This window comes from Kutzneria sp. CA-103260 (assembly GCF_018263855.1).
Lineage (GTDB): Bacteria > Actinomycetota > Actinomycetes > Mycobacteriales > Pseudonocardiaceae > Kutzneria.
The window spans coordinates 10,929,850-10,986,897 of record NZ_CP073318.1 but is presented as its reverse complement, the minus strand read 5'-3'; the positions used below and the strand labels follow the sequence as shown (position 1 = coordinate 10,986,897).

The 57,048-nt window shown below is 70.7% G+C and carries 50 protein-coding genes (2 of these 50 cut by a window edge); 21 read left to right on the top strand and 29 right to left on the bottom strand.

The window, feature by feature from the left end; all coding sequences use genetic code 11:
• Positions 1-156, bottom strand: partial view of a shikimate dehydrogenase gene (locus JJ691_RS49360; protein ID WP_211766263.1) — the beginning only. The gene continues 693 nt to the left of window position 1, outside the view; the window shows 156 of its 849 coding nt (coding positions 1-156); the start codon lies at positions 154-156; its stop codon lies beyond the left edge, outside the window.
• A 125-nt stretch (positions 157-281) separates the two neighbouring features.
• Here JJ691_RS49360 and JJ691_RS49355 point away from each other — a divergent pair, with 125 nt between their 5' ends.
• From JJ691_RS49355 to JJ691_RS49345, 3 genes are all read left to right on the top strand, one after another.
• Complete coding sequence (locus JJ691_RS49355) at positions 282-923, top strand: TetR/AcrR family transcriptional regulator (protein WP_211766262.1); 642 nt, start codon at positions 282-284, stop codon at positions 921-923.
• A gap of 113 nt (positions 924-1,036) precedes the next feature.
• Positions 1,037-2,356, top strand: coding sequence for an MFS transporter (locus JJ691_RS49350; protein WP_211766261.1), 1,320 nt, complete (start codon positions 1,037-1,039; stop codon positions 2,354-2,356).
• Positions 2,357-2,518: 162 nt separating this feature from the next.
• Positions 2,519-3,778: a glycoside hydrolase family 27 protein gene (locus JJ691_RS49345; RefSeq protein ID WP_211766260.1), complete on the top strand. Its 1,260-nt coding sequence runs from the start codon at positions 2,519-2,521 to the stop codon at positions 3,776-3,778.
• Here JJ691_RS49345 and JJ691_RS49340 read toward each other — a convergent pair.
• The 4 genes from JJ691_RS49340 to JJ691_RS49325 form a co-directional block, all read right to left on the bottom strand.
• A complete protein-coding gene (locus JJ691_RS49340) occupies positions 3,718-5,019 on the bottom strand; it encodes an MFS transporter (protein ID WP_249227530.1) in 1,302 nt (433 codons plus the stop codon). The genes JJ691_RS49345 and JJ691_RS49340 overlap by 61 nt on opposite strands.
• Before the next feature lie 43 nt (positions 5,020-5,062).
• Entirely contained in the window at positions 5,063-6,853 is a 1,791-nt protein-coding gene (locus JJ691_RS49335) for an Hsp70 family protein (protein WP_211766258.1), read from the bottom strand.
• A 126-nt stretch (positions 6,854-6,979) separates the two neighbouring features.
• Positions 6,980-7,561 (bottom strand): sigma-70 family RNA polymerase sigma factor, encoded by a 582-nt coding sequence (locus JJ691_RS49330; protein WP_249228368.1) that lies wholly within the window; start codon positions 7,559-7,561, stop codon positions 6,980-6,982.
• A gap of 814 nt (positions 7,562-8,375) precedes the next feature.
• Complete coding sequence (locus JJ691_RS49325; protein WP_211766256.1) at positions 8,376-10,052, bottom strand: chitinase; 1,677 nt, start codon at positions 10,050-10,052, stop codon at positions 8,376-8,378.
• Between the two features lie 167 nt (positions 10,053-10,219).
• Here JJ691_RS49325 and JJ691_RS49320 point away from each other — a divergent pair, with 167 nt between their 5' ends.
• Together JJ691_RS49320 and JJ691_RS49315 are read left to right on the top strand one after the other, a co-directional pair.
• Positions 10,220-14,758, top strand: a complete 4,539-nt coding sequence (locus tag JJ691_RS49320; protein WP_211766255.1) for an ATP-dependent helicase — start codon at positions 10,220-10,222, stop codon at positions 14,756-14,758.
• Between the two features lie 164 nt (positions 14,759-14,922).
• Positions 14,923-16,089, top strand: coding sequence for a type I restriction endonuclease (locus tag JJ691_RS49315; RefSeq protein WP_211766254.1), 1,167 nt, complete (start codon positions 14,923-14,925; stop codon positions 16,087-16,089).
• A gap of 55 nt (positions 16,090-16,144) precedes the next feature.
• On the opposite strand, the gene JJ691_RS49310 is transcribed toward JJ691_RS49315, so the two are convergent.
• Positions 16,145-17,131 carry a 1-aminocyclopropane-1-carboxylate deaminase gene (locus tag JJ691_RS49310; protein WP_211766253.1) on the bottom strand — a complete coding sequence of 329 codons (987 nt, stop codon included), beginning with the start codon at positions 17,129-17,131 and terminating at the stop codon, positions 16,145-16,147.
• Between the two features lie 67 nt (positions 17,132-17,198).
• A complete protein-coding gene (locus tag JJ691_RS49305) occupies positions 17,199-17,876 on the bottom strand; it encodes a GntR family transcriptional regulator (RefSeq protein ID WP_211766252.1) in 678 nt (225 codons plus the stop codon).
• 52 nt (positions 17,877-17,928) lie between these two features.
• Between JJ691_RS49305 and JJ691_RS49300 the strand changes: the two genes are divergently transcribed.
• Complete coding sequence (locus tag JJ691_RS49300; RefSeq protein WP_249227529.1) at positions 17,929-18,249, top strand: ribosomal protein L7/L12; 321 nt, start codon at positions 17,929-17,931, stop codon at positions 18,247-18,249.
• 150 nt (positions 18,250-18,399) lie between these two features.
• Here JJ691_RS49300 and JJ691_RS49295 read toward each other — a convergent pair whose 3' ends face one another.
• Positions 18,400-19,164, bottom strand: a complete 765-nt coding sequence (locus JJ691_RS49295; RefSeq protein ID WP_249227528.1) for a maleylpyruvate isomerase N-terminal domain-containing protein — start codon at positions 19,162-19,164, stop codon at positions 18,400-18,402.
• Positions 19,161-19,619 (bottom strand): SAV_6107 family HEPN domain-containing protein, encoded by a 459-nt coding sequence (locus JJ691_RS49290; RefSeq protein ID WP_211766251.1) that lies wholly within the window; start codon positions 19,617-19,619, stop codon positions 19,161-19,163. The genes JJ691_RS49295 and JJ691_RS49290 overlap by 4 nt, the downstream gene beginning before the upstream one ends.
• Before the next feature lie 170 nt (positions 19,620-19,789).
• Here JJ691_RS49290 and JJ691_RS49285 point away from each other — a divergent pair, with 170 nt between their 5' ends.
• Positions 19,790-20,287, top strand: a complete 498-nt coding sequence (locus JJ691_RS49285) for a YbaK/EbsC family protein (RefSeq protein ID WP_211766250.1) — start codon at positions 19,790-19,792, stop codon at positions 20,285-20,287.
• A complete protein-coding gene (locus tag JJ691_RS49280) occupies positions 20,284-20,853 on the top strand; it encodes a GNAT family N-acetyltransferase (RefSeq protein WP_211766249.1) in 570 nt (189 codons plus the stop codon). The genes JJ691_RS49285 and JJ691_RS49280 overlap by 4 nt, the downstream gene beginning before the upstream one ends.
• 86 nt (positions 20,854-20,939) lie before the next feature.
• Here JJ691_RS49280 and JJ691_RS49275 read toward each other — a convergent pair whose 3' ends face one another.
• Complete coding sequence (locus JJ691_RS49275; RefSeq protein WP_211766248.1) at positions 20,940-22,622, bottom strand: DUF885 domain-containing protein; 1,683 nt, start codon at positions 22,620-22,622, stop codon at positions 20,940-20,942.
• Positions 22,623-22,713: 91 nt separating this feature from the next.
• Between JJ691_RS49275 and JJ691_RS49270 the strand changes: the two genes are divergently transcribed.
• The gene (locus tag JJ691_RS49270) at positions 22,714-23,394 is read left to right on the top strand and encodes a DUF3153 domain-containing protein (RefSeq protein WP_211766247.1); all 681 of its coding nucleotides are present in this window, start codon (positions 22,714-22,716) and stop codon (positions 23,392-23,394) included.
• Between the two features lie 193 nt (positions 23,395-23,587).
• Here the strand turns inward: JJ691_RS49270 and JJ691_RS49265 are convergent, their stop codons facing one another.
• Together JJ691_RS49265 and JJ691_RS49260 are read right to left on the bottom strand one after the other, a co-directional pair.
• Positions 23,588-23,923: a hypothetical protein gene (locus JJ691_RS49265; protein WP_211766246.1), complete on the bottom strand. Its 336-nt coding sequence runs from the start codon at positions 23,921-23,923 to the stop codon at positions 23,588-23,590.
• A gap of 241 nt (positions 23,924-24,164) precedes the next feature.
• Complete coding sequence (locus JJ691_RS49260; protein ID WP_211766245.1) at positions 24,165-25,049, bottom strand: methylenetetrahydrofolate reductase; 885 nt, start codon at positions 25,047-25,049, stop codon at positions 24,165-24,167.
• A 96-nt stretch (positions 25,050-25,145) separates the two neighbouring features.
• On the opposite strand from JJ691_RS49260, the gene JJ691_RS49255 reads away from it, so the two are divergent.
• From JJ691_RS49255 to JJ691_RS49245, 3 genes are read left to right on the top strand one after another with little or no spacing between them, the layout of a single operon-like run.
• The gene (locus tag JJ691_RS49255) at positions 25,146-26,294 is read left to right on the top strand and encodes a polyprenyl synthetase family protein (protein ID WP_211766244.1); all 1,149 of its coding nucleotides are present in this window, start codon (positions 25,146-25,148) and stop codon (positions 26,292-26,294) included.
• Position 26,295: 1 nt separating this feature from the next.
• Positions 26,296-27,822, top strand: coding sequence for a phytoene desaturase family protein (gene crtI, locus JJ691_RS49250; RefSeq protein ID WP_211766243.1), 1,527 nt, complete (start codon positions 26,296-26,298; stop codon positions 27,820-27,822).
• Positions 27,822-28,559 carry a lysophospholipid acyltransferase family protein gene (locus JJ691_RS49245; RefSeq protein WP_211772222.1) on the top strand — a complete coding sequence of 246 codons (738 nt, stop codon included), beginning with the start codon at positions 27,822-27,824 and terminating at the stop codon, positions 28,557-28,559. The genes crtI and JJ691_RS49245 overlap by 1 nt, the downstream gene beginning before the upstream one ends.
• On the opposite strand, the gene JJ691_RS49240 is transcribed toward JJ691_RS49245, so the two are convergent.
• Complete coding sequence (locus tag JJ691_RS49240) at positions 28,507-29,655, bottom strand: sensor histidine kinase (RefSeq protein WP_211766242.1); 1,149 nt, start codon at positions 29,653-29,655, stop codon at positions 28,507-28,509. The genes JJ691_RS49245 and JJ691_RS49240 overlap by 53 nt on opposite strands.
• Positions 29,652-30,311 (bottom strand): response regulator transcription factor, encoded by a 660-nt coding sequence (locus JJ691_RS49235; protein ID WP_211766241.1) that lies wholly within the window; start codon positions 30,309-30,311, stop codon positions 29,652-29,654. Before JJ691_RS49235 ends, JJ691_RS49240 begins: the two co-directional genes overlap by 4 nt.
• A 154-nt stretch (positions 30,312-30,465) precedes the next feature.
• On the opposite strand from JJ691_RS49235, the gene JJ691_RS49230 reads away from it, so the two are divergent.
• Positions 30,466-30,726, top strand: a complete 261-nt coding sequence (locus tag JJ691_RS49230; RefSeq protein WP_211766240.1) for a hypothetical protein — start codon at positions 30,466-30,468, stop codon at positions 30,724-30,726.
• Between the two features lie 30 nt (positions 30,727-30,756).
• Here the strand turns inward: JJ691_RS49230 and JJ691_RS49225 are convergent, their stop codons facing one another.
• Together JJ691_RS49225 and JJ691_RS49220 are read right to left on the bottom strand one after the other, a co-directional pair.
• Positions 30,757-33,195: an FUSC family protein gene (locus JJ691_RS49225; RefSeq protein ID WP_211766239.1), complete on the bottom strand. Its 2,439-nt coding sequence runs from the start codon at positions 33,193-33,195 to the stop codon at positions 30,757-30,759.
• Positions 33,196-33,244: 49 nt separating this feature from the next.
• A complete protein-coding gene (locus tag JJ691_RS49220; protein ID WP_211766238.1) occupies positions 33,245-34,243 on the bottom strand; it encodes a LacI family DNA-binding transcriptional regulator in 999 nt (332 codons plus the stop codon).
• A 120-nt stretch (positions 34,244-34,363) separates the two neighbouring features.
• Here JJ691_RS49220 and pgm point away from each other — a divergent pair, with 120 nt between their 5' ends.
• Together pgm and JJ691_RS49210 are read left to right on the top strand one after the other, a co-directional pair.
• A complete protein-coding gene (gene pgm / locus JJ691_RS49215) occupies positions 34,364-36,004 on the top strand; it encodes a phosphoglucomutase (alpha-D-glucose-1,6-bisphosphate-dependent) (protein WP_211766237.1) in 1,641 nt (546 codons plus the stop codon).
• A 57-nt stretch (positions 36,005-36,061) separates the two neighbouring features.
• A complete protein-coding gene (locus JJ691_RS49210; RefSeq protein ID WP_211766236.1) occupies positions 36,062-36,472 on the top strand; it encodes a PPOX class F420-dependent oxidoreductase in 411 nt (136 codons plus the stop codon).
• 67 nt (positions 36,473-36,539) lie between these two features.
• Here the strand turns inward: JJ691_RS49210 and JJ691_RS49205 are convergent, their stop codons facing one another.
• The 4 genes from JJ691_RS49205 to JJ691_RS49190 are packed head-to-tail and all read right to left on the bottom strand — an operon-like array spanning position 36,540 to position 40,119.
• Positions 36,540-37,364: a crotonase/enoyl-CoA hydratase family protein gene (locus JJ691_RS49205; protein WP_211766235.1), complete on the bottom strand. Its 825-nt coding sequence runs from the start codon at positions 37,362-37,364 to the stop codon at positions 36,540-36,542.
• A 1-nt stretch (position 37,365) separates the two neighbouring features.
• Positions 37,366-38,691: a flavin-containing monooxygenase gene (locus JJ691_RS49200; protein ID WP_211766234.1), complete on the bottom strand. Its 1,326-nt coding sequence runs from the start codon at positions 38,689-38,691 to the stop codon at positions 37,366-37,368.
• Between the two features lie 53 nt (positions 38,692-38,744).
• Entirely contained in the window at positions 38,745-39,311 is a 567-nt protein-coding gene (locus JJ691_RS49195; RefSeq protein ID WP_211766233.1) for a TetR/AcrR family transcriptional regulator, read from the bottom strand.
• Positions 39,301-40,119 carry an oxygenase MpaB family protein gene (locus JJ691_RS49190; protein WP_211766232.1) on the bottom strand — a complete coding sequence of 273 codons (819 nt, stop codon included), beginning with the start codon at positions 40,117-40,119 and terminating at the stop codon, positions 39,301-39,303. Before JJ691_RS49190 ends, JJ691_RS49195 begins: the two co-directional genes overlap by 11 nt.
• 151 nt (positions 40,120-40,270) lie before the next feature.
• Here JJ691_RS49190 and JJ691_RS49185 point away from each other — a divergent pair, with 151 nt between their 5' ends.
• Positions 40,271-42,019, top strand: a complete 1,749-nt coding sequence (locus tag JJ691_RS49185; protein WP_211766231.1) for an AMP-dependent synthetase/ligase — start codon at positions 40,271-40,273, stop codon at positions 42,017-42,019.
• Here JJ691_RS49185 and JJ691_RS49180 read toward each other — a convergent pair.
• The gene (locus tag JJ691_RS49180) at positions 42,007-42,894 is read right to left on the bottom strand and encodes a LysR family transcriptional regulator (protein ID WP_211766230.1); all 888 of its coding nucleotides are present in this window, start codon (positions 42,892-42,894) and stop codon (positions 42,007-42,009) included. The two genes, JJ691_RS49185 and JJ691_RS49180, sit on opposite strands and share 13 nt — an antisense overlap.
• Positions 42,895-42,954: 60 nt before the next feature.
• Between JJ691_RS49180 and JJ691_RS49175 the strand changes: the two genes are divergently transcribed.
• The gene (locus tag JJ691_RS49175; protein ID WP_211766229.1) at positions 42,955-43,719 is read left to right on the top strand and encodes an SDR family oxidoreductase; all 765 of its coding nucleotides are present in this window, start codon (positions 42,955-42,957) and stop codon (positions 43,717-43,719) included.
• A 94-nt stretch (positions 43,720-43,813) separates the two neighbouring features.
• Here the strand turns inward: JJ691_RS49175 and JJ691_RS49170 are convergent, their stop codons facing one another.
• The 4 genes from JJ691_RS49170 to JJ691_RS49155 all read right to left on the bottom strand — a co-directional run bounded on the left by JJ691_RS49170 (position 43,814) and on the right by JJ691_RS49155 (position 49,981).
• The gene (locus JJ691_RS49170) at positions 43,814-46,816 is read right to left on the bottom strand and encodes an alpha-mannosidase (protein WP_211766228.1); all 3,003 of its coding nucleotides are present in this window, start codon (positions 46,814-46,816) and stop codon (positions 43,814-43,816) included.
• 27 nt (positions 46,817-46,843) lie between these two features.
• Positions 46,844-47,659, bottom strand: a complete 816-nt coding sequence (locus JJ691_RS49165) for a carbohydrate ABC transporter permease (RefSeq protein WP_211766227.1) — start codon at positions 47,657-47,659, stop codon at positions 46,844-46,846.
• Between the two features lie 73 nt (positions 47,660-47,732).
• Positions 47,733-48,614: a carbohydrate ABC transporter permease gene (locus tag JJ691_RS49160; RefSeq protein ID WP_211766226.1), complete on the bottom strand. Its 882-nt coding sequence runs from the start codon at positions 48,612-48,614 to the stop codon at positions 47,733-47,735.
• A gap of 59 nt (positions 48,615-48,673) precedes the next feature.
• Complete coding sequence (locus tag JJ691_RS49155) at positions 48,674-49,981, bottom strand: ABC transporter substrate-binding protein (protein ID WP_211766225.1); 1,308 nt, start codon at positions 49,979-49,981, stop codon at positions 48,674-48,676.
• 203 nt (positions 49,982-50,184) lie between these two features.
• Between JJ691_RS49155 and JJ691_RS49150 the strand changes: the two genes are divergently transcribed.
• The gene (locus tag JJ691_RS49150) at positions 50,185-51,207 is read left to right on the top strand and encodes a LacI family DNA-binding transcriptional regulator (protein ID WP_249227527.1); all 1,023 of its coding nucleotides are present in this window, start codon (positions 50,185-50,187) and stop codon (positions 51,205-51,207) included.
• Positions 51,208-51,212: 5 nt separating this feature from the next.
• On the opposite strand, the gene JJ691_RS49145 is transcribed toward JJ691_RS49150, so the two are convergent.
• Entirely contained in the window at positions 51,213-51,605 is a 393-nt protein-coding gene (locus JJ691_RS49145) for a DoxX family protein (protein WP_442912577.1), read from the bottom strand.
• Between the two features lie 460 nt (positions 51,606-52,065).
• On the opposite strand from JJ691_RS49145, the gene JJ691_RS49140 reads away from it, so the two are divergent.
• Positions 52,066-52,614 carry an HdeD family acid-resistance protein gene (locus JJ691_RS49140; protein ID WP_211766223.1) on the top strand — a complete coding sequence of 183 codons (549 nt, stop codon included), beginning with the start codon at positions 52,066-52,068 and terminating at the stop codon, positions 52,612-52,614.
• Here JJ691_RS49140 and JJ691_RS49135 read toward each other — a convergent pair.
• Positions 52,573-53,865: a glycosyltransferase 87 family protein gene (locus JJ691_RS49135; RefSeq protein WP_211766222.1), complete on the bottom strand. Its 1,293-nt coding sequence runs from the start codon at positions 53,863-53,865 to the stop codon at positions 52,573-52,575. The two genes, JJ691_RS49140 and JJ691_RS49135, sit on opposite strands and share 42 nt — an antisense overlap.
• A 161-nt stretch (positions 53,866-54,026) precedes the next feature.
• On the opposite strand from JJ691_RS49135, the gene JJ691_RS49130 reads away from it, so the two are divergent.
• Both JJ691_RS49130 and JJ691_RS49125 read left to right on the top strand, forming a co-directional pair.
• The gene (locus JJ691_RS49130) at positions 54,027-54,611 is read left to right on the top strand and encodes a DNA-binding protein (protein WP_211766221.1); all 585 of its coding nucleotides are present in this window, start codon (positions 54,027-54,029) and stop codon (positions 54,609-54,611) included.
• A 104-nt stretch (positions 54,612-54,715) separates the two neighbouring features.
• Positions 54,716-55,363, top strand: coding sequence for an RES family NAD+ phosphorylase (locus JJ691_RS49125; protein WP_211766220.1), 648 nt, complete (start codon positions 54,716-54,718; stop codon positions 55,361-55,363).
• Between the two features lie 3 nt (positions 55,364-55,366).
• Here JJ691_RS49125 and JJ691_RS49120 read toward each other — a convergent pair whose 3' ends face one another.
• Together JJ691_RS49120 and JJ691_RS49115 are read right to left on the bottom strand one after the other, a co-directional pair.
• On the bottom strand, positions 55,367-55,948 hold the full coding sequence (locus JJ691_RS49120) for a GNAT family N-acetyltransferase (protein ID WP_211766219.1): 582 nt from the start codon (positions 55,946-55,948) through the stop codon (positions 55,367-55,369).
• Positions 55,949-55,965: 17 nt separating this feature from the next.
• Positions 55,966-57,048 carry the 3' portion of a S9 family peptidase gene (locus tag JJ691_RS49115; RefSeq protein WP_211766218.1) on the bottom strand. The gene runs 840 nt beyond the window's last position, so 1,083 of the gene's 1,923 nt are visible here — the last part of the coding sequence; its start codon lies beyond the right edge, outside the window; it ends in the stop codon at positions 55,966-55,968.

Here is a 57,048-nt window from a genome sequence, read left to right as displayed (position 1 = left end):
AGCCAGCACGTCGGCGACCGGGCGGCGCAGTACGTCGAGGTCCAGCCGGCGGTAGACGTAGCGCAGGCCGAGTTGATCGGCCTCGCGCTCGTGCAACGCCGGGCTGGCCGACGGCCCGATGCCCGAGCCGATGAGTCCGATGAGGTAGCTGGCCACGAGCGATGCCTTCCCGCACGGCAACAAGCTGCAATGTACGAACTAGTGAGTTCACTGTACGCGAAGGGCGACCGCCGCGAAAGGGCTGCGTTACAGTGAGTCATCCAGCAGCGGGAAGGAGCCCGGTGGCCGCACCATCGCCGGAGGCCGAGCGCCAGCGCGACAAGGAACGCACGCGCGCCGACATCCTCCAGGTGGCCACACGGGTGTTCGCCGACAAGGGCTACACCGGCGCCCGTGTCGACGAGATCGCCGACCTCACCAGCACGACCAAGCGCATGATCTACTACTACTTCGGCGGCAAGGAGCAGCTCTACATCGCCGTCCTGGAGCGCTCGTACCAGGCCATCCGCGCCCTCGAAGCCCAACTCGACGTCGAGCACCTCGAGCCGGAGGACGCGATCCGCCGCCTCGCCGAGCTGACCTTCGAACACCATGAGGCCAACCCGGACTTCATCCGGCTGGTCAGCATCGAGAACATCCACCGTGCGCAGCACATCGCCCGCTCGGAGATCCTGGCCGGACTGGCGAACCCAGCCCTGGACGGGCTGGCCCGAATCCTCGAACGCGGGCGTGCCGCCGGCCGGTTCCGCACCGACGTGGACCCGCTCGACATCCACATGGTGATCAGCTCGTTCTGCGTGTTCCGGCTGGCGAACCGCCACACCTTCCAGGCGATCTTCGGCCGCGACATGCTCGACCCGACCCGGCGCGAGCACTACCGCGCGATGCTTGGCGACCTGCTGGTGGACTACCTCACGGACTGAAAACGTCCCCCTTGACACCAGGGTTCGCGTCTATGAACCTCTATTAACTAACTAGGCCGTACATTGCCTGGCTGAGTCCCCGCACCGAAGCATGGACGTCAGGAGCGCATCCCATGACCGGACCGATGCCCCGCAAGGCGGCGCTGGCCGCCTGGATCGGCAGCGCGCTGGAGTACTACGACTTCTTCATCTACGGCACCGCCGCGGCGCTGGTGTTCAACAAGGTGTTCTTCCCCGCGTACGCCTCCGCGACCGGCACGCTGCTGGCGCTGGCCACGTTCGGCGTCGGCTACCTGGCCCGCCCGGTCGGTGCGGTCATCCTCGGCCACATCGGCGACCGCTTCGGCCGCAAGCGTGTGCTGGTCTTCACGCTGCTGCTGATGGGAATCACGACGTTCTGCGTCGGCTGCCTGCCCACCTACGGCCAAGTGGGCCTGCTCGCCCCGGTGCTGCTGGTCGTCCTGCGCCTGTTGCAAGGGCTGTCCGCCGCCGGCGAGCAGGCCGGCGCGAACTCGATGTCGCTCGAACACGCGCCGGAGCACCGCCGTGCGTTCTTCACCAGCTTCACCCTCAGCGGCACCCAGGCCGGACAGATCCTGGCCACCGCGATCTTCCTGCCGGTGGCCGCGTTGCCGCAGGAACAACTGCTGGCGTGGGGATGGCGGCTGCCGTTCTGGGGCAGCGCGCTCGTTGTGATCGTCGGTCTGGTCGTCCGCCGCACGCTCGCCGAGACGCCGGTGTTCCAACGCATCGAGGTCGCGAAGCTGCCGATAGCCGTGCTGTTCCGCGATCATTGGACGGACGTCCTGCGGGTGGTCGTCGCGGCGACGATCGCCTCGGTGAGCACGATCTTCACCGTCTACGCGCTCAGCTACGCGGTCAACACGATCGGACTGGCGAGCTCCTCGATGCTGTGGGTCGGTGTGCTCGCCAATGTCGTCGCGCTGGTGGCGATCCCGCTGCTGGCGGGACTGGCTGACCGGGTCGGCCGCAAGCCGGTGTTCGTCGCCGGCTGCGTGGGCTGCGGGGTGCTGATCTTCCCCTATCTCTGGTCGATCTCGATCGGCTCGTACCCACTGGTGTTCGCCGTCGGCATCCTGCTGTTCGGCGTCGTGTACTCGGGCGTCAACGGCGTCTGGCCGGCGCTGTACGGCGAGATGTTCAGCGCGAAGGTTCGCCTGTCGGGCATGGCGATCGGCACCCAGATCGGGTTCGCGATCGCCGGCTTCGCGCCGAGCGTGGTCGCGGCGATCGGCACGGCGAAACAGGACTGGCTGGGCGTCGCGATCTTCACCGCGGGTGTGTGCCTGGTGGCGGCCGCTGCCGCGGCGAGCGCGCCGGAAACCCACCGCGTCCCGACCTCTGAGCTCGGCTTTCGGCGCCGCACCGAGCCGATGACCGGTTCCCCGCAGTCCTCGGTCGCCCGTCCATGAGGGAGCTAGCCCCAGGCACCTTCCAGCACTTACACTGCAAACGTTTCCATGACGTTGCAAGGCGCCGCCGCCGCACGACTTGGGTAGGAGGACCCCGTGCGCCGGTACGCGTTACCGCTCGCCCTGCTAGCGGCGCTAGCAGTTGTAGCGACGACAACCCCTGTGGCCAACGCCGAGAACAACGGTCTGGCGGCCAAGCCGCCGATGGGCTGGAGCAGCTGGAGCTTCATCCGGAAGGCGCCGACGGCCGCGAAGATCGAGGCCCAGGCGGACGCGATCAAGAGCTCGGGCCTGAGCCAGCACGGGTTCGAGTACGTCAACCTCGACGACTTCTGGATGAAGTGCGACGGCAACGGCCCGGTGGTGGACGGCAACGGGCGCTGGGTGGTGGACACGAGCAAGTTCCCGGACGGGATGAAGGCCGTGGCCGACCACGTGCACGCCGACGGGCTGAAGTTCGGGCTCTACGTCACGCCGGGCATCGCGGAGAACGCGGTCAAGGCCAACTCCCCCATCGCCGGCACGAGTTACCACGCGAAGGACATCGCGGTGACCTCGGCGCAGGAGAAGAACTACAACTGCAAGCACATGTACGGCATCGACTACAGCAAGCCCGGGGCGCAGTCCTTCGTGGACTCGTGGGCCAAGCAGTTCGCCGACTGGGGCGTGGACTACCTCAAGATCGACGGCGTCGGCAGCCCGGACATCCCTGATGTGAAGGCCTGGTCGGCGGCGTTGAAGAACTCGGGCCGGCCGATCCACTTCGAGCTGTCCAACAACCTGGCCATCGCCGACGCGAAGACGTGGCAGCAGTACGCGAACGGCTGGCGCACCCAGGGCGACGTGGAGTGCTACTGCGGCGCCAACGGCGCCAGCTTCCCGCTCACCGACTGGAAGCACGTGTCGGCCCGGTTCGACACGGCCTCGTCGTGGCAGCAGTACGCGGGCCCGGGCGGCTGGAACGACCTGGACTCGCTGGAGATCGGCAACGGCGACAACACCGGCCTGACCAGCGACCAGCGCCGCAGCCACCTGACGCTGTGGGCGATGGCGGCGGCCCCGCTGCTGCTGGGCACCGACCTGACCCAGCTGGACGCCACCGACAAGGCGATGCTGACCAACGACTCGGTGCTGGGCGTGGACCAGGACGCCATCGCGGCCAAGCGGATCACCAAGAGCGGCAACAACCAGGTGTGGGCCAAGAAGGAGCCCTCCGGCGCGTACGTCGTCGCCCTGTTCAACACCGGCACCAGCGGCAACGCCACGATCACGGTGAACTGGTCGCAGGTCGGCATCACCACCGGCAGCGCCGCGGTGACGGACCTGTGGGCGCAGAAGGCCAAGGGCTCGGTCAGCGGCAGCTACAGCGCGACGCTGCGGCCCGGCGAGACGCGGCTCATCCGGGCGGTTCCGACGTCCTGAGGATCGGTCGGCGCCACCGGGCGCAGCGTGGTGCCCATGCACGCCATCAGCAGCGGCAGGGCGGCGAAGCCGACGACGAGGCCGAGCACGGTGAACGACGACGTGCTCATGATGACGCCGGCGAGCAGGCCACCGAGCACGCCGCCGGCGTTGAGGACCAGGTCGGCGAGGCCCTGCGTGGAGGGACGCAGGGCCGCCGGCACGGACTCGGTGAGCAGGGCCGAGCCGGCGACGACGCCGGCCGACCAGCCGCCGCCGAGCATGGTCATGCCGATGGCCATCTGCGGGGCGTCGTGGGCGGAGGCCATGCCACACACGCCGGCTCCGGCGACCACCAGGGCGGCGCCGAGGGCGAGCACGGGCATCCGGCCGATGCGGTCGGCGAGCACGCCGAACAGCGGGCTCGCGGCGTACATGCCGGCGACGTGCACGCTGACGACGAGGCCGACGACGGTCAGAGTCGAGCCGCCGCCGGTCATCTGCACCGGCATCATCGACATCATCCCGGTCATCGCCGTGTTGCACAGGGCGACCCCTAGCAGCGCCAGCCGCACGTTGGGGCCCAAAGCAAGCCACACCTCGGCCCGGGTGTGCCGGCGTGGCAGCTCGGAAGCCCCGACGCCGCAACAACTGTCGCCGACGACCACAGCGACTCGCCCGGCCAGCAACGGATCCGGTCGCAGGCCGAGCAGAATTCCGCCGCCGGCCAGGGCAAAGGTGCAAGTCGAGAGCAGGAACGGTCCGCCGGCGCCGAAGGCGGCGGTCGCTGGCGCGGCCAGGTTCGGCGCGGCGATGACGCCGATCGTGGTCGCCCACACGACCGTGGACATCGCGCCGGCCCGTCGTCCGGGGTTGGCCAGGTCCGCGGCCGCGTACCGGGCGGCCAGGGTGGCCGCCGTGCCGCCGCCGAAAGCCGTCAACGCGAGCAGAAGCAGTTGCCACGAACCGAAAGCCGCGGCCGCGGCACATCCGACGCCGCCCAGCGCACCGACGCCGTACGCCGCTGCCAGTGCACGCCGTCGTCCACAACGACGGGCGAGCGCGGCGACGGGCACCGCCAGCAGCGCGGCGCCGACGGCGATCGCGGTCGCTCCCAACCCACCGACCACCACCGACCCGGACAGCGTCGTCGCGGTCAGCGCGGCCAGCGTGATGCCGGTGCCGACGCCGACGGAGCCAACGGCCTGGGTGCCGACGAGAAATCCGAGCACCCGGCGCTGCGCGGGATGGCGGCGGTCCACCTTTTGATCGTCACACGCGGTGGCCATGGTCGTTGACGACCAATCAGGTGCCGGGCTGCACCGAACGTTCGAACGCGCCGGCCGCTCTGGCTGCCGTGAGTGAGCTCGGGGCCGAGGTGGCGGGCGCGGTGAGCACGCCGACGAGCGGTCGGTCCGACACCGTGAACACGACGATGCCCACGCCGCTCGGCGCGAGCGCCTCGTACCCGCCGGACAGCCCGTTGCCCCGCCACTGCGCCTTCACCTTGGCGCTGCTGGGGTAAGCGTCCATCATCGCGGCCACCTTCCGGTTCACCTCGTCGAGCGACGTTGCCTGGATATAGACAACGGTCTGCCCGCTGGTGTGACAGGTGACGGAGCTGCCGGCCAGTCCCGGCACGGTGAGGCCGCTGCCGTCGTAGCCGCCGTGGCAGTCGCCCTGGTCGGCCACCGGCCCGGCGAGCTGGCGGGTGCAGCTGGTGAACCCCTTGTCGTCCGGCGATCCGGGCTGGCCGGCGCAGTCCGCCGCGCTGGGAAAGCTCCGCTGGCCGAACACCAGGAAGCCGCCGAGCACGAGGAGGGCCACGACCACGATCGCGCCCAACGCCACGTAGGTCGCCTTCGATGCGCCCTTGCGGACGGGGGCGGGCTGTGGTGGCAGCTGGGGGAAGTTGGCCCCGGCCATGAAGTCGCCGGTGTTGGGGAAGTTCTGGGAGGAAGGCGAGGGCTGGTTGGTCAGGGACTGCCGCGGCGACTGTTGTTGCGCGGGCGGCAGGTAACCCAGAGATTGCTGGGCTTGAGGCGGCTGGCTGGATGGCTGCTGCTGAGCCCGAAACGACACCCCGTGCCGCGGCACGAGATGCGCGCCCAAGGCGACGGCCGCCTCGGGACGGTCGGCGAGCACGGGCACGACGCGGAGCCGGTCGCCGATCAGGGTCGCGACCAAGGGCGTCCGGCTGGCCCCGCCGACCAGATACACCCCCGAGGGGCGCACGCCGCTGGCAGTGATGGTCGCCGTCAGCAGCTCGACGCTCCGCGTCAGGCCGGGGCGGACCAGGGCCTCCAGCTCGGGGCGGGTGACGAGGACGTCGGCGAACGGCTCGGGCATGGGCATCTCGGCCTGCGGCCGGCCGGACAGAGCCTCCTTGGCGGCGCGGACCTCCAAGAGCAACGCCCGGTGATCCAGCTGCTGCCACTTCGCGGCGTCCCGGTTGGAGACCTGCCGGCCGATGTACTCCAGCAGCAGCCGATCCATGTCGGCGCCGCCGAAATCGGGCAGGCCATCCTCGGCCAGGACGGTGAAGCCGGGGCCGGTCGCCTCGATCACGGCGACGTCGAAGGTGCCGCCGCCGAGGTCGTAGACGGCGACGGAGGCGCCCGGGGCGAGCCGGCAGTAGGCGGCGGCCGCGACGGAGGCGGGCACGAGCACGATGTCGCCGGTCATGCCGGCGAGCCGGGCGGCGGACAGCAGAGTGTTCTGCCGCGGCAGGCCCCAGCGGCCGGGATAGGTGAGCCGGAACTCGTCCGGCAGCGCGCCGCCAAGCTGGCGCGTGGTCTCGTCGAGCACCCGCCGCAGCACGGCGGCCAGTGCGTCGGCGACCGGGACGACGCTGGCGCCGAGCCGCAGCACGCCGTCGTCGATGTGGCGCCTCGGAGTGGCCTCGAAACGCGCGGGATCGATCCGGGCCTGCCGTTCGGCGTCCCGGCCGACGAGGATCACGCCGGCCTCGTCGGCGTAGACGGCGGACGGCATGACGGCCGCGCCGTCGACCTCGACGACGCGGGGTTCCTGACCGGGCGCCGCCAGCACCGCGACCGTGTTCGACATCCCCATGTCGACCGACAGCACCCGCACGCATGCCCCCTCAACGCTGGCTTCGCGCAGATGCTGCCACACGGCACGGTGTCCGGAGGCCCGGTTCACCAAGCCCGTCACGAGCCCGATGGGATGACACTCCCTCACCCCATCGGGTGCCCTACCTCAGAACTCCTTCGTGTTGCCGACCAGCTTGCGCAGCCTGGTCAGCGCCCGGTGCTGGGCCACCCGAACCGCTCCCGGGGTGGACCCGACCAGGTCGGCGGTCTCCTCGGCCGAGAGGCCGACGACCACCCGCAGCAGCACGATCTCGCGCTGCTTGTCGGACAGGACCGCCAGCAGCCGGTCCATGTTGCCCTTGAGCTCGTCCTGCAGCACCCGCTGCTCCGGACCCGCGACCGTCTCCGGCCGGTCCGGCACCTCGGGCACCGGCAGCGACCGGTTGCGGGCCGCCGCCCGGTGTGCGTCGGCGACCTTGTGCTGCGCGATGCCGTACACGAAGGCCAGGAACGGCTGCCCCTGGTCGCGGTAGGACGGCAACGCCGAGATCACCGACAGGCAGACTTCCTGCACCACGTCGTCCGCGGAGGCGAACGACCGGTCCAGCCGGCCGATCCGGGCCCGGCAGTACCGCAGCACGATCGGCCTGATGGACTCCAACACCCGCTGCGTGGCAACGGAATTTCCATGAACAGCGGCATCGACGAGCTGCCGGAACTGCTCGTCCTGCGGACCGTACGCTGCCACCGGCTTCGCCGGCGCGACGGCCGCCGCCACAGGCAGAACCTGTGCCAAGTTATTCATCTGTCCCCGCACGTGAAATTGGGTGGTGATCCGCCCTCGATGGAGAATCTCCGGCGAATCGGTTTTCCAACTACGGTTGTGCACCCCACGCGCCGAGTAATCAGGTCGCTCCACCGTGGCCGACGACCCGAACACCCCCGACACCCCTTGCCCCGTGCTGCCACCCGTCGGACCATTCCCAAAGCCCGTCGACGCGGCGTGTGCCCGGGATGTTGTCCCACCAACTTCCCGGGCGCACGGAAGACGCTAACGCTGCGTGGCCGCCCTCACAAGAACCCTGGGAAAGTTTCCAGAATTGGATCCGCGCTGGTGAACACCCCACTACCGACCGTGAGGAGCACGCAGTCTTCGGCCGCCCGGTCCAGGGCGGCTCGTGCAGACACACCAGGAAAAGGTGCATCACCTGGCCCGAGGACACTCCCGCCTACCAGGGAGAACACGAAACGCAACCGTGACCCGGACGTCCGGTCGTCCCGCCGGTCACAGTGCGGCAACGACCCTCAGTTGTCGTCACAACCACCGGCCAGCGTTACGCGTCCGTCCGAACACCAACGGTAGTCCGCCCTGGTGAATGCCGGAGAAAAGCTTTTCTATCGATGCTACCCGTCGGTAATCAATAAATCGGGGCATTGCCCCTCCCATACTCATTCGATCGAGTGACAGACCAGAACGAAGGGGCCCATTCCCGAACGGGAATGAGCCCCTTCGCGATACTCGACACGGATTAAGGGTTACCGCGAGTACGGTGTCGAACGTCCTACATCGAGCCCAGGTGCGGGTGCACCGTGTTGGCGAAGGCGTAGCCGTTGGAGGCGTCCCAGTTGATCGACCAGGTCATCGCGCCGCGAATCGTGGGATACGTGGCCGACGGCTTGAAGCTGCCGCAGTTGGCGCCCTTGGCCAGGCAGTCCAGCGAGGCGTTGACCACGGACGGCGCCACCGCGCCGGCGCCGGCGCTGCCCGAGGCCGGCAGGCCCAGGCCCACCTGGTCGGGGCGCAGACCGCCCTGGAGCTGGATGCAGGCCAGCGCGGTGATGAAGTTCTCCGTGCCCTGCGCGTAGACGGCCTGGTCGCAGCCGAGCATCGTGCCGGAGTTGTAGTACTGCATGTTGACGATGGTCAGGATGTCCTTGATGTTCAGCGCCAGCTGGAAGTAGGCCGCGCCGGTGGACTGCATGTCGATGGTCTGCGGGGCCAGCGTCACGATCAGGCTGGAGCCGACCTTGCTGCCCAGGCTGTGCAGCGCCTGGGCCATGTAGGTGGCGTTGACGCCGTTCTCCAGGTCGATGTCGATGCCGTCGAAGCCGTACTTCTGGATCAGCGAGTAGGCGCTGTTGGCGAAGTTGGCCGCGGCGGTCGAGTCGCCGACGCTGATGGTGCCGTTCTGGCCGCCGACCGAGAGGATCACCTTCTGGCCGCGGGAGTGCAGGGTGGCGATGTCCGCGGTGAACTGCGCGTCGGTGTAGCCGCCGACCGCGCTGGACAGCCCGGAGTCCAGCGTGAACGAGATGGCGCCGGGGGTGCTGGTGGCGTCGGCGAAGGCGACCGCGACCAGGTCGTAGCTGGTGGGCACGTCGGACAGCTTCAGGGCCTTGGCGCCGTTGACGAAGTTGTGCCAGTAGCCGGTGAGCACGTGGGTGGGCAGCGTGCCGCCGCCCGGGTTGCCGCCGCCACCCGACGAGGTGGTCGCGGTGACCTGGTTGGACTTCGGCGACTCGCCGACCGAGTTGTAGGCCGTCACCGCGTAGGTGTAGCTGGTCGAGGCGGACAGCCCGGTGGCTGTGTAGGAGGTGCCCGAGGCGGTGCCGACCTTCGTGCCGTTCTGGTACACGTTGTAGCCGCTCACGTCGCCGGACGGAGCCGTCCAGGACAGCGACACCGAGGACGACGTGGTGCCGGTGGACGTCAGGCCGGTGGGCGCGGCCGGGGCCGTCGGGTTGCCGCCACCGCCGCCGGGGCCGCTGAGCACGAAGTCGTCGGCGTAGTAGGTGGGCTGGCCGTACCAGCCGTGGATGTAGATGGTGACACTGGTGGTGCTGGCGCCGGTGGTGAAGCTGGTTGACAGCTGCGAGTAGCCGCTCGACGAGGTCCAGGTCTGCGGGTCGGTGCCGCCGGTGCCGGTGGCCCCGAGGTAGATGTAGCTGCCCTGGACGTACGCGGACAGGGTGTAGGCGGAGTTCGGCAGCACGGTGACTCTCTGGCTGCACTGCGCGTAGTCCTGGCCGGCCGGGGTGGCGGCGAGCGCGTACGAGCCGCTGTGCACCGGGCTGCCGACCGTGGTCGCCCCGCTGCATGTCCAGCTGCTGGTGTTGCCGGCCTCGAAGCCGGGGTTGGCCAGCAGGTTGCTGGCCGCGGCCGCGGTGGCGGCGGTGCCGAGCACGACCGTGGCGGCGGCGACCGCTCCGGCTAACCAGCGTGTCCACTTCCGTGACATAGCTGCTACCTCCATGCGCAGGGGTGGCGGCCTGGGCATCGAAGTGACGCGCACACGTGTCTGTGAACAATGGACTAGACCATTTCCCAGGTCAAGAGAAAGTCACGTTTCCGCAGGTCAGGACATCTTGCACGGGAAGTGTCGGACCCCCTTGTCATGATGGGGGCATGGCGGAAGCGCTGTCGGCGTTCTCCCCCGCGACCAGGGACTGGTTCACGGGGGCCTTCGTCGCGCCCACCGCGGCCCAGGAGGGCGCCTGGTCGGCGGTGTCGGCCGGCGAGCACGCGCTGGTGGTCGCGCCGACCGGCTCCGGCAAGACGCTGGCGGCGTTCCTGTGGGCGCTGGACCGGCTGGCCTCGCAGCCGCCGCCGGAGAACAAGCAGCACCGCTGCCGCGTGCTGTACGTGTCGCCGCTGAAGGCCCTCGCGGTGGACGTGGAGCGCAACCTGCGCGCCCCGCTGGCCGGCATCCGGCAGGCCACGCACCGGCTCGGGCTGCCGGAGCCGTCGATCACCGTCGGCATGCGGACCGGCGACACGCCGGCCGAGGAGCGCCGCGCCTTCAACCGCACGCCGCCGGACATCCTCGTGACGACGCCGGAGTCGCTGTTCCTGATTCTCACCTCGGCGGCGCGGGAGTCGCTGCGCGGCGTCGAGACCGTGATCGTGGACGAGGTGCACGCCGTCGCCGGGGGCAAGCGCGGCGCGCACCTGGCACTGTCGCTGGAACGGCTGGACGCGCTGCTGCCCAAGCCGGCGCAGCGAATCGGGCTGTCCGCGACGGTCCGCCCGGTCGAGGAGGTCGGGGCGTTCCTGGCCGGCGGCCGGCCGGTGCGGGTGGTGCAGCCGCCGGCCAGCAAGACCATCGAGGTCACCGTCGAGGTGCCGGTCGAGGACATGGCCACGCTGGGCGAGCCGACCGGGGAGGTCAGCGGCTCGGCGTCCGGTCCGGAGCAGCGCACGTCGATCTGGCCGTCGGTGGAGCAGCGGGTGCTGGATCTGGTGCGCCAGCACCGGTCCACGATCGTGTTCGCCAACTCGCGACGGCTGGCCGAGCGGTTGACGGCTCGTCTCAACGAGCTCGCGGGCGAGGAGTCCGCGGAGATGGAGCGATTCCCGGCAGAGGCCGTCGGTGGTTCGGGGATAACCACCGGGGCCCTGCCGGTGATCGCCAAGGCCCACCACGGGTCCATGTCCCGGGACCAGCGCACCCTGGTCGAGGAGGAGCTCAAGTCGGGGCGGCTGCCGTGCGTGGTCGCGACGTCCTCGCTGGAGCTGGGCATCGACATGGGCGCGGTGGACCTGGTGGTGCAGGTGGAGGCGCCGCCGACGGTCGCGTCCGGGCTGCAGCGGGTCGGCCGGGCCGGGCACCAGGTCGGCGCGGTGTCCAAGGGCGTGGTGTTCCCGAAGTTCCGCGGCGACCTGGTGACCTGCGCCGTGGTGGCCGAGCGGATGGCCGCCGGGGCCATCGAGTCCGTGCGCTATCCGCGCAATCCGCTGGACGTGCTGGCCCAGCACATCGTGTCCATGGTGGCGATGGAGCCGTGGTCGGTGACCGAGCTGGCGTCGGTGGTGCGGCGGGCGGCGCCGTTCGCCGGGCTGCCCGAGTCGGCGCTGAACTCGGTGCTGGACATGCTGGCCGGGCGGTATCCCAGCGAGGAGTTCGGCGAGCTGCGGCCGCGCGTGGTGTGGGACCGGATCGCCGGCGAGCTGCGCGGCCGGCCCGGGGCGCAGCGGCTGGCCGTCACCTCCGGCGGCACCATTCCGGACCGCGGGCTGTTCACCGTGATGACGCCCGGCGGCGAGGACGGCCGGCCCGGGTCGCGGGTCGGCGAGCTGGACGAGGAGATGGTGTACGAGTCGCGGGTCGGCGACAACATCCTGCTGGGCACCAGTTCCTGGCGTATCGAGGACATCACCCACGACCGGGTGGTCGTGGTGCCGGCGCCGGGCCAGCCGGCCCGGCTGCCGTTCTGGAAGGGCGACACCCCGGGCCGTCCGTTGGAACTCGGCCGCGCGCTGGGGAAATTCGTCCGCGAACTGTCCAGTATGGACGCTGAGAAGGCCCGATCGCGGGCGGTCGACGCTGGCCTTGACGAGTGGGCGTGCGACAACCTGCTGTCCTACCTGGACGAGCAGAAGTCGGCGACCCGACATGTTCCCGATGATCGAACCGTTGTGGTGGAACGGTTCCGTGACGAGCTGGGCGACTGGCGGATCGCCGTGCACTCGCCGTTCGGGGCGCAGGTGAACGCGCCGTGGGCGCTGGCCATCGGGGCTCGGCTGCGCGAACGGCGGGGGCTGGATCCCCAGGTCGCGCACTCCGACGACGGCATCGTGGTGCGGCTGCCGGAGGCGTTCGACGACAACGGGGCCGACGTGCTGCCCACGGCCGAGGACATGCTGCTGGACCCCGAGGAGGTCGAGCAGGTGGTGGTGGCCGAGGTCGGCGGGTCGGCGCTGTTCGCCGCCCGGTTCCGGGAGTGCGCCGCGCGGTCGTTGTTGTTGCCGCGGCGGGATCCCCGTCGTCGGACGCCGCTGTGGCAACAGCGCCAGCGGTCCGCGCAGCTGCTGGCCGTGGCGTCGCAGTACGAGCAGTTCCCGGTCGTGCTGGAGGCGATGCGAGAGTGCCTTCAGGACGTGTACGACCTGCCCGGCCTGCGGGAACTCATGGGCGAGGTACGGGCGCGGCGGGTTCGCGTCGTGGAGGTCGAAACGCCGCAGCCGTCGCCGTTCGCGCGCAGTCTGCTGTTCGGCTACGTCGGCATGTTCCTGTACGAGACCGACACGCCGCTGGCCGAACGCCGGGCCGCGGCGCTGTCCCTGGACACCGCGCTGCTGGCCGAACTCCTTGGCTCCGAAGCGATCCGTGAGCTGCTCGACCCCGAGGTGCTGGCCGAGATCGAGCAGCAGCTCCAGCGGTTGGCGCCCGACCGGCACGCCCGCAACGTCGAGGAGACCGCCGACCTGTTGCGGCTGCTGGGGGATCTCACCGTCGAGGAGGCCGTCGAGCGTGGGGCCGCGGCGGAGTGGCTGGAGCAGCTGGTGGCCGAGCGGCGGGCCATCCAGGTGCGGATCGCCGGTTCGGCCCGGTACCTGGCCATCGAGGACGCTGGCCGGGTGCGGGACGCCCTGGGCGCGGCGCTTCCCGTTGGCGTACCTGAGGTTTTCACCGAGCCGGTGGCCGATCCGCTCGGCGATCTGCTGACCCGGTACGCCCGGACTCGGGGCCCGTTCCCCGCCGCGCAGGCGGCCGAGCGGTTCGGTCTCGGCGTCGCCGTCGTGCACGGCGTCTTGGACCGACTCGCTGGTGCCGGCCGATTGGTGCGAGGCGAGCTGCGGCCCGGCGGTATGGGCACGGAGTACTGCGACGCCGAGGTGTTGCGACGGCTGCGCAGGGCGTCGCTGGCTCGGCTGCGGGCCGAGGTGGAGCCAGTCGAGCAGGCCGCGTACGGCCGATTTCTGCCCGGCTGGCAAGGAGTTTCCCGCCGGCTGCGGACCGCGCCGAGCGTCGACGACGTGCTGTCGGTGGTGGAGCAGCTGGCCGGCGCGCCATTGCCGGCCAGTGGTTTGGAGTCGCTGATCCTGCCGTCCCGGCTGCCCGGCTACAACCCGGCGCTGCTGGACGAGCTGACCGCGACCGGCGAGGTCAGCTGGGCCGGGTGCGGGGCCTTGGCCGGCGGTGACGGCTGGATCGCCCTGGCCCCGGCCGAGGTCGCCGACCTCGTGCTACCCGATCTTGAGGAGACCGTGCCGGAGTCGCCGCTGCACTCCGCCGTGCTGGCGGCGTTGGCGGGCGGGGCGCTGTTCTTCCGTCAGCTCACCGACCGGGTCACCGGGCAGGTCGAGGATCCCGTGGACGATCCGGCCGTGGTCGCCGCGCTGTGGGATCTCGTGTGGGCTGGGCTCGTCACCAACGACACCTTGGCCCCGCTGCGATCTCTGGTCTCCGGCCGTGGAGCGGCGCACAAGCCCCGCCGGCCGTCGCCCCGTGGCCGCTACGCCCGGCTCGGCCGGGCCCAGATGCCCAGCCGCACCGGGCCGCCGACCGTGTCCGGGCGGTGGTCGCTGGTCCCGTCGCGGGAGGCCGACCCGACCCGCCGAGCCCATGCCCGGGCCGAGGTTTTCCTTGAGCGGCATGGGGTTCTCACTCGCGGGGCGTTGGACACCGAGCGGGTGTCCGGCGGCTTCAGCGGCGTGTACCGGGTGCTTCGGGCCATGGAGGACTCCGGCCAGGTCATTCGCGGCTACGTCGTCGAGGGCCTCGGCGCCGCCCAGTTCGCCGCCCGCGGCGCCGTCGACCAACTGCGGGCCCTGTCCCGCCCCGGCGAGACCGCCCTGAACGCCTTGGTGCTCGCCGCCGCCGATCCCGCCCAGCCCTACGGCGCTGCCCTGCCCTGGCCCGACCCCGTCGGCGACGGCAAACACCGCCCCGCCCGCAAGGCCGGCGCCCTCGCCGTGCTCGTCGACGGCGTCCCCACCCTCTACGTCGAACGCGGCGGCCGCTCCCTGCTGTCCTTCACCGAGTCCGAACCCGAACTCCGCCAGGCCGCCGAAGCCCTCGCCCGCTCCGTCCGCGACGGCTGGCTCGGCCAGCTCGCCGTGCAACGCGCCGACGGCGAGGGCGCCCTGGGCTCCAAGCTGTCCGTGGTGCTCCAGGACGCCGGTTTCCGCGCGACGCCCAAGGGCCTGCGACTGAGGGCCTAGCCCGAAGCGCATTCCGATCCGTAGTCCCGAACTCCAGGTAACGCGACGACGTAGGCATTCGATGTAGCCGGCGCGACACACCATGCAACCCGAACCGATCGTCGTGTCGGCTCGATACCGCATGCCGTGTCAGCTTGTCACCGCAGCTGAGGGGGATGGCGTCCATGGAGATCGCCGAGCGCACGGGGGCGTTGGCTCTCAAGATTCGCAAGCACAAGGCGGACATCGAGACGGAGGAGGCGACCAAGAACGCCTTCGTGATGCCGTTCATCAGCACCGTCCTCGGTTACGACGTGTTCAATCCCGCGGAGGTGATTCCGGAGTTCACCGCGGACGTCGGCACCAAGAAGGGCGAAAAGATCGACTACGCGATCGCCCACAACGGGCAGGTGCAGCTGCTGGTCGAGGTCAAGAAGATCAGCGAGCCGCTGCGCGTGGAACACGCGTCCCAGCTGTACCGGTACTTCGCGGTGACCAACGCCAGGATCGCGATCCTGACCAACGGCGAGACCTACGAGTTCTACACCGACCTCGACTCGCCCAACCGGATGGACGCCAAGCCGTTCCTGGTGCTCGACCTGTCGGACATCGACGAGACTCTGCTGCCCGAGCTGGCCAAGCTCACCAAGGAGTCGTTCGACCTCGACTCGGTGATCAGCGCCGCGGGCGAACTGAAGTACATCGGCCAGATCAAGCGCATCCTGGCCGCCCAGTTCAAGGAGCCCGAAGAGGAATGGGTGCGGTTCTTCACCAGCCGTGTGTACGACCGGTCGTTCACCCAGCGCATCCGCGAGCAGTTCGTGCCCCTGGTGGAGAAGGCGGCTCGGCAGTTCCTCAACGAACAAGTCAACGACCGGCTCAAGAACGCGCTCGGCGGCCCGGACAACTATCTCGTCATGCCCAGCGACACGGCGGTTCCGGCTGAGGCGGCCGGAGCGAAAACGCGGGACAATGCGCCGGCCGAGGAGATCAAGGCGAACGAGAGCGACATCGTCACCACTGAGGAAGAGCTCGAGGGCTACCGAATCGTGCGGGCCATCGTGTGCAGCGAGGTGCCCGCCGCCCGGATCGTCTCCCGTGACACCAAAACCTACTTCGGTGTGCTGCTCGACGACAACAACCGCAAGCCGATCGCACGGCTGTGGTTCAACCGGTCGAAGAAGTACCTCGGGGTGTTCGACGAGAACAAGAACGAGACCCGTATCCCGATCGATCGGATCGAGGACATCTACCACCACGCCGACCACCTGCGGAAGGCGGTGGCCCGGTATCTGGCCGGGCCGACGACCGCCGAACCGCCGGCCGTGAGCGAACTCGGCTCCGCTTACTAGCTTCCGGCGCGGGCCCGCGCCGGCGGCGGGCCCGCGCCGAACAGGCGATGCGACTTCAGCCGATGGCGCTGTAGGCGTTCAGGGCCGGTTGGCCGCCGAGGTGGGCGTAGAGCACGGTGCTGTCGGCCGGGATCTCCTTGCGGGCCACCAGGTCGATCAGGCCGGCCATGGACTTGCCCTCGTAGACAGGGTCGGTGATCATGCCCTCGGTGCGGGCGGCCAGGCGCATGGCGTCCACAGTGGACTCGTCGGGAACGCCGTAGACGCCGGCGTGGTAGCGGTCGTCGAGGATGACGTCCAGGGGCTCGGAGCCGATCAGGTCGGCGGTGTTGCCGGCGATGCGGGTGACCTGGTCGAAGGTCTCCTTGGGCTTGGCCGAGGCGTCGATGCCGATGACCCGGCGGCGGCGGTTGCTGAAGCCGGCGAGCATGCCGGCCTGGGTGCTGCCGGTGACCGAGCAGACGATGATCGTGTCGAAGAAGACGCCCAGTTCCTCTTCCTGGCGCTCGACCTCACGGGACCAGCCGGCGAAGCCGAGGCCGCCGAGGCGGTGGTCAGAGGCGCCGGCGGGGATGGCGTAGGGCTTGCCGCCGGCCTGCTCGATCTCGGCGATGGCGTTTTGCCAGCTCTGCTTGAACTCGATGCCGAACGTCGACTGCACCAGCCGGACGTCAGCGCCCATCAGGCGGCTGAGCTGGATGTTGCCCACGCGGTCGTAGCCCGGGTCGGCGTACTCCACCCAGCTTTCCTGCACCAGCACACACTTCAGCCCGGCCCGTGCCGCCGCGCCGGCCACCTGCCGGGTGTGGTTGGACTGCACGCCACCGATCGACACCAGCGTGTCGCAACCCTGCGCGAGGGCATCGGCGACCAGGTACTCCAGCTTGCGAGTCTTGTTGCCGCCGTAGGCGATGCCGCTGTTGCAGTCCTCCCGCTTGGCCCACACCCGAGCACCGCCGAGATGGGTGGTGAGCCGTTCCAGCGGGTGCACCGGCGACGGCCCGAACGTCAGCGGATAACGGGCGAAGTCCTCGAGTCCCAAGGGAAACTCCGATCACTGGGTGGACGCGATGTCAGGGCGGAAGAGGCGGGTTGGAGCCGGCGGTGGGTCACTCAGCCGGCTTGGGCGGCTCCCCCTCGGGATGCTTTGCCAGCTCGGCGGCGAGGGTGGACCAGTTGTGTTCGGCGAGGCGGCTCGCCAGGTCGCCGTCGCCCTGTTCGCAGGCAAGGACGATCTCCTCGTGCATGGCGACGGAGTCGGCGCCGCAACTGGAGGAGAAGCGTTGGTACTCAAGGCGTCGCACGAGAGGGGTGTAGCGCTGGATGGTGGCGGCAACGGCGAAGTTGGCGCAGGCCTCGACGGGGACGCGGTGGAAGTCGTCGTCGGCGGAGAAGGCGCCGGCGATCTCGCCGGCGGTGAGGGCGGCGTGGAAGCGGCTGTTGGCGGCCCGCATGAGGGACAGGTGGTCGGCGGTGAGCAGGGGCACGGCCAGCCGTAGGGCGAGGCCGTGCATGGCCTGGACGACCTGGAGTGCGTCCCGCACGGCGACGGGGTCGATGGGAGTGACCCGGGTGTAGCTGTGTGGCTTGGACTCGACCAAGCCTTCCTCGGCGAGGTGGCTGAGCGCCTCCCGGACGGGGGTGCGGGACAGGCCCAGGCGCTCGGCCAGGTCCAGGTCGCGGATCGCCTCGCCGGGCACCAGGTCGCCGGAGACGATGGCCTGCCGGATGGTGGCCAGCGCCCGATCCCGCAGGAGCGGCCGGTCCAGACGACTAATATATTGCATTTCAGTAGCGTGACCGGCGGAGACGCTGCCGTCAAGTGGCTACCGTGCTGGGGTGGACCCGACCCTCAACGTGATCCTGCTGACCGTGGCCGTGCTGGCGCTGCCGATCGTCCTCGCCGGCCGCGGCGCGGCGACGCGGCAGCTCGAACGCCGGCTCGACCGGGTGGAACGCAAGCTCGACCTGCTGCTGCGCCACCTGGAGGTGCCTCAGCCGGGCCCGGACTTCGTCGCCTTCGGCCCGGGCATCGCGATCGACCAGGACGTCCTCGCGCTGGCCCGGGCCGGGCGCAAGATCGAGGCGATCAAGCGCTACCGGGAGATCACCGGCGTGGGACTGAAGGAAGCCAAGGACGCGGTGGAGCGGATGCACTGAAAGCCGGCGAGGCGCGCGGAAGGGCACGCCTCGCCGGCATGAGGACCGGCCAGGTCGGGAGCCGGCCGGTCCCGGCCCGCGAAAATCAGCCGTCGGAACCCGGCCCGACGAAACGCGGCCCGACGAAACGCGGGCCGCGAGAACCGGACATCAGTGCGTGGCCAGGCGAAGCAGGGCCCACAGCGCGGCGACGGCGTCCACGTCGCCGGTGATCCGGACCGCGGTGAACGGCAAACGGCCCCACAGCCACAGGTACACGGTCATGGGCTCGCCGGTGACCGTCGCCTGCACGGACTCGGCGTCGGCGGGGGCGGCCCGCCAGGCGGCCTTGTTGTCCCGGTGGGAAGACACCAGCCAGGCCTGGCCGCCGGCTCGGACGGCGACCTTGAACTCGGAGCTGCCGGACACTCCTATGACCGACAGCCGGTGGGCGAACCACAGGGTGAGGGCTTCGTCGACCCCGTCCACGGCGACGTCGTCGTCGACGGCGAGCAACTGGGCCCGGGTGGCCGACTGGACGTCGACCCGGTGCATGGTGGCCTCGTGGGCCATCCGACGGCGCCAGAAGCCGTAGGTCTGGTCCAGCGGCCACCAGGTGTTGCAGACGGCGTCGGCGGGGTGCGCCGACAACTCATCGACCAGCTCGCGCAGGCCGCCCCGCAGGAACTCGACGAGCGCGCCGCCGGGTGGCGGCGTGCTCTCCCAGCGCACCGGCCCGTTGCCGCCCCGCAGCCGGGCGGCGACCATCCGGAACACGCCGCCGACATGGCGGACGGTGTCCGCCAGCGTGCTGGTCGGCTTGCTGGGAATGGGCAGGTCCGCCGGGGCGCTGTCGGCCGTGGCGGCCATCAGCTCCCCTTCGGCGACAAGAACGTCGAGCAGGCGGTCGTGGTCGATGAGGGCCCGCCCGGTCACCGCCCCGCCCCGTGCACGGCACGGTCGACGAGGTCCACGAACTGGCCGGCCTGCCGCACCAGGTCGTCGGCGCTGCGGGCGGACACGAGCCGGGTGATGCCGGACTCGACGGCGTGCCGGGTGGACGCGCAGGACTGGAAGAACGAGGCCCACTCGGCGAACTCGGGGGCGACCTTGGCCAGCAGCACCCAGGCGCTCATGGGCTTGGTGCGGGTGCGGTGCGGCCGCCCGCGCAGGGCGAGCACGGCCGCGGCGGCCCGCAGCGCGGCCAGGTGCGCCCGCACGAAGCGCTCGGCGGCGTCGGGCTCCTGCTCGGCCTGCAGCAGACCCTGCCGGGCCTGGGCGAGCAGCGTCCGCGCCGACGGGGACGCGCCGGGCGAGGGAACCGCGCGAAGTCGGGACCTGGGCGGGGTGGGCACCAGGAACGACTCGGGAAGACGAACGGGCACAGACATCAGCGGCCTCCTCGCGGCGTCGTGGGCTCGACGTCTCCGCCGTGGGGAAGCCGGCGGCTCGTATCGAACATTTGTTCGATACAACGAGGATAGCGCGTCCTCGGCAGCGGATTCAACCCTGTCGGGGGCCACTTCCCCTCGGACGGCCCAGCCGTGGTGTCATTGGCTTCGTGAGCGATCAGGAGCACCCAGGGGTGACCACGGTCCGCAGCGCACTCGTCGAGAGGGGCGCGACCGGGGCAGCCGCGGGGATTCGAGTGCTCGACGACGCGGTCCGCACGGCCGCGGCCGCCGCCGAAGCCGTCGAGGTGCCGGTGGGCGCGATCGCCAACAGCCTGTTCTTCCTCGCCGACGGCGCGCCGCTGCTGGTGCTGACCTCGGGCGCGCACCGCGCCGACACCAAGCGCCTGGCCGAACTGGCCGGGGTGGGCAAGGTGCAGCGGGCCGACCCGGATTCGGTGCGGACGCACACCGGCCAGGTGATCGGCGGCGTCTCACCCGTCGGCCACCCCGCGCCGATCCGTACCCTGGTGGACGTGCACCTCGCCGAGTACGACGTCGTCTGGGCCGCCGCCGGGCATCCCAACGCCGTCTACCCGACGACCTTCGACGAGTTGGTCGCCGTCACCGGCGGCACCCCTGCGACCGTGGCCGGAGACCAGCGATGACAGCGTCGCCCCAGACCGAGCGGCTGGTCGAGTTCAGCGCCGAGACGCTGCGGGCCCGCCTGCCCGAGGCGCTCAACCTGTACGTCACGGCGATGCGCTACCCCAGCGGCACCGCCCAGCAGCGCGCGCCCATGTGGCTGGCGCACATGATCCGGGCGGGCTGGCGCTGCGTCGGCGCGCTCGACCAGGACGGCGCGCTGGTCGGCATCTGCTACGGCTATCGCGGCGCGGCCGGTCAGTGGTGGCACGAACAGGTGCGCCGCGGCCTGACCGCGGTGTCCACGCCGACCGTGGTCGACCAGTGGATGCACGACTACTTCGAGCTGACCGAACTGCACGTGCTGCCGGAGACCCAGGGCCGGGGCATCGGCGAGCGGCTGTTGCGAGGACTGCTCGACGGCGTCAGCTCGGACCGGGTGCTGCTGTCCACTCCGGAGGGTCCGTCCCGCGCGTGGCGGCTGTACCGGCGCATGGGCTTCCAGGATGTGTTGCGGCACTACCAGTTCGCCGGCGACCCGCGCCCGTTCGCGGTGCTGGGCCGCCCCCTCCCGCTCGAACCGGCGTGACGCTCGGACACTCCTGATGCCTGGAAGGCGGCTTTCCTGGCGTTGAACGCTAGGAAAGCCCCCTTCCCAGCAAAAAAGCGGGGTGTTCAGATCTGGGCGAGGCGCTCGCGGAGGGTGTCCAGGCCCATGGAACCCATGTCCAGGGCCTGCTTGTGGAACGCCTTCAGGTCGAAGGCGTCGCCGTGGCGGGTCCGGGCCTCGTCCCGCGCGGCCAGCCACAGCCGCTCACCGAGCTTGTACGACGGCGCCTGGCCGGGCCAGCCCAGGTAGCGGTCGATCTCGTCGCGCACGTGGGCCGGGTCGGTGATGGTCCGGGTGAGCATGAACTCCAGGCCCAGGTCCGGTGTCCAGCGCTCGCCCTCGTGGAACCCGGTGCCGGCGGGGATCTCCAGCTCCAGGTGCATGCCGAGGTCGACGATCACGCGGGCGGCCCGGAACAGGTGGCCGTCGAGCATGCCCAGCAGGTCGCCGTCGTCGTCGAGGTAGCCGAGCTCGCGCACCAGCCGCTCGGCGTACAGGGCCCAGCCCTCGCCGTGGCCGGACACCCAGCACATCAGCCGCTGGAACCGGTTGAGCTGGTCGGCCCGGTGCACCGCGGTGGCGATCTGCAGGTGATGGCCGGGCACGCCCTCGTGGTAGACGGTGGTGGTCTCCCGCCAGGTGGAGAACTCCTCCCGGTCCGCGGGCACCGACCACCACATCGCACCGGGCCGGCTGAAGTCGTCGGTCGGGCCGATGTAGTACGCGCCGACGCCGCCGCCGGGCGGCGCGATCCGGCAGTCCAGCGCCATCAGCGGGTCGGGGATGTCGAAGTGCACGCCCCGCATGTCGGCCAGGGCCTTGTCGGACAGCCGCTGCATCCAGTCCCGCAGCTCGTCCTGGCCGTTGAGCCGGTAGCGCGGGTCGGCGTCCAGCGCCGCGGCGGCCTCGGCCAGCGTCGCCCCCGGCTTGATCCGGTTGGCGACCTCCTTCATCTCGGCCTCGATGCGGGCGAACTCCGCCCAGCCCCACTCGTAGGCCTCCTGGAGGTCCAGGCGGGCGCCGGTGAAGTAGCGGGAGTTCAGCCGGTACACGTCCACGCCGACGGCGTCCTTGGCCGGCGCCTTCGGGGCCAGCTCGTCGCGCAGGAAGACGGCCAGGTCGGCGTAGCCCTGGGCGGCGGCGTTGGCGCCGGCCTCCAGGCGGGTCCGCAGCGTGTTGTCGAGACCGTCGGAACCGGAGATCAGGTTGGCGAAGAAGGAGGTTCCGCCGCTCAGGCCGGCCCAGGTGTCGCACTGCTCGGCGACCCGGGTCACCTGGCGCAGCGCCGACACCACGCCGCGGTCGGCGGCCTTGGCCAGCGACGCCCGCAGCCCGGCCAGCGCCGCCGGCACCTTGGCCAACCGGGTCGCCACGGTCGCCCACTGCTCGGGGGTCTCGGTCGGCATGAGGTCGAACAGCTGGCGCAAGTCCTGCACCGGGCTCGCGATCACGTTCAGGGAGGACAGGTCCAGCCCGGCGTCGTGGAACTCCACCGACAGCCCGTTGCGTTCCAGGAACACGGCCTGGGCCACCCGCTCCGACTCGTCGGCCGGCTCGGCCGCCCCGATGTCGCGGACGGCCCGGGCGGTCAGCTCGGCCCGGCTCTCGTGGCCCTCGGGCGAGAAGTCGGTCAGGTCCTCGTCGTACCCCGTGATGCCGAGGTGGGTCGCCGCATTGGGGTCTAGCGCGGCGTAGTCCGCGACGTAGTCGTCGCTCAGCTGGTGCACGCCTCGTGGGGTGGATGACATGGCCGGCACGCTACCCGGCCGTGGCGACGCCCCGTAGCTCCATCGGGCGGTGATGCGCCTTGAAAATGGCTGACACTGGCAGGATGACCAGGTGCTGTTGGTACGTGTGGCCAGGCCCTTCGCCCGAATCGCCGGACTGTCGCTGGCGGTGCTGGCCGCGCTGGCGGTGCTGACCGGCTGTGTCCGGGCCCGGGCCGACCTGACCGTGTCCGGGGACTACAAGGTGTCCGGCACGATGATCGCGGCCACGGTGCCGACTTCTTCCGACGACCACGGCCCGCAGCTGTCGATCCCGTCCGACCTCGGCGAGCAGGTGGTGGTCCAGCCGTACGCCGCGGACGGCTACGTCGGCACCCAGCTGTCGTTCGCCAACATGGACTTCGACCAGTTCACCACCCTGGTCGGCGGGTCGAGCGCGGCCAGCGGCAACTACCAGCTGCTGCTGCGCCGGGTCGGCGACCTGGTGTACTTCACCGGCTCGATCGACCTGCGCACGGTGCCGGCCGACCACTCCGACGTGGAACTGAGGATCACCTTCCCGGCCGGCGTGAGCAGCACGACCGGCGCCGTCGACGACCAGACCGTGACGTGGCAGCCGAAGCCGGGCTCGATCACCTCGCTGTCGGCCACCTCCGACCTGTCGACGCTGGCCACCGCGGCCTGGATGCGGTGGAGCGTGCTGATCGGGGCGCTGCTGATCGGCACGGTCCTGGTGGTCAGCGTGCTCGCGCTGCGAGCGCACCGCCGCAGCCTGCGGATCCGCCGCCGCTGAGGCCGAACCGCTGGGCCGAACCGCTGGGCCGAACTGAGCAGCCCCCAAAATCGAGGCTGGACCCCGGACCTGGCAACGCCGTCCGCCGCTGAGCAAGCCTCCGGGCCGACGGCCTTCGAGTCGCTGAACCTCCTGTGGACACACGAAAACGGGGCGCGCCCGGTGGGCCCGCCCCGTTTCTCGCCGGCCGTGCTCAGCCAGCGGTGTTCGAGCTGTTGTCGGCGTTGGAGCCGAGGTACTCGAGGTAGCTGCTGATCGGCAGCGTGTTGCCGGCGAACTGGATCGGCAGGTAGTCGGTCTCCTGCAGGTCGCCACCGCCGCCCAGCACGTTGGAGGCGTTGGTGTGGCTGGCGCCGCCGTCCACGTACTCCTCGGAGGAGACCGGCACGTGGTTGTCCACGATCTGGATCGGCACGTAGTGCGTGACCTGCGTGTCGCCGCTGCCGTCACCCATGACCAGGTCGCCCGGGCCGCTGGCGAACGCGGGCGAGCCGATGATCATCAGACCGGCCGCCACCCCTGCGATCATTCCGGCTTTCTTCAGCACGGACCCACACTCCTAAAGTTGCACCGCTCTTCATGAAGGCACCACCTCGACGGAAACCGCCTAGGCCGTGCAGGCGAGGAAATTACCGCCATTCGGAGCAATCCCGCTGGGTGAAGACCCCATTGAGTGATAGCGCGTACACCCGGCGTGTCGAGGTCAGGACCCGCTTTGACCAGCGGGTTCACTCACTCGCCGGCGCGCGGGCTGTCACCCGGCCGAACGATCATGCCCGGGCCGGCAGCAGCCCCAGCCGGCCGACCACCTCGGTGGTCGCCTTGGACATGTTGAACGTGTAGAAGTGCACACCCGGCACGCCCTCGTCGATCAGGCGCTGGGCCAGCTCGGTCACCACGTCGATGCCCTCGGCCCGGAAGGCCTTGGGGTCGTCGGCCAGCGGTTCGAGCCGTCGGGCGATCGACGGCGGCACCGGCGCGCCGGACAGCTCCACGGTCTTGTGCAGGGTGCGGACCGTGGTCAGCGGCAGGATGCCCGGCAGCAGCGGCGCGTCGCAGCCCCGCTTCGCCATCCGGTCCCGCAGCCGCAGGAAGTCCTCGGCCTCGAAGAACAGCTGGGCGATGGCGAAGCTGGCGCCGGCCCGGAACTTCCGCACCAGGTTCTCGGTGTCGCCGTCCAGGTCGGTCGAGCGGGGATGCCCGTACGGGAAGGCGGCCACGCCGACGCAGAAGTCGCCGAGTTCCCGCACCAGCGCCACCAGCTCCTCGGCGTAGGTCAGCCCGTTCGGGTGGCGGATCCACTCCCCGTTCGGGTCGCCAGGCGGGTCGCCGCGCACGGCCAGGACGTTGTGCACGCCGACCGCGGCGTACCAGCCGATGACGTTGCGCAGCTCGGCCACCGAGTGGTTCACGGCCGTCAGGTGTGCCATCGGCAACAGCGAGGTCTCCTGCACCACCCGTCCGGTGGTGCGGATGGTGCGGTCGCGGCTGGAGCCGCCGGCCCCGTAGGTGACCGACATGAACGCCGGCTCGCACCCCTCCAGCTGCCGGATCGCCAGCCAAAGCCGCTGCTCATCGGCGGCATCGCGGGGTGGGAAGAACTCCACTGAGAACACGGGTCGCGGCCCGCTGAGTCGCTCGACCACCGACGTCATAGGTCTAGATTACGGCCAGCAGCCTCCGAGTAGTGCCTGCGGCCGGGCCACGTACTGTTGGCTTGCACGCGTTGGGGCGCACGACGGAGGTTTCGCATGAGCAAGCCGGGCACTCTGGTCGAGCTCTGGCCGGAACAGCCCAGCGACGACCCGTCGGCGTCGCATCCGTGCGACACCGGCTTTCTCGGCCTGGTCGAGCGGGCGCTGACCGACTACCTCAACCGCCGCCGCACCGAGGCCGCGCTGGTCGACGAGAACTTCGCGGTCGCCGTGGACGAGCTGACCCGGTTCGTGCTCAGCGGCGGCAAGCGGATCCGGCCGACGTTCGCCTGGTGGGGCTGGCGCGGCGCGGGCGGCGACCCGCGGGGCGCGGACACCGAGGCCGTGGTGATGGCCGTGAGCGCCCTGGAGCTGATCCAGGCGTGCGCGCTCGTGCACGACGACCTGATGGACGCCTCGGCGGTGCGCCGGGGCTCGCCGACCGTGCACGTCTCGTTCGCCGAGCGGCACCGCACGGCGAACTGGGCCGGCACGTCGGAGCGGTTCGGGCAGGCCTCGGCGGTGCTGCTCGGCGATCTGGCGCTGGCCTGGGCCGACGACATGCTCCGCGAGTCCGGGCTCGGCGCGGGCCAGCTGCAGCGGGCTTTCGAGCCGTGGCGGGCGATGCGCACGGAGATGCTGGCCGGCCAGTACCTGGACGTGCTGACTCAGGCGCACGCCGACGAGTCGGCGGAGGCGGCGCTGCGGGTCGACCGGCTCAAGACCGCCGCCTACACCGTGGAGCGGCCGCTGCACCTCGGGGCGGTGCTCGCCGGCGCGGGTGACGGCCTGGTCCAGGGCCTGCGGCAGTTCGGCGTGGACATCGGCCTGGCCTTCCAGCTGCGCGACGACCTGCTCGGGGTGTTCGGCGACCCGGCCGTGACCGGCAAGCCGGCGGGTGACGACCTCCGTGAGGGCAAGCGGACGCTGCTGGCGTCGCTGGGCCTGCGGCACGCCGAGGAGCAGGACCGGCCCGCCGACGCCGCGCTGCTGCGGTCGGCGATCGGCCGGCCCGATCTCGACGAGCCGGCGGTGGACGAGATCCGGGCGCTGCTGGTGGACCTGGGTGCGGTGGCGGCGGTCGAGGCCCGTATCGACCAGCTGCGCGACCAGGCGCTGGCGACGTTGGCCGCGACGCCGGTCGCCGAGCCCGCCGCGTCCGAGCTCGCCCGCCTGGCGGTGGCCGCGACCAGGCGCAACCACTGAGATGAAGGCCATCAGAGGACGCACAGACCACGTCGTGGTGGTCGGCGCCGGGCTGGCCGGGTTGTCGACTGCCCTGCACCTGCTCGGCTCGGGGCGGCAGGTGACCGTGGTCGAGCGCGACCGCGTCCCGGGCGGCCGGGCCGGGCAACTCGACGTCGACGGCTACCGGCTGGACACCGGGCCGACCGTGCTGACCATGCCCGAGCTGCTGGACGAGGCCTTCTCGGCCGTCGGCGACTCGCTGGCCGCGCGGCTGGACCTGGTGCCGCTGCATCCCGCGTACGTGGCGCGGTTCCCTGATGGCAGCGCCATCGACGTGCACAGCGACGCCGACGCCATGGAGGCCGAGGTGCGGCGGGTCGCCGGGCCGACCGAGGCGGCCGGGTACCGGCGGCTGCGGCGGTGGCTGACCGACCTGTACGCGACCGAGCGGGACCGGTTCATCGGGGCCAACTTCGACTCGCCGTTCGACCTGGTGGGGCCGCAGCTGGCCCGGCTGGCCGGCATGGGGGCGTTCGGCAGCCTCGGGGCGAAGGTCGGCGGCTTCCTCCGGGACCGCCGGCTGCGGCGGATCTTCTCGTTCCAGGCGCTGTACGCCGGCGTGCCGCCGGAGCGGGCGCTGGCGGCGTACGCGGTGATCGCCTACATGGACACCGTCGCCGGCGTGTACTTCCCGCGTGGCGGCATGCGGGCCGTGCCCGAGGCGATGGCCGCTTCGGCGGCGCGAGCCGGGGCGGAATTCCGTTACGGCACAACGGTGGCGTGGCTGGAACGCATCGGATCTCGGGTGGCGGCGGTGCGGACCACGCATGGCGAGCGGATCCCTTGCGACGCCGTGGTTCTGACGCCGGACCTGCCGGCTTCCTACCGCCTGCTGGGACATCTGCCGCGTCGCGTCGTGCCGCTGACGTGGTCGCCGTCGGCGTTCGTGCTGCACGTCGGGACCGACCGGTCGTGGGATTCCTTGGGGCATCACACGATTTCCTTCGGGGCGGCATGGCGGCGGACGTTCGAGGAGATCACCTCGCGCGGGCGGCTGATGAGCGACCCGTCGCTGCTGATCACCCGGCCGACCGCGACCGATCCGGGGCTGGCCCCGGACGGCCGGCAGCTGCTGTCCGTGCTGGCCCCGACGCCGAACCTGGAGCTGGCCCCGATCGACTGGGACCGGGTGGGTCCGGCGTACCGGGACGAGCTGGTCGGCGTGCTGGAGGACCGTGGGCTCACCGGGCTGGGGGATTCGGTGACGGTGGAACGGGTTCTGTCGCCGGCCGACTGGGCCCGGCAGGGCCTGGCCGCCGGGACGCCGTTCGCCGCCGCGCACACGTTCGCCCAGACCGGGCCGTTCCGGCCGCGAAACCTGTTGCGGGGCATCGACAACGTGGTTCTGGCGGGCTGTGGGACGACGCCCGGTGTCGGGGTGCCGCCGGTGCTGATCTCGGGGCGGCTGGCCGCCGACCGGATCACCGGTGGCCAGCTCGCCGACCGCGACCGGTCGCACCATGACCTGGCGCGCTCGGCGACGTGATGGCGCCGCACGGTTTCTGGACCAAGCTACGCCTGACCTTCCGCACTCCACGACGGGGGCGGGGCTTCTGGTACGGCCTGGCCATCGATGTGCTGTGGCCGTTCGTCATGGTGTTCACCCGCTCCAGCTGGCAGGGCGGTGAGCACATCCCGGCTACCGGGCCGGTGTTGATCGCCAGCAACCACGTGTCCTTCGCCGATCCCGTGACCGTCACCGCGTATGTGTTGGGACACGGGCGGATTCCCCGGTACCTGGCCAAGGCCGGGCTGTGGCGGATCCCCGTCGTGCGCAGCGTCCTGGCCGGCGGGCGGCACATTCCCGTGCACCGTGGGAGCGCCCGCGCCACCGACGCGTACCGGGACGCCGTCAAGGCCATCGAGAACGGCGAGTGCGTGCTGGTGTTCCCCGAAGGCACCTTCACCGCTGATCCCGATGGCTGGCCGTCGGTTCGGCAGGCCAAGAGCGGCATCGCCCGGCTGGCTCTGGCCACCGGCGCGCCGGTCGTGCCGATCGGCCACTGGGGCACGCAGTTCGTGCTCCCCCAGAAGGCCCGCTTTCCTCGGCTGCTGCCACGTCAACGGGTGGTGATCCGGGCCGGGGCACCGGTGGATCTGTCGGATCTCGTTGGCCTGGAACAGACTCGTGACGTCGTTGAGGAAGCCACCCGGCGGATCATGGCCGGGATCACGGAGCAGTTGGCGGTGGCACGCGGTGAGACGGTGCCGCAGGCAGGGTGACGCGGACGTACAAGCCGCCTTCCGGACGTGCGGTCAGGTCCAGGGCACCGTGGTGGGCGGTCGTGATGGACTCGACGATGGACAGGCCCAGACCGCAGCCGTCGTCGGTGGAATGCGTGCGGCCGGCACCGCGGCGGAAGGGCTCAGTGAGCTGCGCCGCCGTGTCCGCTGCCACCAGCGGGCCGGTGTTTCGCACTTCCAGCAACCCGTCGGGCATGGTGCGGACCCAGACCGTGCCACCGGAAGTGTTGTACCGCACGGCGTTGGTCACCAGATTGCCGACCAGATGGGTCAGCAGCAGGGTCTCGCCGCGGACCAGAACGGGCAGCAACTCGACCTCGAAGGTCAGCTTCGGGTCGGGCCGCTGCTGGGCCAGCACGTCGTTGACCACCTCGTCCAGGCGAACCCGTTCCGAGCGGAGCACCCCCTGATCGCTGCGGGCCAACAACAGCAGTCCCTCGATCAGCCGTTGGCTGCGGCGGTTGTCGGCCAGCAACTGCTCCCGGATCAGCGCCAGCTCCGCCGGGGTGGGGTCGACCAGTCCGACCTGGAGCGCGGTTCGCTGCACCGCGAGCGGGGTGCGCAGCTCGTGGGCGGCGTTGGCGATGAACCGCCGCTGGCTGGTGAAGCCCGCCTCGATCCGGTCGAGCATCTCGTCGACCGTGGCCGCGAGGTCGGTGAGCTCGTCCTTCGGGCCGGTCAGCGCGATCCGCTCGTGCAGGTTCTGGGAGGACAGCCGCCGCGCGGTGGCGGTGATGCGGCGCAGGGGCCGCAGGGCCCGGCCGGACACCCACCAGCCGACCGCGATCGCGCCCACGCCGAGCAGAGCCAGCGACAGCGCCGACCACAGCACGTACTGGCCGAGCGCCGCGGACAAGAACGGCTCGGTCCGGCCGCTCGGAGACCACACCGCAGGCCCCTCGGGCGAGCTCACCTCGGCGGTTCCGTCGGGCATGAGCTGGATGGCGATGGAGTCGAAGCGGCTGGGCAGGCTGGCGCTGAGCAGCAGGTAGACCACGATCAGCAGCACCGACGACGACACCACCATCAGCGCCCCGCACAGCAGGCCGAGCCGGGCGCGGACCGGCAGCCTCACGGCACGATCCGATAGCCGGCCCCGGAACTGGTCTCGATCACCGGCGGGTCGCCGAGCTTGGCTCGCAGCTTGGACATGGTCACCCGCACCGCGTTGGTGAACGGGTCGGCGTGCTCGTCCCACACCCGGGCCAGCAGCTCCTCCGCGCTGACGAAGGTCCCCGGCTCGGCCATGAGCACCGCCAGCACGGCGAACTCCTTGGGAGACAACACGATCGGCCGGCCGTCCCGGCTCACCCGCCGGGTGGCGGCGTCGAGCTCCACAGTGGAGTGACGCAGCACCGGCGGCCGGGCCCGAGCGACCCGGCGGGCCAGCGCCCGCACCCGGGCCACCAGCTCAGGGAATTCGAACGGCTTGGTCAGATAGTCGTCGGCGCCCAGTTCCAGGCCGTCCACCCGGTCGTCCAGCGACCCGGCCGCGGTCAGCATCAGCACCTTGGTCCGGGAGCCGGCGCCGATCAGCTCGGCGCAGATGTCGTCGCCGTGCACGCCGGGCAGATCGCGGTCCAGCACCACCACGTCGTAGTCGTGCAGGCCGAGCCGGTACTGGGCGGCGGTCCCGTCATAGGCGACGTCCACCGCCATCGACTCCCGGCGCAGGCCGGTGGCGACCAGATCGGCCAGCATGGTCTGGTCCTCGACCACCAGCACGCGCATCGTCTCCCCATTCCGATCGGTCGGGGCAGGCTATCGGCCGCGGGGTTTCGAAAAGGTATCCGCCGGAGACGGCCGCGATGGAGATCTTTTCGAAAGGTGGGTTCCGGTTGGCTGAATCCGTCCAGCAAGCAGCACTCACCTTCGAGGAGCAACCATGTCCACCAAGACCCGCCGTCGCCTCGCCGTGGGGATCGCCGGACTGGCCGCCGTCGGCGGCATCGCCTTCGGCGCCTCCCCCGCGTTCGCGGACACCGGCGCGCACGGCACGTACGGGCAGGCGAAGCCGGGCAACCCCCAGGACAAGCCGGACTGCGTCGAACTCCGGCTGAACCAGGACGGCAGCGTGAGCGTGGCCAAGTGCGAGAACCCGCCCCAGGGCGGCTCCGCGCCGGTCACCGCGATGCCGGCCCGGTAAGCACCGGCGACGCTTGGCGGTGAGGACTCCTCACCGCCAAGCGTCGCGTTCCTCGTCCAGCACCACGTCCTTCTCCACCGGCCCGGCCGGCACGGTCACGAGATCGGCGCTGGGATGCCGGCCCGGGCTGGACGCGATCAGCAGGTACGTCCCGCTCCGCGGCACCTCGATCCGGAACCGCCCGTCGTCGGCCGGCACGGACCGCCCGACCTGCCGGCCCTTGCCGTCCACCAAGGTGAGCGCGGCGTCGACCAGCGGCTGGCCGGAGCCGTCCCGGACCTGGCCCAGCAGCCGGGAAGTGACCCGGTCGACCTCCTCCGACGGCTCGGTGTCGGTGTCGTCGCTGAGGCCCAGCGGCCGGGCCATGGCCACCACGAGCTCGTCCAGGTGGTCGAAGCCGGCCATGATCCGCCGGCTCACGGCGTCATCGGAATCGACGGCGCCTTCGGCGAGATGGCGGGGGCGCACGTGGGTGGACAGACCGTCGCCGGCGACAACCTCGCCGCCGCCGTCGTTGTCCGAACCGCCGACCGCGGCGATCAACCGGTTCAGGTTGTCAGCGATGCGGCTGCTGGTCCGGGGCAGCCGGTCGTCGGCGGCGAGCAGCGCGGGCTCGGCGTTGGCGGCCAGGTCCCGCACGTAGTAGGCGCTGCTGCCGAGAATGGCCAGCAGGTGCCGGAGCTCGCTGCGCTGGTTGCGGTAGGGGCTGATCACGTGGGTCATGGGCTCGGCGGCCTTGCGCAGCTCGGCGAGCTTCTTGTCGATCTCCCGGGACTGGTCGATGAGGTCCACGGTGTCGGCGTCCCGCAGCAGCCCGGTGGCGTCTCCGACGAAGCCGCGCAGCGCGGCCAGCACGGCGGCGACGTCCTCCTTGATGATGGTCCGGGTCTTGGTCGGCAGCACCAGCACGGCGGCGATGCCCCCGGCCAGCGCCCCGAGCACGGTCTCCTCCAGCCGCAGCACCAGCACCTCGGGCGTGAACGTGCCGATGAGGCTGTACAGCAGGGCCAGCATCATGGTCATGAAGAACGTCATCAGGCCGTAGGAGACCTGCACGACGTAGACGCCGAGGCTGATGCAGCCAACGATCAGGATGAGGATCAGCGCGTTCTGGCCGGTGACCAGGGTGGCGGCGACCATGCCGGCCAGGATGCCGAGCAGGGTGCCGACGGTGCGCCGGAAGCCGCGGATCAGGATGTCGCCGCGGGAGGTGGTGTTGGCGAACACCAGGAACGCGGTGATCACGGCCCAGTACCAGCGCGAGGTCGACACGAACTCGCCGCCGAGGATGGCCAGCCCGGCCCCGATCACGGCCTGGATCGCCTGCCGGGTGGTCAGCCGGAGTCCGGTCCGGGGTTCGGCCGGAGCCACCGCCGCCGCCGGCTCCTCGTCCGCCCGTCTGTGCCGCCCGGCATGATCGTCCTCGACGACCGGGGCCGGCGTGTCCGACTCCAGCTCGGCCCGGGCGGTGGTGATGCTGACGGCCAGTTCCCGGATCGCCCGCCGCAGCCGGGTCACGTGCGGCGGGTTGTCCATGGCGTCGAGCTGGCGGCCGATGGCGCTGAGCCGGCTGATCGACATGTCGTCCTCGTAGGCCAGCGCCGGCCGCGGGTCCCGGCCGGCGAGCACCCGCAGCTCGGCCAGCTCGGCGGCCAGGCCGGCCCGCACCTCGCCGGGGATCTCGGCCCCGGCCACCAGCCGCCGGGCGGCGATGGCCAGCCGCTCGCCGGTGAGCTCGATGTCCACCACGTCCTGCTGCCACTGGTCGAACTGGGCCGGGTCGACCAGGTCGGTGAGCTCGGTCTCGACCATGAGGGCGCACTCGTGCAGCCGGGCGACCCGCCGCCGGAGCTGTTCCTGGCGGCGGTTGTCCGGGTCCTCGACCAGGTGCGCGGCGGCGTCCACGAGCTGGGCGAGGCGGGCTCGGAAAGCGACGACGATGCGCCGCAGGTTCAGCCGCGGTCGCCGCGGCACCAGCACGAAATGGGACAGCGCCGAGCAGCACAGCGCCACCACCACCGCGAACAGCAGCTGCGGCAGCTGCTCGACGGTGGCGTGGATGAACAGCGAGAAGAAGAACACCATGAACGCGACCATGCCGACGGCGAAGCCACGCGGGGCGTATCGCCGCAGGTAGACGGCCACGAAGATGATCACAAGGAACGCTCCGTCGCCGACCAGCGGCCACGGCGACAGCAGGGCGCCGGCGCCGATCGAGACGACAGCCGACACCGGCAGCAGCAGGAACGTGATCGCCTTGGCCCGCGCCGTCTTGTCGTTGACCGACATCGCCGACATCATCGCCACGATGGTGCCGAGCATGATCGTCGTGATGGGCAGGCCGAGCAGCGCCAGCGCGGCGATCGCCAGCACGACGCTCGCCGCCGTGCGGATCGCCTGCCTGAGCCGGAGCGTGCCCGGATCGGCCGCGGAGAACCGATCGAGCACGGCGTCGAACACGTGCCTCATAGACCGACGACTATGCCCTACCAGCCCCGGTCCCGATCAAGCCGTACCGTCACGCTGAGCGACGAATCACCAGTCTTGGGCGCACGACCGGCCAGTGCGTGGTCGGCTGCTCGGCCAGGATCAGCCCCACCTGCTCCACGGCCAGCTCGCCGATGCGGCGCTTGTCGATGTGCAGCGTGGTCAGCGGCGGGTCGACCAGCTCCCCCAGCTCCAGCCCGTCGAAGCCGATCACGGCGCAGTCGGCCGGCACCTGCCGCCCGAGGTCGCGAGCGGCCCGCACGGCGCCGATGGCCACCAGGTCGTTGAAGGCGAACACCGCCGTCACGTCGGGATGGGCCCCGAGCAGCGACGCCATCGCGGTAGCGCCGCCGGCCACCGAGTGGTCGCAGTCGAAGATCCAGTTCTCGTCGACGGCCAGGCCCAGTTCCCGCGCCACCGCCAGGTAGTGCCGGCGCCGCCCGCTCTGCGACGGGTAGGGCGCGCCGTCGAGCATGCCGATCCGGTGATGCCCCGCGGACACCAGGTGCCGCATCCCGGCCAGCAGGCCGCCCTCGATGTCGATGCGCACCGACCCCAGCCGCGACGAGGTGCTGGGCCGCTCCAGCAGCACCAGCGGCACCCCGCCGGCGTGCCGCTCCAGCTCGTCGTCGGGATTGCCGAGGTAGCCGACGATCGCGTCGGCTTGGTGCGACAGCACTTCCAGCGCTGCTAGCTCCCGTTCCAGCGAATACTGGGTGTCGCACACGACCACGTGCCAGCCGCGGTGCTCGGCGGCGGCCAGCACGCCGGCGGCGACCTCCGGGAAGAACGGGTTGACCAGGTCGGAGACGATCAGGCCGATGGTGGTGGTGTCCTGCTTGACCAGTCCGCGGGCGAACCGGCTGGGCCGGTAGCCCAGGGTGCGCACCGCGTCCAGCACCCGCTGCTTGGTGGACGGCGTTATCTCGGACATGTCGTTGACCGCCCGGGAGACGGTCTGCCGCGACACCCCCGCCAGTTTCGCGACGTCCTCGATGGTCGCTCGGCCACGGCGTCCAGGTCTACTCATGCGTCCTTCCTCGGCGGTTTTCCCCATGAGTTACCTGATTGCATCCGGGCCCGGTGGAACACCGCCGTCAGGGTGAGACAATGCCGCCGCCGATCAGCCACCTATCGAGGAGGAGCCCGGATGTCGGTGCACCCCAGGGCCGGACTGCCCGCGGAGCCGTCCGATCTGGTCGACCTGGCCAAGCTCGTGACGGCTTACTACGCCGAGCACCCGGACCCGTCCGTGCCTGAGCAGCGGGTCGCGTTCGGCACCTCCGGCCACCGCGGCTCGTCGCTGTCGACCGCCTTCAACGAGGACCACATCCTGGCCACCAGCCAGGCGATCTGCGAGTACCGCGCCGGGCAGGGCATCACCGGGCCGCTGTTCCTGGGCAAGGACACGCACGCCCTGTCGGAGCCGGCGTTCGTGAGCGCGCTGGAGGTGTTCGCGGCCAACGGCGTGCGGGTGCTGATCGACAGCCGGGACGGCTACACGCCCACCCCGGCGCTGTCGCGGGCGATCTTGGCGCACAACGAGAACGGCGGCGACAAGGCCGACGGGGTGGTCATCACGCCGTCGCACAATCCCCCACGTGATGGCGGTTTCAAGTACAACCCGCCCAATGGTGGCCCGGCTGACACCGACGTGACGCGCTGGATCCAGGACCGGGCCAACGAGTTGCTGGCGACCGGACTCAGCGGCGTGAAGCGGGTGACCTACGCGAAGGCGCTGGCCGCCGAGACCACCGGCACCTACGACTTCCTCGACGCCTACGTCAGCGCCCTGCCGACGGCCGTCGACCTGGACGTGATCCGCTCGTCCGGCCTGCGCATCGGCGCGGACCCGCTGGGCGGGGCCAGCGTCGCCTACTGGGGCGAGATCGCCGACCGGTACAAGCTCGACATGACCGTGGTGAATCCCTTGGTGGACGCCACTTTCCGGTTCATGACGCTGGACTGGGACGGCAAGATCCGGATGGACTGCTCCTCCCCCAACGCGATGGCCTCGCTGATCAGCCGGCGGGCCGAGTTCGACCTGGCCACCGGCAACGACGCCGACTCCGACCGGCACGGCATCGTCACCCCGGACGCCGGCCTGCTCAACCCCAACCACTTCCTGGCCGTCGCGGTGGACTACCTGTACCGGCACCGGGACGGCTGGTCGGCCGACGCCGCCGTGGGCAAGACGCTGGTCAGCTCCTCCATGATCGACCGGGTGACCGCGAGCCTGGGCCGACGGCTGGTCGAGGTGCCGGTGGGCTTCAAGTGGTTCGTGCCCGGCCTGCTCGACGGCTCCGTCGCGTTCGGCGGCGAGGAGAGCGCCGGCGCCTCGTTCCTGCGCCGCGACGGCAGCGTCTGGACCACCGACAAGGACGGGCTGCTGCTCTGCCTGCTGGCCGCGGAGATCACCGCCGGCACCGGCAAGACGCCCAGCCAGCGCTACGCCGAACTGGTCGGCGAGTTCGGCGCGCCGAGCTACGCCCGCGTCGACGCCCCGGCCACCCGGGAGGAGAAGGCCAAGCTGTCCAAGCTCTCGCCCGAGGCCGTCACCGCGACCGAGCTGGCCGGCGAGCCGATCACCAGCCGGCTGACCTCGGCCCCCGGCAACGGCGCGGCCATCGGCGGCCTCAAGGTCACCACCGAGTCGGGCTGGTTCGCCGCCCGGCCGTCCGGCACCGAGGACGTGTACAAGATCTACGCGGAGAGCTTCCAGGGCGACGAGCACCTGGCCCGGATCCAGCAGGAGGCCCGGGACGTCGTGTCGCAGGCGCTGGCCGGTTAGGGGAATGCGGCCCGGGCCGGGGCGGTTGCAGCCGTCACACACTCAGGGAGGGACCGCATGGATCTGGACGCCGCCAGGGACGTGATCCGCACCCAGCACCGGGCGGTGCTGGCCACCACCCGGGCCGACGGCTCGACGCAGATGTCGCCGGTGACGGTCGACGTGGACGACGAGGGCTACGTGGTGATCAGCACCCGGGAGACCGCGTACAAACTCAAGCACATCCTGCGCCAGCCGCGGGTGGCGGTGTGCGTGCTGCCGGACGAGTTCTTCGGCCGCTGGATCCAGGTCGAGGGCACGGCGTCGGTGGTGCACCTGCCGGAGGCGATGGACGGCCTGGTCGAGTACTACCGCCGGGTGTCCGGCGAGCACCCGGACTGGGACGACTACCGGGCGGCGATGGTCCGCGACCAGCGCGTGCTGGTCCGGATCAGCCTGGACAAGGCCGGCCCCGACCGCAACGGCTGACCCCTTTGACGCTGGGAAGGGGGCTTTACCTGCGTTGGATGCAGGTAAAGCCCCCCTCCGAGCGTTGTCACTCGCCGCTGAACTTCGGGGGGCGGCGCTCGAAGAAGGCCTGCGCCGCCTCGCCGAGGTCCTTGGACGGCAGGAACGCGGAGTTCCAGGCGCCGACGTAGCGCAGCCCAGCGGCGACCTGCGGGGCGCGGGCGGTGTCGAGCACGTCCTTCACGCCCTGCACGACCAGCGGCGGGTTGGCGGCGATCTCCTCGGCCAGCTCGCGGGCCGCCGCCAGCACGTCGTCCTGCGTCTCGTAGACGTCGTTGACCAGGTTGATCTTCTCGGCCCGCTTGGCGTCGATGTCCCGGCCGGAGAAGGCCAGCTCGCGCAGGTGGCCCTCGCCGATGATGCCGACCAGCCGCTGCAGGCTGCCCAGGTCGGCGACGATGGCCACCTTCACCTCGCGGACGCTGAACTTGGCGTCGGCGGAGGCCAGCCGGATGTCGGCGGCGGAGATGACGTCCACACCGCCGCCGATGCACCAGCCGGAGACGGCCGCGATCACCGGCTTGCGGCAGGCCGCGACGGCGGTGACGGAGTTCTGCAGGCGGCGCAGGTCGTGCAGGAACCGGGTGCGCGGCTCGGCCAGCGCCGGGTCGGAGCCCAGCAGCTCGGCCCAGCTCGGCATCATGGCCGGCAGGTCCAGCCCGTAGGAGAAGTTGGCCCCGCCGCCGGTCAGCACGATGGCCCTGACCTGCGGGTCGGCGTCCAGCGCGCCGAACACCTCGGGCAGCTCGCGCCAGAAGTCCGGACCCATCGCGTTGCCCTTGCCCGGGCCGAGCAGCGTCACCTCGGCCACGTGCCCGGTCGTCTTGACGCTCAGCGACACCAACTGATCCATCTCAGCTCCCCGTGCCAGTCAACTTACTGGACGGTAACATACGGCGGAGCCGTTTCAGATCGGCCAGGTACTCCTGGAAGTCCACCTCGATCGTGTGACGCTTGGACGCGACGTACCGGCGGCTGATCCGCTCCCGGTAGCTCCGGATCTCCCGGTCCATCTCGGCCGCCGACGGCAGCCGGGCCGCGCCGGTGATCAGGTCGGCGATCCAGTGGGCCTGGGCCTCGGCCAGCGGCATGATCGCCCCCAGCGGCTGGATCAGCCCCAGGAAGTACAGCCCGGGATGGTCCGGCGGCACAACTCGTTGGTAGAGCGCCACCTCGTTGTCCGTGGTCGGCACGATGTCGTCGGCCAGGAACGGGAACGTGATCCGGTAGCCGGTGCAGTAGACGACGGTGTCGACCTCCTCGCGGCTGCCGTCGGCGAACTCCACGAAGGAGCCGTCGAACCGGGCGATGTTCGGTTTCACCGTGATGTCGCCGTGGCCGACGCGGGTGAGGATGTCGTCGGAGACGGTCGGATGGGCCGACAGCACCTTGTGGTCCGGCTTGGGCAGCCCGTAGCTGGTCACCTTGCCCCGACTCAGGGCGAGCAGTGTTCGCACGGAAAGTCGTTGCAGCCACAGGGGAACACGGGCGATCGGCGAGGTCGTCAGGTGATCGGTCGGCACGCCGAACAGGAACTTCGGCAGCACGTGGGCGCTGCGGCGCATGGCCAGCAGGGTCCGGTCGGCGACCCGGGACAGCTCGACCGCGATGTCACAGGCCGAATTGCCGATGCCCAGCACCAGAACCCGTTTGCCCGCATAGGGATCGAACGTCTTGTAGAAGTGCGAGTGCACCCGCTCGCCGGTGAACGTGCCGGGGAAGTCCGGTTCCGGCCAGCGCGGATCCCAGTGATGGCCGTTGGCCACCAGGACCGAGCGGTAAGGCTGGGTCCGCTCGGCGCCGGACTCCCGGTCGCGGACCGTCACGTCGTAGCCGCCGTCGCGCGGCACCACGGCCGTCACCTCGGTGCGGAAGGAGATCTGGTCGCGGAAGCCGAAGTGGTCCACGTAGTCGTCGAAGTAGCGGGCGATCTGGAAGTGGTTGGGGTAGGCCGGCAATTCGGCCGGCATCGGGTAGCTGGCGTACTGCATCTGCCGGGTCGAGGTGTTGATGTGCAGCGTCCGGTACGCCGAGGACATGCCGTTGTCGTTGAGGTAGCGCCAGTTCCCGCCGATCTGCGACCCGGTCTCGAAGCAGTCGAACGGGATGCCGCGCTCGTGCAGCACCTGGCACGCGGCAATGCCCGACGACCCGGCCCCGATGACGCACACCTCGGCCATGCCCGCTCCCCTCGCCCGGTGATCGAACCGCCAGCCTCGCGCGGCCGGCCCCGTCAGGACAAGAGTGGGGCCAGGTAGGCGGCCGCGAACCGCCGCACCTCGGCGTCGTCGTCGACCGCGACCACACCGCTCGGGGTCAGGGTGAACGAGATCGCCAGCCGCACCAACATCTCGGCCAGCACCCGCGGATCCCGCCCCTCGCCCAGCGGCGGCCCGGCGGCCTCGCGGTACTGCTCGACCAGGAACTCGCTGGCCGCGGCGATCACGCCGGCGCCACGCAACGTCAGGTACGGCACCAACTCCTCGGGGTCGCTGACCAGCAGCCGGGTCAGCAGCGCGTCGGTCCGCACCATGCGCAGCCCCACCACAAAGCCCTCGACGAGGCGCTCCTCCACGGTCGGCAGCGGGCCGATGGCCGCCACGATCTCCCCGAAGAACCGGGCGCTCTCCCGCACCAGGGCCGCCTGGACCAGCACGTTCTTGTTCTCGAACCGCCGGTACACGGTCGCCCGCGACAGCCCCGCGCGCCGCGCCACGTTGTCCACGCTGGTGCGGCGCAGGCCGTAGGTCCGCAGTTCGCCGACGGCGGCGTCGAGGATCAGGTCGTCGTCAACGGGCACCGGCAACCCTCGCCATCGCCGACCGGGACCGGGACGAGAACCGCAGCCGGTAGGGCACCAGCGGCCACAGCACGTGCACCACCCGGGCGAAGATCCGCAGCAGCCGCTCGTCCCGGGCCGTCCAGGTCGCCCCGATCCGGTCCAGCACCGCCGGGTGCAGCGTGCCCCGGTTGACCCACCACAGGAACTTGCCGAACGGCCGCTTGACCAGGCGGTAGACGGGGGCCGGCACGAGCGGGAAGCGCTCCGGCGGCCGGTCCACGAAGTCCAGCAACCCTTGGGCCACCGGGGTCATCTCCAGCCGCTCCCGGCACATCCGGTCCAGGTAGCGCTGGTAGCCGGCCCAGTCCGGCGGGGCGGTCCGGTCGCTCACGCCGTACAGCCGGTAGCCGGCCATCGTCTCGGCGTACAGCTGCGCCTTCTCGGCCTCGCTCAGCCGGTGGTCGAACAGCTCGATGGACCGGATCATCGTGTCGAAGATGGTCAGGTGAGCCCAGAAGTAGGTCTCCGGATCGAGCGCGTGATAGCGCCGGCCCTGCTCGTCCACACCCTTGATGTCCACGTGGTACGCCGTGATCCGGCGGGCCGTCGCGGCCGCGTCCGGCCAGTCGAAGGTCACGCCCTGGATCTGCGGCACCGAGCGGATGATCCGCTCCCAGGGCTCGCCGAAGAAGTCCGAGTGCCCGTGCACGCCGGCGCCCAGACCGGGGTGCATCAGCTGTAACAGGCCCACCCGCACGAGCAGCATCAACACCCGGTTGTCGCCCGCGTAGCGCCAGTGCAGCGAGCCCGGCCCGACCAGGTCCACGATCGCCTCCCAGAAACGGTGAGACGTTTTCCTCTCTTTGTATCACCGAATGGCCGGTGTGGCGTCGGCTGAACGGGTGGGCGAGGCCGATTGGCACTCATCAGGCGAACTGTTAGCGTCAGCACGATTCGGGAGCCGGGGAGGAGGACCGATGTCCACGCTGTGCGCGACCTTCCAGGCCACAGCGGCCAAGCACCCCGATCTGGTGGCGCTGCGCACCCCGGCCGACGGGGTCACGGTCACCTGGCGCGAATACGCCGACCGGGTGCGGCGGATCGCCGCCGGACTGGCCGCCCTCGGCGTGCGCCGGGGCGACACGGTGGCCCTGATGATGGTCAACCGGCCCGAGTTCCACCTGGTCGACACCGCCGTGTTCCACCTCGGTGCGACCCCGTTCTCGCTGTACAACACCTCCTCGCCGGAGCAGATCCAGTTCCTGGTCGGCAACGCCGGCAACCGGGTGGTGATCTGCGAGGAGCAGTTCCTGCCGTCGGTGCTGGCCGGCCGCGAGGGCACCGCGGTCGAGCACGTCGTGTGCGTGGACGCCGCGCCCGAGGGCACCATCGGCCTGGCCGAGCTGGAGACCCGGGAGCCCGCGGGCTTCGACTTCGAGGCCACCTGGCGGGCCGTCGAACCGGACGACGTGCTGACGCTGATCTACACGTCGGGGACGACCGGGCCGCCCAAAGGGGTCGAGCTCAGCCACCGGAACATGCTCGCCGCGGTGACCGCGGCCGAGTCGGTGCTGCCGGCCGACCACCGCGACCGGATCATCTCCTTCCTGCCGCACGCGCACGTCGCCGACCGGTGGGGCACGCACTACACGCAGATCGTCACCGGGCTCCAGGTCACCTGCGTGGCCAACCGCCGCGCCGTGCTGGCCGCCGTGGTCGAGGTCCGGCCGACGATCTTCGGCGCGGTGCCGCAGGTCTGGTACAACATCCGCGCCGGCGTCGAGGCCATGGTCGCCGGCGAGATCAACCCGGCCCGCAAGGCCGCGCTCACCCAGGCCATCCGCACCGGCCTGGAGCACGTGCGGTCCGAGGAGCCCGACGAGCAGCTGCGCTCGCGCTACAGATCCGCCGACGAGCGCACCCTGGCCCCGCTGCGGGCGATGATCGGCTTCGACCAGATCCGCCACGCGCTGTGCGGCGCCGCCCCGATCACCGCCGACGCCGTCGAGTTCATCAACGCCCTGGGCATTCCGCTGTCCGAGGGCTGGGGCATGTCCGAGGTGTGCGGGCTGGCCACGCTGAATCCCCCGCGGGCCAACCGGTTCGGCACCTGCGGCCCGGCCGTTCCCGGTGTCGAGCTCCGTCTCGGCGCCGACAGCGAACTGCTGGTCCGCGGCGACCTGGTGATGAAGGGCTACCGCGGCGCCGTCACCCACACCGCCGCCCACGTCGACGACGAGGGCTGGCTGCACACCGGCGACGTGGCCACCATGGACCCCGACGGCTACGTCCGGATCATCGACCGCAAGAAGGAGTTGATCATCAACTCCAGCGGCAAGAACATGTCCCCCAGCACCATCGAGAACACCATCCGGGCCGGCTGCCCGCTGATCGGCCAGCTGGTGGTCATCGGCGACACCCGCCCGTACAACGTCGCCCTGGTGCTGCTGGAACCCGAGGTGGCCAAGGGCTTCGCCAGCGCCAACGGCCTGGCCGACGCCGACCTGGCCGAGCTCTCCCGCTCCGACGCCGTGCGCGCCGCCGTCGCCGACGGCATCGACACCGGCAACCAGCGCCTGTCCCGGGTCGAGCAGATCAAGCGCTTCGCCATCCTGCCCACCTGGTGGGAACCCGGCTGCCCCGAGCTCACCCACACCCTGAAACTCCGCCGCGGCCCCATCTCCGAGCGCTATGCCGCCGAGATCGAAGCGCTCTACGCCGACTGAGCCGGATCCTCGCAGAAGCAGCCGACGCACGCGTTCACGAACAGCCGCACCGCCTCCCGGCGGTCCGAGCTGCGCCAGGCCACCGCGAGCTCGCTCGGCGACAGGTCGGCGACCGGCCGGAAGACCACGTCATCTCGTTGGTATATCTCGACATTGCCGGCGGCGAGCAGCACGACGCCGAGCCCGGAGGCGACCGCCTCGAAGGTCTCCTCCGCGTTCTCGGTCTCGGCGGCGATCCGGGTCGCACCACCCAGCCAGAACTCACGCAGCGGCCCGGCCGACCGAGGCATCGCGATGAACGGCTCGTCGACCAGTTCGGCGAACGGAATCCTCTCCCGGTCGGCCAAGCGATGACCGGGCGGCATGGCCACCCACCGCTGCTCGGTGGCCACCACGCGTCGAGAAAGCCCGGCACCGTCCGGAATCGGCAGCCAGGCGATGGCCACATCCACGTCACCACCGGCCAACCCGACCGACGGGTCTCCCCATGGCACCTGGCGAAACGTCAGCCGCCAGTCCGGCAGCGCCGCGCGCATCCGCTCGGTGACGTTGGGGATGAGGCCCCGGCCGATCCGGGTCTGGAAGCCGACCGTCAGCGTGGCCTGCCGCGCGGCCGCGGCCGCTTCCCGTCGTCCCTGCTCCCACAGCTCCACGATCTGCCGGGCGCGGGGCAGCAACGCCGCGCCCGCGGCGGTCAGCGTGACCGTTCGCCGGTCCCGGTCGAACAACGTGACCCGCAGGGAGGTCTCCAGCTGGCGGATCTGCTTGCTCAGCGCCGGTTGCGAGACGAACAGCAGCTCGGTGGCCGCCCGGGTGAAGCTCAGTTCCTCGGCCACCGCGATGAAGTACCGAAGGTCCCGCACCCGGACATCCATATCCGCAGGTTATAAGAACCGGTCTTGGACGTGCCGGGAATTCGGCCACAGGATCGAGACATGGCACTGAGTGGAAAGACCGCGCTGGTCACGGGCGCGTCCAGGGGGATCGGGCGGGCGATCGCCGCCCGGCTGGCGGCCGACGGCGCGTTCGTCGTCGCCCACTACGGCAGCAACGACGCCGCGGCCAAGGACACCGTGGCCGGCATTGAACAATCCGGCGGCCAGGCCGTCGCCGTGCGGGCCGAACTCGGGGTGGACGGCGACATCGACACCCTGTTCGCCGGGGTGGAGCGGGCGCTGGCCGGGCGGCCGCTGGACATCCTGGTCAACAACGCGGCCGTGCTCGCCGGCCCGATCAACCAGGTGACGCCGGCAGAGTTCGACCGGCTGTTCGCGGTCAACGTGAAGGCCCCGTACTTCATCGTCGAGCGGGCGCTGCCGTTGTTGCGTGACGGCGGGCGCATCGTCAACGTGTCCTCGGCCGCCACGCGAATCGCCCTGCCCGAGACCGCCTACGCGATGACCAAAGGCGCGCTGGACGTCTTCAGCCGCAACCTGGCCGTCAAACTCGGTCCGCGGGGAATCACCGTCAACACCCTCGCTCCGGGCGTCACCGACACCGACATGAACACCTGGCTCCGGGAAGCCCCGCACCTGGTGGAGAAGAGCACCGCCATCACCGCTCTGGGCCGCTACGGCCAGCCCGAGGACATCGCCGACGCCGCCGCTTTCCTCGTCTCCGACGACGCCCGCTGGGTCACCGGACACTGGCTCGACGCCACCGGCGGCCTGCACCTCGGCCCCGGTGGCTTCCACAACTGACCGATCAGCCGGGCTCCACGTGGAGCCCGGCCGTTGCGTCATGAAGGGCCCTTTCCTGACGTTGAACGTCAGGAAAGGGCCCTTCATGACGTTCTCAGCGGCTGAAGCGCAGGGTCAGGACCTGGAAGGGGCGCAGCTCGACGGAAACCGAGCCGTCCGCCAGGGAACGGTCGGCCAGGGTCCGCTCCAGCAGGTCGGTCTCCCGCACGGCGGTGGCCGGGAAGGACGGCGTGACAACAGCCTTGGCCCGGCCGCCGAGGGCCTCGTAGAGGCGGACGACGATGTCGCCGGACTGGTCGTCAGCGGCCTTGACGGCCTCGACGACCACGCCGGGGTTGTCGACGGTGAACACGGGGGCGACCGAGGAGCCGCCGGTGACGCGGCGCTCGGGGAGGTTGATGCGATAGCCCTCACGGACCGCGTCAGCGATGGCGGCGCCGGGGACCAGGGAGTAGTTCAAACGGTGGAAACCCTGGTCGGTCAACGGGTCCGGGTAGCGAGGGGCCCGCAGCAGGGACAGGCGGACGGTGGTGGTCGTGCCACCCTCCGGCCGGGCCTTGCGGGTGATGTCGTGGCCATACGTGGAGTCGTTGACCACGGCGACGCCGTAGCCGGGCTCGCCGACATGCACCCAGCGGTGGGCGCAGATCTCGAACTTGGCGGCGTCCCACGAGGTGTTGACGTGGGTGGGCCGGTGCAGGTGGCCGAACTGGATCTCCGAGGTGGACCGGTCGGCGTGCACGTCGACCGGGAAGGCGACCTTCAGGAACTTCTCGACCTCCTGCCAGTCGACCTCGGTGGTCACGTCCAGCCGCCGCTCGCCGGCCGGCAGCCGCAGCACCTGGGTCAGTGTGGACCGACCGAAGGTGCGGCGGACGCGGATGGCGCCGACGTCCTTGCCCTCGTCGACGGCGACGACCTCGTCGGCCTCCACCAGGTCGCGGACGTTGTTGCGGTAGAAGGGATCCACGTCCCACGCGTCCCACTGGTTGGGCGTGTCGACGTGCAGCTGGAGCAGGTTGCCGAAGGTCCCGGGGGCCAGCACCTCGCGGTCGGCGACGAGGTCGCGGACGGAGGTGATCAGGCCGCGCTCGTCGACCGAGACCCGGAGCAAACCGTTGTCCAGCACCAGACCGTCCACGGACACCGGCTGCGAGGCGCCGGCATCCGTTGCGCCGGCGCCGAGTCCGGGCACGCCGGAACGGGAGTGCGGGGCTGCGTTGAACACGACGGCCTGCTCGCCGGAGCCGGCCAGCACCTCAAGCGCCCCAGCGATGATCGCCTCCAGCTCGGCGGCGACCTCGGCGTACTTGGCCTCGGCCTCGCGGTGCACCCACGCGATCGAGCTGCCGGGCAGGATGTCGTGGAACTGGTGCAGCAGCACCGTCTTCCACAACCGGTCCAGCTGCTCGTACGGGTACGAATAACCGCCCTTGAGCAGCGCGGCGGTGGCCCACAGCTCGGCCTCGCGCAACAGGTGCTCGCTGCGGCGGTTGCCCTGCTTGGTCCGCGCCTGCGTGGTGTAGGTGGCGCGGTGCTTCTCCAGGTACAGCTCACCCGACCACACCGGGGCGTCGGTGTACTCGGCCTCGGCCGCCGCGAAGAACTTCGACGGGGCCTCGACAGTCACCTTCGGCGAGCCCTCCAGGTCCTTGGAACGGCGGGCCGTCTCCAGCATCTCCCTGGTGGGGCCGCCGCCGCCGTCGCCGTAGCCGAACGGCACCAGCGAGCGGGTCGCCTTGCCGTGCTCGGAGTACTGCCGGCTGGCCCGGGCCAGGTCGGCCCCGAGCAGGTCGGAGTTGTAGGTGTCGACCGGCGGGAAGTGGGTGAACACCTGCGAGCCGTCGATGCCCTCCCAGTAGAAGCTGTGGTGCGGGAACCGGTTGATCTGGTTCCAGGACAGCTTCTGGGTCAGGAACCAGCGCGAGCCGGACAGCTTCACCAGCTGCGGCATGGCCGCGCTGTAGCCGAAGGAGTCCGGCAGCCACACCTCCTCGGTCTCGATGCCGAACTCGTCGAGGAAGAAACGCTTGCCGTGGACGAACTGGCGGGCCATCGCCTCGCCGCCGGGCATGTTGGTGTCCGACTCCACCCACATGCCGCCGACCGGCACGAACTGGCCGGTGGCGACCTTGTCCTTGACCCGCTGCCAGACGTCCGGGTGCCGCTCCTTCATCCACGCGTACTGCTGGGCCTGCGAGCAGGCGAAGACGAACTCCGGGTACTCCTCCATCAGCGCGGTCACGTTGGAGAACGTGCGGGCGCACTTGCGGACGGTCTCCCGCAGCGGCCACAGCCAGGCCGAGTCGATGTGCGCGTGGCCGGCCGCGGTGACCTGGTGCGCGCTGGCGTTGGCCGGCCGGGACAGCACCTCGACCAGCTCGGCCCGGGCCAGCGCGGCAGTGCCGGGCACGTCCTGGAAGTCCAGCTGGTCCAGGGCGCGGTCCAGCGAGCGCTGGATGTCCCAGCGGCGCGGCTCCCGGTCCGGCAGCTCGTTCTTCAGGCTGCCCAGGACCTCGATGTCCAGCAGCAGGTCCCAGACGTCCCGGTTGAACACCGCCAGCTCGGCCCGCAGCACGTGGTAGATCGGCTCGGTGCCGGCCGTCTCCTTCAGGCCCAGCTCGGTCGGCTGGAACGGCACGATGTCCTGGATCACCGGGTTGGCCGCGGCCTCCACGTAGAACAGCACGTCCTCGCCGCCGGCGACACTCGTGCCGACCGGTAGGTGGGTGCTGCGCGGGGCCAGGCCCTTGATCGGCTTGCCCTCGGGCGTGTACGCCAGGCCCTCGCATTGGAAACCCGGGCCGGGATGGGTGAACCCGAGGTCCACCACCGCCTCCACGTGCCGGCCGGCCCACTCCGCCGGCACGGTGCCGGACATCCGGAACCAGCTCGTCGCCCACGGCGCGCCCCAGGCGTCGCCGACCTTGGCCGGCCCGTACTGCGCGGCCAGCGCCTCGGCGACCGGGACCGGCTCGCCGGGCGCGTGCCAGACCTCCAGGGTCAGCGGCACGGCCGCGCCGTAGACCTCCGGCCGGATGCGCTGGCGGACGGTCCTGGTCAGCCGCTCGTCGAGCAGGCTGCGATCATCGTGCATCGGTCGCTCCGTGTCCCCGTTAAAAGATCAACCCTTCACGGCGCCTTCCCCCACACCGCGGAAGAAGTACTTCTGCGCCGCCATGAACAGCAGCACCAGCGGCGCCACCGCGATCATCGTGCCAGCCGCGACGAGCCGCTGGTCGTTGACGAACGTCCCCTGCAGGTAACTCAGCCCGATCGTCAGCGTGTACTTGGCCGGATCGCTCAGCACGATCAGCGGCCACAGGAAGTCGTCCCAGCTGAACATGAACGAGAAGACCGCCACCACCACGATGGTGCCGCGGGCCGAGGGCAGGGCGATCCGGGTGAACCGCTGCCAGGCGTTTGCGCCGTCGATGACCGCGGCTTCCTCGACCGCCGAGGGCAGCGCCAGGAAGGCATTGCGCATCAACAGCACGTTCAGCGCGCCGATGGCCCCGGGCAGCACCACCGCGGCCAGCGTGTTGCTCAGGTGCAGCGAGCGCATCACCAGGAACAGGGCGATCATGATCGCCTCGAACGGGACGAGCAGGCTGGCCAGGAACACCGTGGTGGCCGCGGCCCGGAACCGGAACCGCAGCCGGGCCAGGGCGTAGCCGGCCATGCTCGCGCCCAGGCAGTTGAGCACCACGTTGGCCACCGCGACGATCAGCGAGTTCAGCGCGAACGACCAGATCGGCACCGCCTCGGCCACCCGGGCGTAGTTGCCGGGCGTGGGGTGCAGCGGGAAGAGCTGAGGGGGCGTCGAGTAGATGTCCTCGGTGACGCCCTTGAGCGAGGTCGACAGCTGCCACAGGAACGGGCCGACCGTGATCGCCAGGACCAGGAGCAGCAGGGCATAGCGGCCGATGGTCCGACTCACAGACCCTCCTCGCCAGCGCTCGTCGCGTCTGCGACCAAGGGCGCAGTGCTCGATGGCTCGCTCGCAAGCTCGCTCACAGGTCCTCCTGACGGTTGAGCCGGTTCGTGGCCAGCAGCAGCCCCAGCGTGAGCACGAACAGCACGACCGACAGCGCCGAGGAGTAGCCGAGGTCGCCGGTCAGCCCGGTGCCGACCTGCTGGATCAGCATCACCAGCGTGGTGTCCGCGCCGCCGGGGCCGCCGGCCGGGCCGGCCAGCAGGTACATCTCGGAGAACACCCGGAACGCCGCCACCGCGGACAGCACCGCCACCAGCACCATCGTCGGCCGCAGCGCTGGCAGCGTCACCGAGTACAGCCGCCGCCACCAACCGGCCCCGTCCACCTGCGCGGCCTCGTGCAGGTCTTTCGACACGGTTCCCAGCGCCGCCAGATAAATCACCATGTAGTAGCCGAGGCCCTTCCACACCGTCACCGTCATGGCGCTGACCAGCAGCAGCCACTGGTCGGTGAGGAACGGGATCGGCGTCTTCAGCCAGCCCAGCGCGCCCAGCACGTCGTTGATCAGGCCCCGGGTGTCCAGCATCCACGTCCAGATCAGGCCGACCACCACGATCGAGGCGATCACCGGCGTGAAGAAGGCCGTGCGGAAGAAGGTGATGCCCGGCAGCTTGCGCTCCACCAGCAACGCCAGAAGCAGCGGCAGGATGACCAACAGTGGCACCACACCGACGACGTACAGGGCGCTGTTGCCGACCGCGGTCCAGAACGCCGGATCCCGCACCATGCGCACGAAATTGTCGGCGCCGGTGAAGTGGCCGCCGCCGAGCACCTTGGCGTTGGTGAACGCCAGCACGACGGTGTTCAGGAACGGGAACAGACTGAAGCCGATCACCACAGCCAGGCCGGGCAGTAGGAACAGCCAGGGCGTGAACCAGCGCTGCTGAGCGATCCTCACCGGCCGGAGAACAGGCGGCCGCACTTCGCCGGGGTGCACTTCGGCAGCGGTCTTCACCGCTAGCCCGCCAGCAGCTTGTCGCACTGCGCCACGGTGTCGTCCAGCGCCTGCTTGGCCGAGGTCTTGCCCTGCATGGCGTCGGCCATCTTCTGCTGGAGCTGGGTGGTCATCTGGTCGCTCCACTGCACCGGCGTGTAGTTCACCGCCGTGGCCAGCTGCTTGGCCGCGGCCACCCGGACCCGACCCTCGTCGGTGCCGCCGTCGTTGGCGAAGTACGGGTCCGACATGGAGCCCTTGGTGCTGGGGAAGATGGCGGTCAGCTTGGCGAAGGCCATCTGGTTCTCGGCGTTGGTGACGAAGCGGGCGAAGGCCAGCGCCGTCGGCTTGTTCTTGCTGGCCGCCGACACCGACAGGCCCTGCACGTACATGTTGGCCTTGCCGGTGTTGGTGATGGTCTTGGTGATGCCGACGTTGGCGTACAGGCTGGGCGCGTTGGTCTTGAAGTTGGCCAGGTCGTAGGCCGAGCCCGGGGCCCAGGCGATCTGCTGGTTCATGAACTTGGTGCCGGCCCCGGTGTAGTTCGCGGTCAGCGCCTCGGGAATGAGCGCGCCGGCGTCGTAGAGCCGCTTGTACATCTCGACGAACTCGACGCCCTTGCTGTCGTTGAAGGTGAACTTGGTGCCGTCGCCGTTCAGCACGGTCACGCCGTAGAGGCCGAAGTCGGCGATCACCGGGGTCAGGCCCAGCATGGCGATCTGTTTGTTGCTGCGCTGGGCCATCACCAGCGCGGCGTTCTCCAGCTCGGCGTAGTTGGTCGGCGGGTGCTCCGGGTCCAGGCCGACCTGGCGGAACAGGGCCTTGTTGTAGAAGGTCGGGCCGGTGTTGAGGTACCAGGGGAAGCCGTAGGAGCCGCTCTGGCCGGACAGCTCGTAGGCGGCCCAGGAGTTGTCCAGGTAGTCCTTCCTGGCGTCCGGCACCGCGGTGTCGATGTTGACCAGAAGCTTCTTCCTGGCCAACGGATAGGACAGGTCCGGCGGCATGTTGACCACGTCGGGCAGGGTGCCGCCGGCGGCGTCGGCGGTGACCTTCTGCAGATAGCCGTCGGCCGGCTGGTCGATCCAGGTGATCTTGACCCCGGCGTGCTGCTTCTGGAACGCCGTGATCATGCCGTTGATGTAGTCGGTGTACTTCGGCTTGAGCGCCCAGGTCTGGAACTTGATCTCGCCGGTGACGTCCCCGGTGATCGGGCCGCTGGTGTCGCCGCCGCTGTCCGACGAGCCGCCGAGGCCGCAGCCGGTCACACCCAGCGCGGTCGTCGCCGCCACACCGACCAGGAAACCGCGCCTCGACAGGGGATTCGTCGGCATGACAACCGTCCAATACGTGTGCGCAGCGCCAGGGACGCGCACGAATTTGCCAAAGGCGCTCCCCTGTTGTCAACCATCGAATTTGTCCTGGTAGAAGCCTTGACATGTCATCGTCCGGGCCGGATCCTACCTTCGAGGTAAACCGGTTTAGCGACGCGGCTGAACCGGTTTAGCTGCTGCGCACGAGGCCGTTTGGAGCAGTCGTGAAACGACCGACGATCATGGACATCGCCCGGCGGGCGGGCGTGTCCAAGGGCGCGGTGTCGATGGCGCTCAACGGCCTGCCCGGCGTGTCCGAGGCGACCCGCAACCGGATCCTGGCGGTGGCCCGGGAGCTGGACTGGCATCCCAACAACGCGGCCCGGGCGCTGTCGGCGGCCCGCTCGGACGCCATCGGCCTGGTGCTGGCCCGGCCGGCCCGCACCCTGGGCGTGGAGCCGTTCTTCTTCCAGCTCATCTCCGGCCTGCAGGCCGCGCTCTCGCCGCGGCGGATCGCCCTGCTGCTACAGGTGGTCGAGGACCAGGCGGCCGAGATCGGCCTCTACCGGCAGTGGTGGTCGGAGCGCCGGGTGGACGCGGTGTTCCTGATCGACCTGCGGGTGAACGATCCTCGCGTCGCCCTGCTGGAGGAGCTGGGCCTGCCGGCGCTGGTGATCGGCGGCCCCGGCCACCACGGCGGGCTGCCGAGCGTGTGGGCCGACGACGCCCGGGCGATGACCCAGATCGTCGAGCACCTGGCGGGGCTCGGGCACCGCCGCATCGCCCGCGTCGCCGGGCTGCCCGACCTGCTGCACACCGAGCGCCGCACCGAGGCCTTCCACACCGCCGTCCACGCGCACGGCCTCGACGAGATCCCGATCATCATGACCGACTACTCCGGCGAGCAGGGCGCGGCCGCCACCCGAGAGCTGCTCGGATCGCCGCGGCCGCCGACGGCGATCGTCTACGACAACGACGTGATGGCGGTGGCCGGCGTCGCCGTCGCCACCGAACTGGGCGTCGCAGTGCCGGCCGCGCTCTCGGTCGTCGCCTGGGACGACTCGCCGCTGTGCCAGCTGCTGCATCCACCGCTGACCGCGCTCACGCGCGACACCTTCGCGTTCGGGGCCGCCGCCGCCCGCTCACTGCTGGCGGTGCTGGACGGCGGCGAGGGCGCCGACGTGGAAGACCATGTCCCCGTGCTGGTCCACCGGGAAAGCACGTCGACGCCCTCGATCGTCGAGTGAGGCGATCAGGCCTCCGCGGCCTGCCGCACGGGCGCGTTCACCCGGATCGCGGCGGACCGTCCGAGCATCCGATCAATGGACCAGATGCCGGGGCCGAGGAAAGCCAGCAGCAGAAACGCCCAGCAGAACTGCACCGAGGCCTCGCCGCCGTTGAGGATCGGGAAGAACGATTTCGGCATGTGCACGGTGAAGTAGGCGTAGGCCATCGAGCCCGAGCACAGCAGCGCGGCCACCCGGGTGAACAGCCCGATCAGCACCAGGGCGCCGCCCACCAGCTGGATCGCGGCCGCCCACCAGCCCGGCCAGGCGCCGAACGCCGACTGCTTGCCGCCGAACAGGCCGAAGATCGTGCCGGCGCCGTGACAGACGAAGAGCAGGCCGAGCACGATCCGATACAAGGATATAACATACTCTTTTCCTTGTTCAAAATAACGCATGGTCGCTCCAAGGGGACACAACGAAGGACAGGCGGTTGCCGCGATTCTGACGAGGAGTCGCGGACCACGGAAAGCCTTGACCGTTAACGTCAACGGACCGGAACTATGTTCAATTTACTACCTTGACACGCTCCGATCGACGTCGGCGATGATTGATCGAACCCCGCCTACCAGGCGAATCGTCAGCCCACCCCGGTGCACGGACACCATGACTCCGAGCAACCGCGGATCTTTTCTGGATCTTCTTCCCATCGCTTTCCAAGGGAATTCTGAGACGGCCCGATCCGCAGGTTGTGAACTAATCGGCCGACAACACCGCCGAACGGGTTAGGCCAACCGTCCGCGAGACAAACGGTCACTCCTGCGCGGCAACCTGCACTCTCGCGTTGCGGGCCGCCCCGGTGACCGCGACCATGACCGCGTGGTCGAACTGTTGACGCGCAACTGGTGGCTGGTGGCCCTGCGGGGCGCCCTGGCCGTGATCTTCGGCATCGTCACCCTGGCCTGGCCGGGCATGACCCTGCTCGCCCTGATCTTCCTCTGGGGCTTCTACGCTCTCGTCGACGGCGTCAGCTCGATCGCGCTCGGCGCGGCGGTGCGCGGGCACCGCTGGTCGAACGTGCTGATCGGCGTGGTCGGCGTGCTGGCCGGCCTGGTGGCGATCATGCTGCCGGGCGAGACCGCGGTGGTGCTGCTGGTGATCATCGCGATCTGGGCCATCGTGGCCGGCGTGGTCCAGGTCATCGCCGGCGTCGCGCTGCGGCGGGCCATGCCGCACGCCTGGTTCCTCATCGTGACCGGTGCGCTGACCCTGATCCTGGGCGTGGTGCTGCTGTTCAACCCGGGGGCCGGCGCGCTCGCCCTGGTCACCACGATCGGCGTGTTCGCGCTGATCTGGGGCGTCTCGCTGATCCTGATGGCCTTCCGGCTACGGGGCCTCCGCAACAGCGTGGTCGAGGGCGCTGCCTGAGCGGGCCGCCAGCCCGCGCGACCACACCGTCATCACGACGAGCACGATGATCGCCATCCACACGTAGGCGTTGCCGAAGACGCTGTTCCACAGGCCCCAGTACTGCCCGGGATCGCGCAGTTCCGGGGCCTGGTGGTACGGCGCCCACCAGAACAGGTAGAGCGCGAACGCCGTGAGCAGGCCCAGCCACCAGGACCGGGCCCGGACGGCCATGGCCACGCCCCACACCAGCGCCAGCGCCGCCCACACCCAGTGGTGTGCCCACGACACCGGCGACACCAGCAGCGAGAACACGCCGACCGCGAGCATGGCCGGCAGGTCCTGGCCGGCCAGCCGGGTGCGGCGCACGACCAGCCAGGTCAGCACCAGCACGGCCAGGCACAGCACCACCCAGAGCGGACCCTCCAGGTTGGCCGGCAGGCCGACCCGGGCCACCACGCCGCGCAGCGACTGGTTGTAGCTGAAGCCGAGGTTGCCGACCCGGTTGGTGTCGAAGAAGTCCTTGAACCAGTAGCTGACCGAGTCGCCGGGGGCCAGCGCGAAGCCGATCAGCCCGAAGCCGACGAAGCCGCCGACCGTGGTCAGCGCGGCCCGCCACTCCTTCTTGGCCACGAAGTACAGCACGAACGCGGCCGGGGTGAGCTTGATCGCGGCGGCCAGGCCGATCAGCAGGCCGCGCGGCCACCAGGGCTTGGCCACCAGGCAGTCGGCCACGATCAGGCCCAGCAGCAGGATGTTGACCTGACCGAAGGAGATCGTCTCGCGGACCGGCTCCAGCCAGGCCGCGCCGAGGGTGACCACCAGGGCCAGCACCGGGACCGGGAACCGGGCCAGCAGCCGGGCCGGGGCGACCCGCACCAGCACCGCGCGCAGGCACAGGAACAGCACCGCCAGCGTGGCCGTGGTGAACACGGCGATCGACACGGCCAGCGGCAGCACGGCCAGGCCGGCGAACAGCATCGCGGCCAGCGGCGGGTAGGTGAACTTGAGCAGGAAGCCGGCGAACGGCGTCTGCATCTCGGTCTGGTAGAGGTCCTGGCCGTGCCGGAAGGCGTCGCCGCCGCCGAGATAGACGTACAGGTCGGTGAAGTGGTGCTGGTTGTACGTCCCGATGTAGACCGTGCTGAGCGCGATCGCCACGACGAGCACCAGGGACGCGACCGTCCACAAGATCAACTCGCCGCGAGACCGGTGCACGGGCGTGGTGTTCGGCTCGGCGTCCACCGGTTCCCTTACGAGTCGGCCAGTCACGAAGGGCCAGCGTACCGGTGGTGCCCGACCCCAATCCCCCTAGGGCATGCGCCTGGGCCCGACTACGTAAAGTGGCACAACGGGTGCAGTCGGTCGAAATTCGAGGGTGATTCGGGTGACAGCCATCGCACGAATGCGCACGCGCAGGCTACCCTGTGCTTATGACGATGGCGCTCGAGACTGTGCTGGCCAAGGCGGGCCTGCGGGTGACCGCCGACGAGTTCCTCACCCTGGTCGAGGACGTGGCCAGGCGGCTCGCCCCGCCGCACCCCGAGCCGGCCGCCTACTTCACACCCGACCAGCGCGAGGCGCTCACCGAGGTCGGTCTGGACCTGGGCGGCCTGCGGGAGGACGACTTCGAGCCGCGAGCCCGCGAGCTGGCCGCCCGGACCGTGCTGTTCGACACCGCGCTCACCGTCGGCGAGGCCGCCGCGGTGCTCGACGTGGACACCAGCCGCATCCGGCACCGGCTGGCCGCCGGCCGGCTGGCCGGCTGGAAGGACCGCGGCAGCTGGCGGCTGCCGGCCTGGCAGTTCACCGACAACGGGGTGCTGCCCGGCCTGGAGGCGGTGCTCGCGGCCATGCCCGACGACCAGCCGCCGCTGGTGCTGGCCGGCTTCATGACCACGCCGCAGGAGGACCTGCTGGTCGGCGACGGTCCCGGCACGCCGCGGGCCTGGCTGCTGGCCGGCGGCGACCCGCGCCGCGTGGCCGCCCAGGCCTCGATGCTGGGCACGCCCGTCTGATCGAGAGGTCCCGACGCTCCGCGGGCGCCGAACCGATGCGTTCCGGCTGCCCGGGAGCGGGACCCGCGGGCTTCCACCGTCCCCTATCGAAACGACGTATCTGAATGGCTCGGCTTCCCACGCCGCCAGCACCCGCGGTGCTCCAGGCGCTACTGCGTCGCGCCGAGGATGTGGTGGCCGTGCACCGCGCGACCCGGCTTGTCCGCATCTTCACCGCCGGCGGCAGCCACCCGCAGCGCTGGAACTCCTTCCGCTACACCGGCCCGCTGCCGCACGCCCGGTTCGACCCGCACCCGGCCGGCCCGCCGGCCGACGACCCCGGGCACGGCGTGCTCTACTTCGGGCTGTCGGTGCGGACCAGCGTCGCCGAGGTCTACCAGGCCACCTCCACCGTGGACCGCAAGACCCGGCGGCCGCACCTGGTCGTGTTCCGGCCCAAGCGGACCCTGCGGCTGCTCGACCTGGCCGGCCTGTGGCCGACCAGGGCCGGCGCCTCCCAGGAGATCAGCAGCGGGCCCAAGGACCTCACCCAGGCCTGGGCGCGGACCATCCGCGCCGCCTACCCCGAGCTCGACGGCCTCTGGTACCGGTCGTCCATGGACGCCGGCGACCCGGCCATCTGCCTGTGGGACCCGCCCGGCGGCAACGCCATGCCCGACGCCCCGGACGTGCTGCTGCCGCTCGAGCACCCGGGCCTCGACCTGCCGCTGAGCCGGATCTGCGAGGAGCTGAACTACATCATGTTGGGCTGATCCTCAGCCGTAGGCGGGCCGTCGCCAGCCTGATGGGGGTCGAAACAACCGTTGGCGTCCTGGAAGAAACCTCCCGTAGCGGACCAGCCCCAAGCGGTGCTCGCCGACGACGTGCTCCTTCGACGCGCCGTCGTGGCGCCAGCCCAGATGGGCGTAGAAGGAGCGGGTCGCCCAGTCGTCCTCCAGCACCCAGAGCACCACGTAGCGGAAGCCCTGTCCGGCCAGGTGGTCCATGGCCGCGTCGTGCACCGTCCGGCCCGCGCCGGTGCCCTGGCAGCCGGGGTCGGCGTGCACCGACACCAGCTCGCCGGTGGGCAGGTCGGCGTGCAGGTCGTCGTCGTCGCGGGCTTCCCCGACGACACAGTAGGAGCCTATTTTCCCGTCGAGGTCCTCGGCGACGAAAACCCCGTCGGGGTCGGGCAGCCGCACCCATCGTCGCCAGCCGTTGAGGTGGCTCTCCGGCAGCATCCGGTCGAGCAACACGTCCGGCACCGTGCCGCGAGCGGCGTTTCGCCAGGATTCATGGTTGATCCTGGCCAGCTCGCGAACGTCACCGGAATCGGCCCGTCGCACCGTCCATGTCATGACGGGAGCCTGCCAAATCACCGGTCCTCGGGGCCAACGGATTCCCGGAGATGCCGGTCCCACCAGTCCAGCACCGCGTCGAACCGCTGCCGGCGGTGCCGGGGCCGGCCGGAGCGGGTCAGCTCGTGCCCCTCGCCGGGGAAAAGCAGCAGCTCGGTGGGGGTGCCGTTGCGCTTGAGGGCCACGAACAAGCGCTGGGCCTGCTCCAGCGGGCAGCGCCAGTCCTGCTCGGAGTGCACCACCGCGAACGGGATGGCGATCTTGTCGGCGTAGGTGAGCGGACTCACGGCCCGCTGGGTGTCCGGGTCCGGGCCGGCGTACACGTCGGCGAACCACCAGCCGATGTCGGAGGAGCCGGCGAACGAGTCCCAGGCGTTGACGGCGCGTTCGCTCCAGGCCGCCTTGAACCGGTGGCCGTGGTGGGCGGCCAGCCAGGTGGTCATGAAGCCGCCGTAGGAGCCGCCCATCACGCCGACCCGCTCGGCGTCGCACTCCGGCAGCTCGAGGGCGGCGTCCAGGAGCGCGAGCACGTCGTCGGCGTCCACCGAGCCCAGGTTGCCCAGCAGCGCCATGCCGTGGTCGTGGCCGTAGCCGGCCGAGCCGCGGGGGTTGGGCAGCACCACGGCGTAGCCGGCGGAGGCGTAGACCTGGGCCTCGTCGAACAGGCCCCAGCCGTAGGACGCGAACGGCCCGCCGTGCACGTTCAGGATCACGGGGTGAGGGCCGTCGCCCTCGGGCAGCGCGAGCCAGCCGTGCACCGGGTAGCCGTCGGGGGACGTGCCGTGGATCTCCCGCAGCGGCCGGATGCCGGCGGCGCGCAGGTCAGCGCTGAAGTCGGTACGCAGATCGGTGCCGACCAGCACGACCTCGCCGGCGCTGTCGGGCGTGGCGACGACCGCGGCGATCCGGCCGGCGTCCTCGGCGAACGCCTTGACCTCGGCGTGGTCGCCGGCGACCAGCTCCAGGTCGGCCAGCGGCGTCCGGTCGGCGTCGAGCGGGATGCGGCGCAGCTCCACCGCGCCCCGGTTGCGGACCAGCGCGAGCGCGCCGTCCTCGGTGACGACGAGGCTGCCGGCACTGTGGTCGCAGTCGACGGTGCC

What these genes read in the sequence shown, in the direction of transcription:
- JJ691_RS49235 (WP_211766241.1), bottom strand. Translation starts at nt 30,311, where the DNA reads ATGCGCGTGCTGGTGGTCGAGGACCAGACCATGCTGGCCGATCTGGTC.
- JJ691_RS49275 (WP_211766248.1), bottom strand. Translation starts at nt 22,622, where the DNA reads ATGTCATCCACCCCACGAGGCGTGCACCAGCTGAGCGACGACTACGTC.
- JJ691_RS49120 (WP_211766219.1), bottom strand. Translation starts at nt 55,948, where the DNA reads ATGACATGGACGGTGCGACGGGCCGATTCCGGTGACGTTCGCGAGCTG.
- JJ691_RS49315 (WP_211766254.1), top strand. Translation starts at nt 14,923, where the DNA reads ATGGAGATCGCCGAGCGCACGGGGGCGTTGGCTCTCAAGATTCGCAAG.
- JJ691_RS49185 (WP_211766231.1), top strand. Translation starts at nt 40,271, where the DNA reads ATGTCCACGCTGTGCGCGACCTTCCAGGCCACAGCGGCCAAGCACCCC.
- JJ691_RS49220 (WP_211766238.1), bottom strand. Translation starts at nt 34,243, where the DNA reads ATGAGTAGACCTGGACGCCGTGGCCGAGCGACCATCGAGGACGTCGCG.
- JJ691_RS49130 (WP_211766221.1), top strand. Translation starts at nt 54,027, where the DNA reads ATGACGATGGCGCTCGAGACTGTGCTGGCCAAGGCGGGCCTGCGGGTG.
- JJ691_RS49170 (WP_211766228.1), bottom strand. Translation starts at nt 46,816, where the DNA reads ATGCACGATGATCGCAGCCTGCTCGACGAGCGGCTGACCAGGACCGTC.
- JJ691_RS49205 (WP_211766235.1), bottom strand. Translation starts at nt 37,364, where the DNA reads ATGGATCAGTTGGTGTCGCTGAGCGTCAAGACGACCGGGCACGTGGCC.
- JJ691_RS49175 (WP_211766229.1), top strand. Translation starts at nt 42,955, where the DNA reads ATGGCACTGAGTGGAAAGACCGCGCTGGTCACGGGCGCGTCCAGGGGG.
- JJ691_RS49225 (WP_211766239.1), bottom strand. Translation starts at nt 33,195, where the DNA reads ATGAGGCACGTGTTCGACGCCGTGCTCGATCGGTTCTCCGCGGCCGAT.
- JJ691_RS49265 (WP_211766246.1), bottom strand. Translation starts at nt 23,923, where the DNA reads ATGATCGCAGGGGTGGCGGCCGGTCTGATGATCATCGGCTCGCCCGCG.
- crtI (WP_211766243.1), top strand. Translation starts at nt 26,296, where the DNA reads ATGAAGGCCATCAGAGGACGCACAGACCACGTCGTGGTGGTCGGCGCC.
- JJ691_RS49200 (WP_211766234.1), bottom strand. Translation starts at nt 38,691, where the DNA reads ATGGCCGAGGTGTGCGTCATCGGGGCCGGGTCGTCGGGCATTGCCGCG.
- JJ691_RS49320 (WP_211766255.1), top strand. Translation starts at nt 10,220, where the DNA reads ATGGCGGAAGCGCTGTCGGCGTTCTCCCCCGCGACCAGGGACTGGTTC.
- JJ691_RS49260 (WP_211766245.1), bottom strand. Translation starts at nt 25,049, where the DNA reads ATGACGTCGGTGGTCGAGCGACTCAGCGGGCCGCGACCCGTGTTCTCA.
- JJ691_RS49280 (WP_211766249.1), top strand. Translation starts at nt 20,284, where the DNA reads ATGACAGCGTCGCCCCAGACCGAGCGGCTGGTCGAGTTCAGCGCCGAG.
- JJ691_RS49230 (WP_211766240.1), top strand. Translation starts at nt 30,466, where the DNA reads ATGTCCACCAAGACCCGCCGTCGCCTCGCCGTGGGGATCGCCGGACTG.
- pgm (WP_211766237.1), top strand. Translation starts at nt 34,364, where the DNA reads ATGTCGGTGCACCCCAGGGCCGGACTGCCCGCGGAGCCGTCCGATCTG.
- JJ691_RS49125 (WP_211766220.1), top strand. Translation starts at nt 54,716, where the DNA reads ATGGCTCGGCTTCCCACGCCGCCAGCACCCGCGGTGCTCCAGGCGCTA.
- JJ691_RS49305 (WP_211766252.1), bottom strand. Translation starts at nt 17,876, where the DNA reads ATGCAATATATTAGTCGTCTGGACCGGCCGCTCCTGCGGGATCGGGCG.
- JJ691_RS49290 (WP_211766251.1), bottom strand. Translation starts at nt 19,619, where the DNA reads ATGTCTGTGCCCGTTCGTCTTCCCGAGTCGTTCCTGGTGCCCACCCCG.
- JJ691_RS49255 (WP_211766244.1), top strand. Translation starts at nt 25,146, where the DNA reads ATGAGCAAGCCGGGCACTCTGGTCGAGCTCTGGCCGGAACAGCCCAGC.
- JJ691_RS49155 (WP_211766225.1), bottom strand. Translation starts at nt 49,981, where the DNA reads ATGCCGACGAATCCCCTGTCGAGGCGCGGTTTCCTGGTCGGTGTGGCG.
- JJ691_RS49350 (WP_211766261.1), top strand. Translation starts at nt 1,037, where the DNA reads ATGACCGGACCGATGCCCCGCAAGGCGGCGCTGGCCGCCTGGATCGGC.
- JJ691_RS49180 (WP_211766230.1), bottom strand. Translation starts at nt 42,894, where the DNA reads ATGGATGTCCGGGTGCGGGACCTTCGGTACTTCATCGCGGTGGCCGAG.
- JJ691_RS49325 (WP_211766256.1), bottom strand. Translation starts at nt 10,052, where the DNA reads ATGTCACGGAAGTGGACACGCTGGTTAGCCGGAGCGGTCGCCGCCGCC.
- JJ691_RS49245 (WP_211772222.1), top strand. Translation starts at nt 27,822, where the DNA reads ATGGCGCCGCACGGTTTCTGGACCAAGCTACGCCTGACCTTCCGCACT.
- JJ691_RS49210 (WP_211766236.1), top strand. Translation starts at nt 36,062, where the DNA reads ATGGATCTGGACGCCGCCAGGGACGTGATCCGCACCCAGCACCGGGCG.